General features: G+C 62.7%; 57 protein-coding genes and 1 tRNA gene (1 of these 58 only partly in view). 29 read left to right on the top strand and 29 right to left on the bottom strand.

Annotated elements, in window-relative coordinates:
* Positions 1–571, top strand: the 3' portion of a protein-coding gene (locus ACYP01_RS26105) for an acetoacetate decarboxylase family protein (protein ID WP_042446642.1). 77 nt of this gene lie to the left of the window's left edge; only the last 571 of its 648 coding nucleotides appear in the window; the start codon falls outside the window, past its left edge; its stop codon occupies positions 569–571.
* Positions 572–830: 259 nt separating this feature from the next.
* On the opposite strand, the gene ACYP01_RS26100 is transcribed toward ACYP01_RS26105, so the two are convergent.
* The 7 genes from ACYP01_RS26100 to ACYP01_RS26070 form a co-directional block, all read right to left on the bottom strand.
* Entirely contained in the window at positions 831–1133 is a 303-nt protein-coding gene (locus ACYP01_RS26100; RefSeq protein ID WP_218695406.1) for a hypothetical protein, read from the bottom strand.
* A gap of 26 nt (positions 1134–1159) precedes the next feature.
* Positions 1160–1993 (bottom strand): mycofactocin-coupled SDR family oxidoreductase, encoded by an 834-nt coding sequence (locus tag ACYP01_RS26095; protein ID WP_459683084.1) that lies wholly within the window; start codon positions 1991–1993, stop codon positions 1160–1162.
* A gap of 49 nt (positions 1994–2042) precedes the next feature.
* On the bottom strand, positions 2043–2894 hold the full coding sequence (locus ACYP01_RS26090; protein ID WP_459683083.1) for a mycofactocin-coupled SDR family oxidoreductase: 852 nt from the start codon (positions 2892–2894) through the stop codon (positions 2043–2045).
* Positions 2891–3904, bottom strand: a complete 1014-nt coding sequence (locus ACYP01_RS26085) for an ABC transporter permease (RefSeq protein ID WP_459683082.1) — start codon at positions 3902–3904, stop codon at positions 2891–2893. The genes ACYP01_RS26090 and ACYP01_RS26085 overlap by 4 nt, the downstream gene beginning before the upstream one ends.
* Positions 3905–3912: 8 nt before the next feature.
* Positions 3913–5442, bottom strand: a complete 1530-nt coding sequence (locus tag ACYP01_RS26080; protein ID WP_459683081.1) for a sugar ABC transporter ATP-binding protein — start codon at positions 5440–5442, stop codon at positions 3913–3915.
* 17 nt (positions 5443–5459) lie between these two features.
* Entirely contained in the window at positions 5460–6758 is a 1299-nt protein-coding gene (locus ACYP01_RS26075; RefSeq protein ID WP_143542547.1) for a sugar ABC transporter substrate-binding protein, read from the bottom strand.
* A 72-nt stretch (positions 6759–6830) separates the two neighbouring features.
* On the bottom strand, positions 6831–7748 hold the full coding sequence (locus ACYP01_RS26070; RefSeq protein WP_054187024.1) for an alpha/beta hydrolase: 918 nt from the start codon (positions 7746–7748) through the stop codon (positions 6831–6833).
* A gap of 279 nt (positions 7749–8027) precedes the next feature.
* Here ACYP01_RS26070 and ACYP01_RS26065 point away from each other — a divergent pair, with 279 nt between their 5' ends.
* The 7 genes from ACYP01_RS26065 to ACYP01_RS26035 all read left to right on the top strand — a co-directional run bounded on the left by ACYP01_RS26065 (position 8028) and on the right by ACYP01_RS26035 (position 16440).
* Positions 8028–9998 carry an alpha-ketoacid dehydrogenase subunit alpha/beta gene (locus tag ACYP01_RS26065; RefSeq protein ID WP_459683080.1) on the top strand — a complete coding sequence of 657 codons (1971 nt, stop codon included), beginning with the start codon at positions 8028–8030 and terminating at the stop codon, positions 9996–9998.
* Complete coding sequence (locus ACYP01_RS26060) at positions 9992–11611, top strand: AMP-binding protein (RefSeq protein WP_459683079.1); 1620 nt, start codon at positions 9992–9994, stop codon at positions 11609–11611. Before ACYP01_RS26065 ends, ACYP01_RS26060 begins: the two co-directional genes overlap by 7 nt.
* A complete protein-coding gene (locus ACYP01_RS26055) occupies positions 11580–12338 on the top strand; it encodes a helix-turn-helix domain-containing protein (RefSeq protein WP_459683078.1) in 759 nt (252 codons plus the stop codon). The genes ACYP01_RS26060 and ACYP01_RS26055 overlap by 32 nt, the downstream gene beginning before the upstream one ends.
* A 112-nt stretch (positions 12339–12450) precedes the next feature.
* Entirely contained in the window at positions 12451–13005 is a 555-nt protein-coding gene (locus tag ACYP01_RS26050) for a Fur family transcriptional regulator (RefSeq protein WP_378634127.1), read from the top strand.
* 31 nt (positions 13006–13036) lie between these two features.
* Positions 13037–14488 (top strand): catalase, encoded by a 1452-nt coding sequence (locus tag ACYP01_RS26045; RefSeq protein ID WP_003943483.1) that lies wholly within the window; start codon positions 13037–13039, stop codon positions 14486–14488.
* 269 nt (positions 14489–14757) lie between these two features.
* Positions 14758–15444 (top strand): HAD family hydrolase, encoded by a 687-nt coding sequence (locus ACYP01_RS26040; protein ID WP_064073526.1) that lies wholly within the window; start codon positions 14758–14760, stop codon positions 15442–15444.
* A 6-nt stretch (positions 15445–15450) separates the two neighbouring features.
* The gene (locus ACYP01_RS26035; protein ID WP_007732341.1) at positions 15451–16440 is read left to right on the top strand and encodes an LLM class F420-dependent oxidoreductase; all 990 of its coding nucleotides are present in this window, start codon (positions 15451–15453) and stop codon (positions 16438–16440) included.
* Here ACYP01_RS26035 and ACYP01_RS26030 read toward each other — a convergent pair.
* Both ACYP01_RS26030 and ACYP01_RS26025 read right to left on the bottom strand, forming a co-directional pair.
* A complete protein-coding gene (locus ACYP01_RS26030) occupies positions 16337–17716 on the bottom strand; it encodes a sensor histidine kinase (protein ID WP_204855024.1) in 1380 nt (459 codons plus the stop codon). The genes ACYP01_RS26035 and ACYP01_RS26030 overlap by 104 nt on opposite strands.
* Positions 17713–18417: a response regulator transcription factor gene (locus ACYP01_RS26025; RefSeq protein ID WP_003943475.1), complete on the bottom strand. Its 705-nt coding sequence runs from the start codon at positions 18415–18417 to the stop codon at positions 17713–17715. Before ACYP01_RS26025 ends, ACYP01_RS26030 begins: the two co-directional genes overlap by 4 nt.
* Positions 18418–18584: 167 nt before the next feature.
* On the opposite strand from ACYP01_RS26025, the gene ACYP01_RS26020 reads away from it, so the two are divergent.
* The 3 genes from ACYP01_RS26020 (at position 18585) to ACYP01_RS26010 (ending at position 21937) form a co-directional block, all read left to right on the top strand.
* Positions 18585–19049 carry a hypothetical protein gene (locus ACYP01_RS26020; RefSeq protein WP_003943487.1) on the top strand — a complete coding sequence of 155 codons (465 nt, stop codon included), beginning with the start codon at positions 18585–18587 and terminating at the stop codon, positions 19047–19049.
* Positions 19050–19269: 220 nt separating this feature from the next.
* A complete protein-coding gene (locus tag ACYP01_RS26015; RefSeq protein WP_459683077.1) occupies positions 19270–20073 on the top strand; it encodes a metal-dependent hydrolase in 804 nt (267 codons plus the stop codon).
* A 118-nt stretch (positions 20074–20191) separates the two neighbouring features.
* Entirely contained in the window at positions 20192–21937 is a 1746-nt protein-coding gene (locus ACYP01_RS26010; protein WP_459683076.1) for a cholesterol oxidase substrate-binding domain-containing protein, read from the top strand.
* A 5-nt stretch (positions 21938–21942) separates the two neighbouring features.
* On the opposite strand, the gene ACYP01_RS26005 is transcribed toward ACYP01_RS26010, so the two are convergent.
* Both ACYP01_RS26005 and ACYP01_RS26000 read right to left on the bottom strand, forming a co-directional pair.
* The gene (locus tag ACYP01_RS26005; protein WP_459683075.1) at positions 21943–22611 is read right to left on the bottom strand and encodes a DUF6891 domain-containing protein; all 669 of its coding nucleotides are present in this window, start codon (positions 22609–22611) and stop codon (positions 21943–21945) included.
* Positions 22612–22715: 104 nt separating this feature from the next.
* The gene (locus ACYP01_RS26000) at positions 22716–24332 is read right to left on the bottom strand and encodes a DHA2 family efflux MFS transporter permease subunit (RefSeq protein ID WP_042446649.1); all 1617 of its coding nucleotides are present in this window, start codon (positions 24330–24332) and stop codon (positions 22716–22718) included.
* A gap of 162 nt (positions 24333–24494) precedes the next feature.
* Here ACYP01_RS26000 and ACYP01_RS25995 point away from each other — a divergent pair, with 162 nt between their 5' ends.
* Positions 24495–24929: a MarR family winged helix-turn-helix transcriptional regulator gene (locus ACYP01_RS25995; protein WP_202427148.1), complete on the top strand. Its 435-nt coding sequence runs from the start codon at positions 24495–24497 to the stop codon at positions 24927–24929.
* A 57-nt stretch (positions 24930–24986) separates the two neighbouring features.
* On the opposite strand, the gene ACYP01_RS25990 is transcribed toward ACYP01_RS25995, so the two are convergent.
* Entirely contained in the window at positions 24987–26018 is a 1032-nt protein-coding gene (locus ACYP01_RS25990) for an ABC transporter substrate-binding protein (protein WP_003943522.1), read from the bottom strand.
* Positions 26019–26207: 189 nt separating this feature from the next.
* Between ACYP01_RS25990 and ACYP01_RS25985 the strand changes: the two genes are divergently transcribed.
* Positions 26208–27764 (top strand): acyl-CoA synthetase, encoded by a 1557-nt coding sequence (locus ACYP01_RS25985; RefSeq protein WP_459683074.1) that lies wholly within the window; start codon positions 26208–26210, stop codon positions 27762–27764.
* On the opposite strand, the gene ACYP01_RS25980 is transcribed toward ACYP01_RS25985, so the two are convergent.
* From ACYP01_RS25980 to ACYP01_RS25965, 4 genes are all read right to left on the bottom strand, one after another.
* Positions 27728–28093, bottom strand: a complete 366-nt coding sequence (locus ACYP01_RS25980; protein WP_459683073.1) for a VOC family protein — start codon at positions 28091–28093, stop codon at positions 27728–27730. The two genes, ACYP01_RS25985 and ACYP01_RS25980, sit on opposite strands and share 37 nt — an antisense overlap.
* A gap of 78 nt (positions 28094–28171) precedes the next feature.
* The gene (locus tag ACYP01_RS25975; RefSeq protein WP_003943496.1) at positions 28172–28495 is read right to left on the bottom strand and encodes a hypothetical protein; all 324 of its coding nucleotides are present in this window, start codon (positions 28493–28495) and stop codon (positions 28172–28174) included.
* A 74-nt stretch (positions 28496–28569) separates the two neighbouring features.
* Positions 28570–28643, bottom strand: a tRNA-Pro gene (locus ACYP01_RS25970).
* Positions 28644–28697: 54 nt separating this feature from the next.
* Positions 28698–29666 carry a metallophosphoesterase gene (locus ACYP01_RS25965; RefSeq protein WP_003943461.1) on the bottom strand — a complete coding sequence of 323 codons (969 nt, stop codon included), beginning with the start codon at positions 29664–29666 and terminating at the stop codon, positions 28698–28700.
* A 132-nt stretch (positions 29667–29798) separates the two neighbouring features.
* On the opposite strand from ACYP01_RS25965, the gene ACYP01_RS25960 reads away from it, so the two are divergent.
* Positions 29799–30275 (top strand): GatB/YqeY domain-containing protein, encoded by a 477-nt coding sequence (locus tag ACYP01_RS25960; protein WP_003943491.1) that lies wholly within the window; start codon positions 29799–29801, stop codon positions 30273–30275.
* Between the two features lie 95 nt (positions 30276–30370).
* On the opposite strand, the gene ACYP01_RS25955 is transcribed toward ACYP01_RS25960, so the two are convergent.
* Positions 30371–32731 carry a penicillin-binding protein gene (locus ACYP01_RS25955; protein WP_047270021.1) on the bottom strand — a complete coding sequence of 787 codons (2361 nt, stop codon included), beginning with the start codon at positions 32729–32731 and terminating at the stop codon, positions 30371–30373.
* Between the two features lie 291 nt (positions 32732–33022).
* Between ACYP01_RS25955 and ACYP01_RS25950 the strand changes: the two genes are divergently transcribed.
* Positions 33023–33346 (top strand): WhiB family transcriptional regulator, encoded by a 324-nt coding sequence (locus tag ACYP01_RS25950; protein WP_007732375.1) that lies wholly within the window; start codon positions 33023–33025, stop codon positions 33344–33346.
* Between the two features lie 18 nt (positions 33347–33364).
* Here ACYP01_RS25950 and ACYP01_RS25945 read toward each other — a convergent pair whose 3' ends face one another.
* Positions 33365–34543, bottom strand: a complete 1179-nt coding sequence (locus ACYP01_RS25945; RefSeq protein ID WP_459683072.1) for an ArsA family ATPase — start codon at positions 34541–34543, stop codon at positions 33365–33367.
* Positions 34543–35556 (bottom strand): ArsA family ATPase, encoded by a 1014-nt coding sequence (locus ACYP01_RS25940; protein WP_037130910.1) that lies wholly within the window; start codon positions 35554–35556, stop codon positions 34543–34545. The genes ACYP01_RS25945 and ACYP01_RS25940 overlap by 1 nt, the downstream gene beginning before the upstream one ends.
* 53 nt (positions 35557–35609) lie before the next feature.
* Between ACYP01_RS25940 and ACYP01_RS25935 the strand changes: the two genes are divergently transcribed.
* From ACYP01_RS25935 to ACYP01_RS25895, 9 genes are all read left to right on the top strand, one after another.
* Entirely contained in the window at positions 35610–35774 is a 165-nt protein-coding gene (locus ACYP01_RS25935; RefSeq protein WP_003943454.1) for a hypothetical protein, read from the top strand.
* A 5-nt stretch (positions 35775–35779) separates the two neighbouring features.
* Positions 35780–36250, top strand: coding sequence for a RidA family protein (locus ACYP01_RS25930; protein WP_003943508.1), 471 nt, complete (start codon positions 35780–35782; stop codon positions 36248–36250).
* A complete protein-coding gene (locus ACYP01_RS25925) occupies positions 36250–37035 on the top strand; it encodes an MBL fold metallo-hydrolase (protein WP_230359451.1) in 786 nt (261 codons plus the stop codon). The genes ACYP01_RS25930 and ACYP01_RS25925 overlap by 1 nt, the downstream gene beginning before the upstream one ends.
* A 126-nt stretch (positions 37036–37161) precedes the next feature.
* Positions 37162–38637: a 2-hydroxymuconic semialdehyde dehydrogenase gene (locus ACYP01_RS25920; RefSeq protein WP_459683071.1), complete on the top strand. Its 1476-nt coding sequence runs from the start codon at positions 37162–37164 to the stop codon at positions 38635–38637.
* 42 nt (positions 38638–38679) lie between these two features.
* Positions 38680–39453: a 2-keto-4-pentenoate hydratase gene (locus ACYP01_RS25915; RefSeq protein ID WP_042950503.1), complete on the top strand. Its 774-nt coding sequence runs from the start codon at positions 38680–38682 to the stop codon at positions 39451–39453.
* Complete coding sequence (locus ACYP01_RS25910) at positions 39450–39902, top strand: RidA family protein (RefSeq protein WP_063315191.1); 453 nt, start codon at positions 39450–39452, stop codon at positions 39900–39902. Before ACYP01_RS25915 ends, ACYP01_RS25910 begins: the two co-directional genes overlap by 4 nt.
* Positions 39899–40420, top strand: a complete 522-nt coding sequence (locus ACYP01_RS25905; RefSeq protein ID WP_003943511.1) for a 3-hydroxyanthranilate 3,4-dioxygenase — start codon at positions 39899–39901, stop codon at positions 40418–40420. Before ACYP01_RS25910 ends, ACYP01_RS25905 begins: the two co-directional genes overlap by 4 nt.
* 3 nt (positions 40421–40423) lie before the next feature.
* Complete coding sequence (locus ACYP01_RS25900) at positions 40424–41419, top strand: amidohydrolase family protein (protein ID WP_042446676.1); 996 nt, start codon at positions 40424–40426, stop codon at positions 41417–41419.
* A gap of 184 nt (positions 41420–41603) precedes the next feature.
* Positions 41604–42962 (top strand): MFS transporter, encoded by a 1359-nt coding sequence (locus ACYP01_RS25895; protein ID WP_314673474.1) that lies wholly within the window; start codon positions 41604–41606, stop codon positions 42960–42962.
* 60 nt (positions 42963–43022) lie between these two features.
* Here the strand turns inward: ACYP01_RS25895 and ACYP01_RS25890 are convergent, their stop codons facing one another.
* From ACYP01_RS25890 to ACYP01_RS25865, 6 genes are all read right to left on the bottom strand, one after another.
* Positions 43023–43949, bottom strand: coding sequence for a LysR substrate-binding domain-containing protein (locus ACYP01_RS25890; RefSeq protein ID WP_064073522.1), 927 nt, complete (start codon positions 43947–43949; stop codon positions 43023–43025).
* Positions 43950–43999: 50 nt separating this feature from the next.
* Positions 44000–45292 carry a carboxylesterase family protein gene (locus ACYP01_RS25885; RefSeq protein WP_459683070.1) on the bottom strand — a complete coding sequence of 431 codons (1293 nt, stop codon included), beginning with the start codon at positions 45290–45292 and terminating at the stop codon, positions 44000–44002.
* An 85-nt stretch (positions 45293–45377) separates the two neighbouring features.
* Complete coding sequence (locus ACYP01_RS25880) at positions 45378–45938, bottom strand: TetR/AcrR family transcriptional regulator (RefSeq protein WP_459683069.1); 561 nt, start codon at positions 45936–45938, stop codon at positions 45378–45380.
* Between the two features lie 15 nt (positions 45939–45953).
* Positions 45954–46424, bottom strand: a complete 471-nt coding sequence (locus tag ACYP01_RS25875) for a nuclear transport factor 2 family protein (RefSeq protein WP_459683068.1) — start codon at positions 46422–46424, stop codon at positions 45954–45956.
* Positions 46425–46553: 129 nt separating this feature from the next.
* Complete coding sequence (locus tag ACYP01_RS25870) at positions 46554–47228, bottom strand: Crp/Fnr family transcriptional regulator (RefSeq protein ID WP_003943506.1); 675 nt, start codon at positions 47226–47228, stop codon at positions 46554–46556.
* Between the two features lie 255 nt (positions 47229–47483).
* On the bottom strand, positions 47484–47756 hold the full coding sequence (locus ACYP01_RS25865; protein ID WP_019746620.1) for a hypothetical protein: 273 nt from the start codon (positions 47754–47756) through the stop codon (positions 47484–47486).
* Between the two features lie 80 nt (positions 47757–47836).
* Between ACYP01_RS25865 and nth the strand changes: the two genes are divergently transcribed.
* From nth to ACYP01_RS25845, 4 genes are read left to right on the top strand one after another with little or no spacing between them, the layout of a single operon-like run.
* Positions 47837–48622: an endonuclease III gene (gene nth, locus ACYP01_RS25860; RefSeq protein WP_003943471.1), complete on the top strand. Its 786-nt coding sequence runs from the start codon at positions 47837–47839 to the stop codon at positions 48620–48622.
* A gap of 6 nt (positions 48623–48628) precedes the next feature.
* Complete coding sequence (locus ACYP01_RS25855; RefSeq protein WP_459683067.1) at positions 48629–49282, top strand: TlpA family protein disulfide reductase; 654 nt, start codon at positions 48629–48631, stop codon at positions 49280–49282.
* A complete protein-coding gene (locus ACYP01_RS25850) occupies positions 49279–49998 on the top strand; it encodes an NUDIX hydrolase (protein ID WP_007732411.1) in 720 nt (239 codons plus the stop codon). Before ACYP01_RS25855 ends, ACYP01_RS25850 begins: the two co-directional genes overlap by 4 nt.
* Positions 49995–51185, top strand: coding sequence for a MarP family serine protease (locus ACYP01_RS25845; protein WP_459683066.1), 1191 nt, complete (start codon positions 49995–49997; stop codon positions 51183–51185). The genes ACYP01_RS25850 and ACYP01_RS25845 overlap by 4 nt, the downstream gene beginning before the upstream one ends.
* Positions 51186–51188: 3 nt before the next feature.
* Here the strand turns inward: ACYP01_RS25845 and ACYP01_RS25840 are convergent, their stop codons facing one another.
* The 3 genes from ACYP01_RS25840 to nhaA are packed head-to-tail and all read right to left on the bottom strand — an operon-like array spanning position 51189 to position 53980.
* The gene (locus ACYP01_RS25840; protein WP_007732412.1) at positions 51189–52124 is read right to left on the bottom strand and encodes an alpha/beta fold hydrolase; all 936 of its coding nucleotides are present in this window, start codon (positions 52122–52124) and stop codon (positions 51189–51191) included.
* A gap of 15 nt (positions 52125–52139) precedes the next feature.
* Complete coding sequence (locus ACYP01_RS25835; protein WP_007732413.1) at positions 52140–52649, bottom strand: phage holin family protein; 510 nt, start codon at positions 52647–52649, stop codon at positions 52140–52142.
* Positions 52646–53980 (bottom strand): Na+/H+ antiporter NhaA, encoded by a 1335-nt coding sequence (nhaA, locus tag ACYP01_RS25830; RefSeq protein ID WP_459683065.1) that lies wholly within the window; start codon positions 53978–53980, stop codon positions 52646–52648. The genes ACYP01_RS25835 and nhaA overlap by 4 nt, the downstream gene beginning before the upstream one ends.
* Positions 53981–54153: 173 nt before the next feature.
* Between nhaA and ACYP01_RS25825 the strand changes: the two genes are divergently transcribed.
* Positions 54154–55545: an MFS transporter gene (locus ACYP01_RS25825; RefSeq protein ID WP_003946096.1), complete on the top strand. Its 1392-nt coding sequence runs from the start codon at positions 54154–54156 to the stop codon at positions 55543–55545.
* Positions 55546–55602: 57 nt separating this feature from the next.
* Here ACYP01_RS25825 and ACYP01_RS25820 read toward each other — a convergent pair.
* Positions 55603–56424 (bottom strand): purine-cytosine permease family protein (locus ACYP01_RS25820; RefSeq protein ID WP_459683064.1); only part of this gene is annotated, 822 nt, incomplete at its 5' end.

Genomic DNA, 56424 nt, shown 5'->3' with positions numbered 1-56424 from the left:
TCGCGCGACACTGTGGTGGCACCGCAGTACGTCGGCGGCGCGGGAGCTCGGCCCGGATGGTCGAACGATTCCGATGACGGTGGCCATGATGGTGGACTACCTCGATTCGCCGGTCGGCCCGTATCGCGAGATCCTCGCCAGTCCGGTCTTGCATGCGCCAGGGAAACGGATCGGGCCTATGCCGCGGATGGCGGTCCCTTTCATCGCGGTGGATTCGGAACCGTCGGTGCACGGTGGGCGAGTCCACTGGCAACTACCCAAGGTTCTGGCCGAGTTCGACGGAGACGTGCAGCAGAAATTCACTGCAACCGGCGACGGATGGCGGGTGCGTTCGGATACGCGGATGCTCGGGCCGCGTCTGCCGATTGCCGGGGCGTTGGGATTTGCGCAGCCGGAGTCCGGTGGAGGTCTGGCGATCGCGTCGGCAAGGCTGACGGGATCGTTCCGATACGCGCGCGTGAGCGTCGAGGCAGAGGGGCAGACCCTGCCGGACTGGTTGGCTGCGGGCACCCATCACGGCGTCGTGATTCTGGGCGGAAAAATGACTACGGGAGCGGCCAAGCATCGGTAGCGGGGGTTTGACCTGAGAAAAAGCGACCAAGGCCGCCCGTCAGTGACCGGGCGGCCTTGGTCGTGTGGTGTGAAAGTCAGGTGTCGACGTCCCACAGGCGCCTCTCGGCGGGTGGTCGCTCGCAGCGACAAAAGGGGTGGGGCCCGGGGCTTGTTCGGACGCCGACACGGTGTTCAACGGCGGTCTCCCCGGATTTGTTCCCGGGGATCGTGAAGTATTTCCGACGCGGTGTGTAGTGATTCAAGCAGGGCCGACGAGTTCAGGCAGCGCCGAGCTGGGCGAGTTCCATTTTCAGTGCCGTGCATAGGTCCGATCCGGCCGGCCCAGTCAGAGCTGATCGCAGTCGGTTGTAATACGTCCGCGTCGACAGGCCGAAGGTGACGAAGATGTCCTCGGCAGCGGCGCCGTTCCACGGGCGCCACAGGATTGCGAAGTCGATGAGGTCGTCCGCATACGATCCACGGTTTCGCGAGCGTTTGGCACGTCGAACCTGGCATTCGTGGGTGTTTGCGACGCTCGTCCCTCCACAGAGCTGAGGTGGCATCTTCGTCACTCGGTTCACGAGAGTCTCCTGAACTGGTCGGTCACTCACATGACCAGCACGCCGCCGTCCACGGGCAACGCGACGCCGGTGATGTAACGCGCTTCGTCGGAGGCGAGGAATTTGACGGCGTTGGTGACGTCGTCGTTTTCTACCCACGGGATCGGGTAGAGGATCATGTCGCCGGAGGCCTTGGCGAAGTCGTCGCGACCCGGATTGTCGGTGCCGGGAACGAATTGGTTGTACATCGCCTGGTTCTGCACCATCTCGGTGTCGACCTGCGTCGGGTTCACGGTATTGACGCGAATGCGATGCGGAGCGAGTTCCTGGGCGAGGGTCTTCATCAATCCCACGACGCCGTGCTTGGCCGAAACATAGTGTCCGACACCCGTGTACGCGCGCAGCCCGGCAACGGAGGCGGTGAGGACGATCGCGCCGCCGGTGCCCTGTTCGATCATGTGGGGGATCGCGGCCTTGACGGTGCGCCACACGCCGCTGAGGTTGACGTCGATCATTTCGCCCCACTTCTCCTCGTCCAATTCGTGCGCGTTCCCGAAGGAGAGGATGCCCGCGTTTGCGATGACGATGTCGATGTGGCCGAAGCGATCGAGCCCGGCTTCGAGGGCCAGCTTGACCGAGTCGAAGTTGCGCACGTCGGCGTGCGAGAAGATGATCTTGCCGCCTGCTTCTTCGACGAGACGGATTGTTTCCTGAAGGTCGTCCTCCGTGGCCAAGGGGTACGGCACGGTGTCGTTGTCCTTGACGGAGTCGAGAGCGATGATGTTCGCGCCCTCCTGCGCCAGCCGCAATGCGTGATTACGCCCTTGCCCGCGAGCAGCACCCGTGATGAATGCGACCTTGCCTTCGAATCGTCCGGTCATGGGGATCCTCCTGTTGCTGAAATTGTTGTGTACGTGGGTGATCGGAGAGCTATTTGACGAGTACGCCTGCGTCGACGGGCAGTGCGACGCCGGTGATGTACCTGGCTTCGTCGGACGCGAGGAAAAGCACGGCATTGCTGACGTCGACGGATTCGACCCACGGGATGGGCAGCGCATTCATCGCTTGCGACAACGGGGCGAAATCCTCCCGGGTCGGCTCGTCGATGTCCGGACAGAACAACTCGTACATGGCGTCGTTCATGATCATCGGAGTGTCGACCTGGGTGGGGTTGACGGTGTTCACTCGGATTCGGTGGGGAGCCAGTTCCTGCGCGAGAGTTTTCATCAACCCGTTGACGCCGTGTTTCGCGGCTGTGTAGTGCGCGATGTTGCCGTATCCCTTGAGCCCGGCCGCCGAGCTGGTCAGGATGATCGCGCCCCCGACGCCCTGTTCGATCAGGTAGGGGATTGCTGCCTTGGCGGTTCGCCACGTGCCGCTGAGATCGATGTCGACGACAGTGCCCCACTGGCTTTCGGTGAGTTCGTGTGTAGGTGATGGGATGTTGATACCGACGTTGGCACAGACGATGTCGACGTGACCGAACTGGTCGACTCCGCGGCCGAGGACACCTTTGATCGCGGTGAAGTCGCGAACATCGGCCACCTCGGCCAGAATTCGTCCGCCGACCGCCTCGACCGACCGGACGGTCTCGGCGAGGTCGGTTTCGCTTGCCGGCGAGTACGGAACGCCTTCGACATCGGCGCAGATGTCGAGCGCGATGATGTCTGCGCCTTCCTCGGCCAAGCGGATCGCATGTGCCCGGCCCTGGCCGCGTGCTGCGCCGGTGACGAACGCGACCTTGCCCGAAACTCTTCCGGTGGTGCGTGCTCTGGTGGTCACTTGATCACTCCGTATCGGCGTCGGTCGATGGTCAGTGCAACTGCGGCAATCACCACGATGCCCTTGATGACGAGTTGTGTGTAGGGGTCGACCGAGGTCAGGTCCATTCCGGCGCTCAGCAACACGATCACGAGTGCACCGAGGATCGTTCGATGTGGGCCGCCGACGCCACCGGACAGTGCGGTGCCGCCCACCACCACGGCTGCGATGGAATTGAGCAGGCTGGGGCCTGCACCCATCGGGACGCCGGTGCTGGCCTGGCCGGTGAAGATGATTCCGGCAATCGCGGCGACGGCTCCGGCAACCGCGAAGACCGCAAGTTTGGTGCGTCGTACGCGAACACCGACGAGTGCCGCGGCGCGTTCGTTGCCGCCCACCGCATACATGTGGCGACCGAACGACGTACCGAATGCCAGGACTGTCGCGCCGATGGTCAGCAGGATTGCGATCAGTGCCCCGTTGGGGACGTTGGGGATCATCGACTCGTTCACCAGGCTCTGGAGAAGATTCGAATTATAGGAAACAGGACCGCCTTTGGAGACGGTGTTGGAAATGCCGTCGAGTACGGACATCATTCCCAGCGTCACCAGGAACGACGGAACCTTGAGCATTGTCGTGATCAATCCGTTGACCAGTCCGACCACCGCCCCGGCGGCGATCACCATGACTATCGCCAACGGGCCGCCGAACTTGTCGATCCACGTGGCGATCAGAATTCCGGCGAGAGTGGCCGTCGCCGCCACCGAAAGATCGATACCACCGATCAGAATGACAAACGTGCCGGCGAGCGCGAGCACGGTCAGGAAAGCCATCTGGTTGAGAATGTTCTGCGCGGACGTCGCAGTGATGAAACTTTCCGTGCGCCACTGGAAATAGATGATCAGGACCAGCACTGCAACCGTCGGTACAACTATGTTGCGGTGCTGATCGAGTCGACACAGCAGACCGCGCGCGCCTGACGGCGCTGCGGCATCGCTGGCCGGCGATTGCTTCGAGAGTGTCTGGGTCACTGCATTCCTCACATCATGTGCTTGATCACGTCGACTTCGGCGGGCTTGTGCTCTGCAGGGGCCGCCAGCTCTGCGCTGATGACTCCGTCCTTCATGACCACGATTCGGTCGGACATTCCGATCACTTCTTCGAGGGATTCGGCGCACAGCAGCACACCGACCCCCGATGCAGCCATCGACCGGACCAAACCGTAGATCTCCTCTCGCGTTCCGACGTCGATTCCACGCGTCGGATCGCTGAGGACCAGCACTTTGCATTCGCGACCTTGCCACCGAGCGAAGATCGCCTTCTGTTGGTTTCCGCCACTGAGTTCCCCGATGGGCGTCGACAACGACGGGGCCTTGACCTGCAGCGCGCGGGCTAACTGCGTCGTCCGTTCCCTTTCGGTCCGTAAACGCAGTAGCCGCGTCCACGGGTGGCGGAGGAGATCGAGGAAGCCGATCGAGATGTTGTTTCTGATCGACGCGCTGCGGAACAGGGAGTCCTGGGCACGCTCCGGCGGGACGTACAAGACTCCGGCTGCCACGGCAGCGGGAACCGACCAGTGCTCGTGCGCAGTACCGTCGACGTGAATCGAACCCGCCGACAACGACTCCGCACCCGCGACTGCTGCAGCCACCGACGCTTTCCCCGAACCGATGACTCCGGCCAGTCCCACTACCTCGCCCGGTCGGACGACAAGATCGACGGACTCGAACTCGCCTGCGCAGCTTGCATCTCGGAGTTCGATCAACGGCTTCGTCGACAGCACTCCGGTCTGTTCGCCTTCGCGGTAGTAGTCCGCGCTGCGTTCGCTACCCACCATCAACTCGTGCAGTTGCTCCGCCGTGACGCCGTCAGCGGAGAGCGTTTCGATGGACCGCCCGTCGCGAAGTACGAGTAGCCGTGTGCTGATCCGCAGGACGTCTTGCAGGATGTGAGAGACGAAGATGAACGACACCCGATCGCGCCACCCCTCGATCAACGCGAAGAGGATTTCCACCTCGGTCTCGGTCAACGCGCTTGTCGGCTCGTCGAGCAGGATCACCGGCGCTTCGGTGGCGTCGGTGATCCGCGAGAAGGCACGTGCGATCTCGACCAGTTGCCTTTGCGGGTAGGTCAATTCGGCGACAACGGCGTCGGCGCGCAGCCCCTCGATGCCGAGTGTGTCGAGTAGCGACTGGGCGGCGTCGCGCATTCTCCGACGCCGGCCGGGTCCCCAACCACCTATCTCGCCCTCACGTCCGAGATAGATGTTCTCGTACACCCGCAGTGCATCGACCAATGACTGCTCCTGGACCACCACGGAGATTCCGAGTTCGCGGAGAGTACGCGAGTCGCCGAGTTCCACGTGTGTCCCGTTGACATCGAGGCTTCCGGCGTCGGGACGCACCGTTCCCGTCAAAACGCCGATCAGCGTTGACTTTCCGGCGCCGTTCTCACCGATCAAGCCGAGAACGTCACCTCGGCTGACGTCGAGTGAGACGTCCTGGAGGGCGTGAACGGGTCCGTAGCTCTTGCAGACCCCACGCAAGCTGATGGTTGCTGTGTCGCTCACCTTCGTATCACTCATTCTCAGGCCACGAGTTGGTCTTTGTACTGCAGCAACGGGCCCGAGCGGAACGCGGCTGCGTACTCGGTGCGTACTCCGGTGATATCTGCAGAGTTCCAAGCGCTGTTCAGCGTGTATTGGTCCTGCGATACGCCGGCGTAGTACTCCCGCGGATCGATCGGGTTGAGTACGGTCTGCGGGTCCCAATCGTCAGGATGCAGGGCCTTGCTCATTTTTGCCCAGTCGAACGGAAGTGTGGGTGCGTACACGGTTTTCAGTACGTCGTCGGCGATCTCCGGAGTCACCAGGAGTGCTCCCTGTGAAAGGAATCGCTCCGGCAGAGACAGGTCGACGCCGTTGAGTTGATCGAAGATGGTGACACCGAGAATTCCTGCCGTGAGTCCGCCGACCGTCGCACTGGTCAGGTATTGCTTTCCCTGCGCGATGTATTCGACGTTCTGCTTGTTACCGTCGAATCCGACCACGATCTTGCCGGTGATCTTCGCGGCGTCCAGTGCCGCAATGACTCCTGCAGCTTGACTGTCGTTCTGCGCGAACACCCCGACGAAGTCCGGCACCGAAGGCAAGATGTTCGTGAACGCCTTTCTCGCGTCTTCCGAAGTCCAGTTGCCCGGCGACGCGGTGACGATCTTGATTCCCGGGTAGTCCTTGGCCGCGGCGTTCAGTCCAGCTGTCCGTTGATCGTCGGAAGACGAACCCTTCTGCCCCGGAACATGAATGATGGTTCCGTTGCCGCCGACCTTGTCGAACAAAGCCTTGGCGGTTGCGACGGCGATCTTGGTGGACGGCGGTGTGATGAAGCGGACCCACTTGTCCGCGTCGGCCGGTGTGTACCAGGCGGGCGCCGTGTACGAGCTGGCATACAGAATCCCGGCTGCCTGGCAGGCTTTCGTGACAGCTGCCGCTTGAGCTTCGGTGGCGGGAGTACCGAAGATCGACTTGCCGCCCGAAGCGCGGACGTTGCCTACCTGTCCCAGCGCAGTGTTGACGTTGCCCTGGTCCTCCACCGAGGACATGCTCACGCCCAGCGCGTCCATCGCCTGCTTGCCGCCGTCCGAGAACGCGACGAAGTAGTCGTTGGAGAGAGTTGTGACCTGGCAGAGGGTCTTTTCCTGGACTTTGCCCGCGCCAGCGCCACCGCCGGCGGCGGTACTGGTGGAACTGCCGCCTGCTCCGCAGGCCACTGCGCCGAGGGTGATGCCTGCTGCGCCCATTGCGGCGAAGAAGGAACGTCGGGTCAGTGGATGAGAGAACGTCGCGTTTCGCGCGACGTCCACGATCTTCGATTCGATCGAAGGCATGATCACATCCTTGGTCTCACAAGAGGGGGCTCGAGAGGTTGTCTCGAGGTGTGGAGGAAACGGGAGATTTCGCTACTTCGCCAGCAGATGCGTTGTGAACCAACGGGAAGCGTGTTCGGCCGCTACTGCGAGCTTGGACTGATCGCTGTAGAGCGTCATGTGCGACGTGTGCGGTAGGACGACAAGTTCTTTCTTCGGAGTCGGGATGTTGTTGAAACTCTCGATCTCCAAGTCCCACAACGTGAGGTCGTCGCCTTCGGCGACGATCATCATCGACGGCGTGTCGAGAATCCGGGGTACGAAGTAGTTGACGTCGTAGTCGAGCAGGAGATCGACGGATTCCATGGTCGAACTGTTCTGGTAGAGAGGAGCTTCGGTGGCTTGAAGTGCCGCGAAGGTCGTCTTCGTCTCGGGGAACGGCCAGGACGACAGTTCTTCCTCGGGGTTCTCGCTCGCATGCGCGATGTGCAGTCGCTGATCCGGATCGTCGAAGCGGAGTCGGCGATCTTCGAGAATTGCGTCCCACAGCTTTCGATAACCCATGGTCCCGTGGATCCGACGCATGTTGCGGTACCCGTCGATCACCGGAATCTGAGACACGATGGCCTTCACCCGGGGATCGGTCGCGGCGAGAATCATCACGTGGCCGCCGGAGTAGGAAATTCCCCAGGCGCCGAGACGGTCGTTGTCGATGCCGGGAGTGCGCTCGAGAAAGCTCAGCGCGTTCTGATAGTCACGAATCTGTTGCTTCGGGTCCAGATGTTGGCGGGGCTCACCGTCCGAGACGCCCAGGTTGCGGTAGTCGAAGACCAGCGCAGCCATACCGGCCGTCACGAAGGCCTCGGCGTAATAGGGCATGACCAATTCGCGGACGTAGCACCAACCGCCTGCCAGTACGACGGCCGGAACGTCGTCGTCGGTGTCGGGTCGGTACAACCAACCGCGAACGGTGACTCCGTCGCTGGAGAATTCGACATCTTCACGGCGCATTGCGCGACTCCTCATGTAACGAGTGAAAGCTGAACGGAAGTAGGTACGAAAGAAAACGGACGGTCTTGTCGCCGTGCGTATTACGGCATCGACGCGGTTCGCTCGTGCCAACTGCCCCGAGCGGATCGTCGCGGATCCGAAGTACTCCGTAATCGTGAGTCACCTCACAGCCTTTGTCAAGTGTCACTGGACAGCAAGGAAAATCCGTCGGTATAGTCCTGCTCACCCACTGCGCATGTATTCGTAACGAGCGCAGCATTATTGGAGGTGTTCCGGCTCGTGAACGGCGAAGAAGTTCTGTGTGCCTACGAAAAGATGTTGTTGATCCGGATGATGGAGGAGCGCATCTCGGCGCTCTACAAGGGCGACACCATTCCGGGGTTCGTTCACACTTCGATAGGTCAAGAGGCGTGCGCGGTGGGGGCTCTCACTCATGCGCGGGTCAGTGACGTCATCACCTCGACGCACCGCGGGCACGGCCATGTTCTGGCAAAGGGTCTCGAGCCCGACCGGATGATGGCGGAGTTGATGGGCAAGGTCACCGGAGCCAACAACGGCCGGGGTGGCTCGATGCACGTGGCGGATCCCCGCTTGGGGATCTTCGGTGCGAACGGGATCGTGGGCGCGGGGTTGCCGATTGCCGTCGGTGCGGCTTTCGCTGCCAAGGATCGCGGTGAGGGCGATCTGGTGGTGGCGTTCTTCGGTGACGGGGCGATTGCGACCGGTGCGTTCCACGAGGCGATGAACATGGCTGCTCTGTGGAAGCTGCCGATCATCTTCCTGTGCGAGAACAACGGATTCTCGGAGTTTTCCTCGACGGTGGATCAGCATCCTGTCCCGATCTCTGCGCGCGCAGCGGGATACGGGATGAAATCGATCACGCTGGCAGGCAACGACGTCGAGGCGGTCGCCGACGGTATTCGGCCGGTGTACGAGCAGGTGCGAGGCAGCGGTGGTCCGGTGTTCGTGGAGGTCACGACTCTGCGGGTGCACGGGCACTACGAGGGCGATCCGCAGGTGTACCGCGACAAGGACGAGATGGCGCGAGACATTCTCGCGGCCGATCCACTGACGCTGACGCGTGGCCGACTCCGAGAGCTCGGCATCGGGGACGAAGTACTCGATCTGGTGGACAAGCGGGTGAGGGCGGTGGTCGCCGAGGCGGAGCGTTTCGCGCGGTCGTCGCCGCAACCGGAGGCGTCGAGCGTGATGGAGTACATCTTTTCGCCGCGTCGCATCTACCCGCCGGACCGCCTCGACGTGGGTGTCGGCGCGGGCGGCGCGGCCGTATCGCAGTCCAAGATCCTCAAGGCGGCGCTCGACGACTCTCTGGCGGCCGATCCGGATGTGTTTCTTGCCGGCATCGACGTTGCCGGCGGAAATGTTTTCGGTCTGACCAGGGGATTGGCCGCAAAGTATCCGGGTCGAGTGCTCGATACGCCGATCTCCGAATCGGCAATCATGGGTCTTGCCGTCGGCTCCGCGATGGCGGGCCGTAGGCCCGTCGTGGAACTGATGTACCTCGACTTCCTCGGGGTGTGCCTGGATCAGTTGATGAATCAGGCGGCAAAACTTCGGTTCATGACGGGCGGCGCAGTGAGTCTGCCGTTGGTGGTGCGGACGCAGTTCGGTTCCGGCAGATCGTCGGGTGGTCAGCATTCGCAGAGTCTCGAGGCGCTGTTGGCGCACATCCCGGGACTGACTGTGCTCATGCCGAGTTCGGGCGCGGATGCATACGGGTTGTTGCGGGCAGCGATCGAGGACGACAACCCGGTCATGTTCATCGAGCATCGACTGCTGTACGAGAAGAAAAGTCTGTTGCCGAGCAAGGATTTTCGGGTTCCGATCGGAAAGGCGGCGGTGACGAGACCTGGTTCGGACGTCACCATTGTCTCGTGGTCGCGTATGGCGATGCACGCCTTGGTCGCGGCACAGACGTTGGCAGAGGAAGGGATCGATGCCGAGGTCATCGATCTACGAACGATTGCTCCGCTCGATCGGGAGACGATTCTCGAATCATTCAGTCGGACGAACCGGATGGTCATTGCCCAGGAAGCTGTCGTGGACTTCGGCGTCGGAGCCGAGATCGCAGCTATGGCAGTAGATTCCGGGTTCTATTCACTGGACGCGCCGGTAGTGCGGGTGGGAGCACGGTACGCGCCTGCGCCCTATGCGCCGGTGCTCGAACGTGAGTGGGAAGTCGGACCTGACGACATCGTTGCAGCCGTTCGGCGGGTGATGTCGTGCTGAGCGCTACCCGCCCGCGGGCAATGACCGGCGGCGGGGTGCTGCCCGAGATGCTTCTCGACGCCCTGCGTCGCGATCCCGAAGCACTGGCCCTTGTCGACGAGAGTGTGCGGTGGACTTACCAGGAATTGGTGGACGCTGCAACGAGCTTTGCAGGCGCACTGCATAAATCGGGATTCGAGCCTGGAGAAGTGGTACTCGTTCAACTGCCGAACTGGTGGGAATCCGTGGTTGCGGCCTGGGGCACGTGGCTTGCCGGCGGCATTCTCCTTCCGGTGGTCCCGATTTACCGCGCACACGAGTTGTCCTTCATCATCGAGCAAGCTGAGCCGTCGGTGATCGTCGCCCCGCAGGAATACCGCGGATATCGTCACGTCGAGCAACTCGGTACGGTGCTCCGTGATCTGGGCCGAGAGGTTCGTCTGGTGGAGGCTCGAGGCGAAGGTGGGTTGCGACGCACAACATTCGACGACTTCCTGGACTTCGGGATGGAGTCGAACCGGCCCGACCGCTGCGCGGATCCCGACGATGTTGCCCTCGTTCTCTACACGTCGGGAACCACCTCGGCTCCGAAAGGCGTGCTGCACACACATCGGACCCTGATGGCCGAGAGTTCGAGCATGATCGCGCATTGCGGCGTGGACACGCAGGACCGAATCTTCATGCCTTCGCCGTTACCCCACATCACCGGGATTTCGTATGCGGTAGTTCTGCCGGCAGCAGCAGCCTGCTCTACCGTTCTGATGCAACGCTGGGTTCCTGAAGAGGCAGTTGGGTTGATCGAACGCGAGCAATGCACGTTCACCGTGAGCGCGACACCGTTTCTCCGTGGTCTCGCCGACGCCTACGAGAAGGGCGGATATCGACGATCTCAGCTGACCCGATTCGTGTGTGGTGGGGCCGGGATTCCGCCCGAGTTGGTGCGTCGGGCCCATCGTGTAATGGGGACGGCGGTTGTTCGCACCTACGGATCGACGGAACTTCCGACCCTCGTCATGGGTGATCCTTTCGGTGACATCGACCTGCAGGCAGAGGACGAAGGAGCTGTGATCGGCGGAAACGAATTCCGGCTGGGCGAAGACGACGAGCTGTTGGTGCGGGGCCCGGAACTGTTCGTCGGCTACGTCGACAGCTCGATCAACGAGGAATCGTTCACCGAGGATGGCTTTTTCCGGACCGGGGACGTAGCCGCCGTGGACGCACCTGGTCAGATCCGGATCACGTCACGGATCAAGGACATCATCAACCGGGGTGGAGAGAAATTCAGCGCTGCCGACATCGAGTGGGCCCTCGAGGCTCATCCCAATGTGGGAGAGGTGGCAGTGGTCGGGTATCCGGACGAGGAGCTGGGGGAGCGCGCGTGCGCTTTCGTGGTTCCGGACGGTGATCCGCCAAGCGTTCGAGATCTGCGGATCTTCCTGCTGTCCGAAGGATTTGCCGTTCAGAAGGCTCCGGAGAGAGTCGAGACCGTTGCGTCGCTTCCTCGGACGGAGAGTGGGAAGGTTCAGAAGTTTCTCCTGCGTCGAGCGTTAGGCTTGGGCTCCGCACAGGCGGTCCCCGAGACCTACGGAAGCGAGTTCGGACATGACGGCAACCGGCGCAAAGCCACCTCGTAAGGCGGCTGAGTCGACAGCGGCTGCATCGAAGAAATCGCAACCGCGCAAGACGACTCCCCAAAAGACGCCGGCACAGATGGAGTCGGCGCAGAAGAAGTCGGCACAGCAGAAGTCGGCGCCGGCCAAGGTGGCGGCGCGCAAACAGAAGGCGGAGGACAACGGTTTGGGGACGTCGGTAGGCAAGACGGTTCGTGCCGAACGCACGAGACAGGGAATCCCGGTTCGTGAATTGGCGAGGCGGCTCGGCGTATCGCCGTCCTTCCTGTCGCAGTTCGAACTGGGGCAGAGTCAGGCCGCGGTGAACACGCTTTTTGCGATCGCGACCGAACTCAACCTGTCGTTGGACGTGCTGCTCGGCAACAGCGTCGATCCGGAACGTGAATCCGCATCCGAAACGAAGACTCACGAACCGCGGATCTCCGACTGCCTCACCTTTCGGTCGGGTGTTCGCTGGCAACGGTTGGCGAACACTCCCGCGAACCATCACGTCCAGTTCCTCCTGACGGAGTACGAGCCCGGTGCCGACTCCGCGCCGGGCGATGCACCGCAGACCCATTCGGGTGACGACTACGGGTACGTGTTGGAAGGGACTCTGACGATCGACATCGACGGAATGCGTCGGCTGCTCAAGGCGGGTGAAGCGATACACCTGGTCGGGAACGTTCCCCACCGGTTGCGCAACGAGACGGACGAGACGGTCAAGGCGATCTGGTTCGTCCTGGGCTGAGTAACCGGGTGCGATGCACTGGGTGTGATGCCGCTAGGTGTGACACCGGCCTCGATTCAACTTAGGCAATCCTTTTCTTGACTAATTCCAGAAAAGCGGCATACTGGGAAACATGCGAGACGGAGAGCATGACTTCGACCCCCGAGCGCAACTGCGCGCCGTCGGGTTGAGGGTCACTGCTCCGCGCCTCGCCGTGCTGGATGCGGTTACAGCCCAACCGCATTCAGACGCCGATTCTGTTGCAGCACTCGTGCGGCAGCAGCTCGGATCGGTATCCACACAGGCCGTTTACGACGTGCTCAAGGCATGCGTGAACGCAGGATTGCTGCGACGCATCGAGCCTGCGGGTTCGCCCGCGCGGTTCGAGACGAGAACTGGTGACAACCACCATCACCTCGTCTGTCGCGGCTGCGGCAAGGTCGTCGACGTCGATTGTGTTGTCGGCCAAGCTCCCTGCCTCGAACCTTCCGATAATCACGGCTTCGAAATCGACGAAGCCGAGGTCGTGTTCTGGGGCCGTTGCCAAGATTGCCTGAAGAATTCTGCCGAATCCGACACCGAGTCGGACGCGGTCTCGCAGAATCGAATTGATGCGTCCAGAACCTCCGAGTCAGCCACCTCGCATGCAGCCCATGCGTTCGGCTCGGATGCAGCCCCGCTCCTCTGACGCCCAGCCCACAACGCTAGGAGGCTTCGCCATGACCAAGCCCACCACCAACAATTTCGGTATCGCGGTCGCAAGTGATGACGAATCGCTGACCGCGGGTATTCAGGGGCCGGTGCTCCTTCACGACCACTACCTGATCGAGAAGCTCGCGCAGTTCAACCGCGAGCGTGTCCCGGAGCGCATCGTCCACGCCAAGGGCGGCGGCGCTTTCGGTGAACTCGTCATCACACACGACGTCAGCAAGTACACCAAGGCCGCGTTCCTGCAGCCGGGTAAGAAGACCGAGTCACTCGTCCGCTTCTCCACCGTCGCCGGTGAGCAGGGCAGCCCGGACACCTGGCGCGATCCGCGCGGTTTTGCGATGAAGTTCTACACCGAAGAGGGAAACTACGACCTCGTCGGCAACAACACCCCGGTGTTCTTCATCAAGGACGCCATCAAGTTCCCCGACTTCATTCGTTCGCAGAAGCGACTGCCCGGCTCCGGTCTTCGTGACCACGACATGCAGTGGGACTTCTGGACTCTGCGTCCCGAGACCGCTCACCAGGTGACCTGGCTGATGGGTGACCGCGGTATCCCGAAGACCTGGCGCAACATGGACGGCTTCGGATCGCACACCTACCAGTGGGTCAACGCTGCGGGTGAACGCTTCTGGGTGAAGTACCACTTCAAGACCGATCAGGGCATCGAGTTCCTGACGCAGGCCGAAGCAGACAGCCTCGCCGGTAGCGATCCCGACTACCACCGCGCGGATCTGTACAACGCCATCGAGGCCGGTAATTTCCCGAGCTGGACACTCAAGGTTCAGATCATGCCGGTCGACGAGGCCGAAGGCTACCGCTTCAACCCGTTCGACCTCACCAAGGTCTGGTCCCAGAAGGACTACCCACTGATCGAGGTCGGCAAGTGGACGCTGAACCGCAACCCGGAGAACTTCTTCGCGCAGATCGAGCAGGCATCCTTCGAGCCGTCGAACGTGGTGCCCGGCATCGGATTCAGCCCGGACAAGATGCTTCTCGGCCGCGTCTTCTCCTACGCCGACGCACATCGTTACCGCATCGGCACCAACTACGCCGACCTGCCGGTCAATGCCCCGAAGAACGAGGTGAACTCCTACTCCAAGGAGGGCGCCATGCGTTACAGCTTCAATTCCCCGTCGACGCCGGTGTACGCACCGAACTCGTACGGCGGACCGCATGCCGATCCGTCGGTTGCCGGTGACGAAGGACTGTGGGCATTCGACGGCAAGGCAGTGCGCGCCGGATACATCGAGCACGCCGAGGACGGCGACTTCACGCAGGCCGGAACGCTGGTCCGTGAAGTTCTCGACGACGCAGCTCGTGAGCGCCTGGTGAGCAACATCGTCGGCCACGCCCTTGCCGGCGTCAGCGAAGAAGTTCTGCTGCGTGTCTTCGAGTACTGGAAGAACGTCGACGCAGATTTGGGCAAGCGCGTCGAAGAAGGTGTACGCGCAGGTCAGTGACCCGCTGACATGAGCATCGCCTAGGTCTACCGAATGCGGACCGCTGCAAGGGAAATCACTTCCCGGCAGCGGTCCGTTTCCGTCTACCCAACTACATAAGCGCAAACCAATAGACGAAGCATGCGAGAAGGAATACAACGACTGACTCCATGACGACACCCCTGTTCGACGTGCACTTCTGCTGTTCGCACTCTCCATGATCCGCTTCTCGAGCTGAGAATGCTCGGGGCACAAGTTTCGCGAACCGAGGTGTTGGGCAGTCAATTCCCATGGCAATAGGTGCGGTTCTCTTCGACATCGACGGAACGCTCGTCGATTCCAACTATCTGCACGTAGAAGCGTGGTCGCGAGCTTTCTTCGAGGTAGGTCGCCCGGTCGACGCGTGGCGGGTACACCGCAGCATCGGCATGGACGGAGACCAACTACTGGAGTCCTTGCTCGGCGAAGACATCGACGGGTGCGGACCGCGAGCCAAAGAACTTCACACCACGTACTACCGGCAGTCGGCCGACCGTCTCCGAGTACTGCCGGGAGCGCGCGAGTTGATCCGCCGAGTTCACTCGCTCGGACTGCACGTGGTGCTCGCTACCTCGGCGCCGGACGACGAACTGAAGTTGCTACGCCGGACGCTCGACATCGACGAAATGATCTACGCCGCCACCTCTTCGGAATCCGTCGACGAGGCCAAACCTGATCCGGACCTGATCGAGGTCGCGCTCGCGAAGGCAGGTGTCGACGCGGGCGATGCGGTCATGGTCGGGGATGCCGTCTGGGACATGAAGGCGGCGACATGGGCGGGCGTTGTGGCTGTGGGAGTGCGCAGCGGCGGCATGTCGACCGACGAACTCGAAGGTGCGGGTGCGGCTGCCGTGTACGACGACGCCCGCGACCTCCTCGACCACCTCGACGGCAGTGTGATTTCCGAACTCGTTTCAGGCCTAGATACCGGGAGTTGATCAGTGATGGCACGATTCGGCTACACCTTGATGACGGAGCAGGCAGGTCCGAAAGAACTGGTTCGCCATGCAGTTCGGGCCGAAGAAGTCGGCTTCGACTTCGAAGTGATGAGTGATCACTACTCGCCGTGGCTGACCGAGCAGGGGCATGCACCCTACGCCTGGTCGGTGCTGGGGGCAGTCGCCCACGCCACCGAGCGAGTCGGTTTGATGACGTACGTGACTTGTCCGACCGTGAGGTACCACCCCGCCGTCGTCGCTCAGAAAGCTGCGACGATCCAGATCCTCGCGGACGGACGCTTCACCCTGGGATTGGGAAGTGGCGAGAGCCTGAACGAGCATGTGGTCGGCGAGGGTTGGCCGTCCATCGACACCCGCCAGGACATGCTGCAGGAGGCGGTGAGCATCATTCGCGCACTGCTCGCCGGAGATCTGGTGAGCTGGAAGGGGGAGTACTTCGACGTCCAGTCCGCCAGGATCTGGGATCTCCCCGAGAACCCGGTTCCGCTGGCGCTGGCCATGTCCGGAGACAAGTCCGTCGAGCGTTTCGGTCCGATGGCCGACGATCTGATTGCCGTGCAACCGGATTCGGAGCTAGTGCACTTGTGGAAGCACGTGCACGGCCGAGCATACGGATTGGCTCCCGCAGGCCGGACCATCGGTCAGATTCCGATCTCGTGGGACCCTGATCGCGACACGGCAATTGCACGAGCTCATCAGCAGTTCCGGTGGTTCGGCGGAGGGTGGTCCGTGAACTCCGAACTGCCGACGCCGGCGAGCTTCTCGGGTGCGACTCAGTTCGTGCGCAAAGAGGATGTAGCTGAAAGCATTCCGTGTGGTCCCGATCTCGATGTGATCGTCGAAGCGGTCAAGGCATACACGGACGCCGGATTCACCGATGTGGCACTGGTACAGATCGGTGGAGATACCCAAGACCGATTCTTCGACGAGGCGGCCAAGCCGCTGCTCGAGGCTCTGCACGTCGAATTGGGTTGATCGAGAAGATCAATCGAGTTCCGCCGAGTGGGCTCTTGTCGAGTCGCGCGCTACCGCCGTGCAGCCTCGCCTGCTGCGCGACGAGGGCCAGTCCCAAACCGCTTCCGGCGTCGCCCGCACCGGTACCACGAACGAATCTCTCGAACATCGCTTCGCGTTCCGAAGGCGCGATCACGGTGCCGTTGTCGTCGACGAATACCGTCGCCGAACCCGTCGCAGCCCCTGATCGGACGGTGATCTCGACTTCGTCGGCATTGCCGTGCCGAACGGAATTGGTGACGGCGTTGGTCAGCACCAGACGGATACCCGCGGGAAAGGCCTGAATCGAAAGTTCTTCCGGTGCTTTCAAACGAACGTCGACCTGCGGGTGCAGACGGCCGGCGTCAGCGACGGCGCGATCGGCAACCTCGACGAGATCGACGTCGGCACAATCCTCGGGATCGGCCACGTCACCCAGGGCTAGAGTCTCGAGGTCGGTCAGGGTGCGCTCGATCTGGCGCTGCGCTTCCAACAATTCGCCGGACAGTTCGCGCCGTTGGCTTTCCGTGAGATCGAGTGTTGCGAGAACTTCGAGATCGGTACGCATCGACGTGAGAGGTGTGCGCAGTTCGTGGGCGGAGACGCGAGCGAAATCGCGTGCCGACTCCAACGCCTCCTCGGTGCGGCTTCGATCGCTTTCGATGCGACTGAGCATGCTGTGGATTGCCTCCGACAGTTCTTCGGCTTCTCGCGTTCCACGTACCGACGGTGCCCGGCGCGAGAGTCCGTCGACGTCGAGGTTGTTGCCGATCGAACTGGTGGTCTCGGTCAATTGCTGTAGTGGCCGGACGGCTCGGCCGGTGAGGAACCAACCAAGCCCGGCCGCGGCAAGGATGGCGACCACTGCTGCAGCGGCCACTTGGAACTGCTGCTCACGGATTGCCTGGGTCAGTGGGTCTTCGGGGATGCTGACGGCCAGTGCGGCGCCGCTGTCGCCGGGCACCAGAACATCACGACTGCGAACATCGGTGGTAGCCAAGGCGCTGACGGTCGCGGCGTTGAATCCGGGGCTGACCACGGATGGTTCTGTTGTTGCAGTTGGTGTTTCGATGAATAGCGGGCTCGGCGCACTCGCCGCGACGCCCAGGGTGACGGAATCGAGAGTGCGTTCGAGTTGTTCGGATCCGTTGACACGCAGAAAGACCGCGAACGCAATTCCGATCGCGGCAATCACGATTCCGGCGGCCAGGCCCGAGGCGATGGCTACGCGAGTCTGAAGTGACAGCGGCCGCTTCATCGTTCGGCCCTCAGGACGAAGCCCACCCCACGCACTGTGTGGATCACGCGGGGCGCTCCGTCGACTTCGAGTTTCTTGCGTAGGTAGGTGACAAAGACGTCGACGACATTGGTGTCGGCGGCGAAGTCGTAACCCCAGACGAGTCGCAGGAGTTGTGCGCGACTGAGTACGACTCCGGCATGCTCGGCGAGTACCGACAACAGGTCGAATTCTCTTTTGGTGAGTTCGATTCGCCTACCGTCGATGTGCGCTCGATGGCCACGGAGATCGACCGTCAGCGGTCCCACCGTGATCGGATGGTCGACCGACGGGGTGGCTCGCGTCGTGCGTCGAAGCAATGCGCGCAGTCTGGCGACGAGCTCGGCCAATTCGAAGGGCTTGGTGAGGTAGTCGTCGGCGCCCGCCTCCAGCCCTGCGATGCGATCACCCACGGAACTTCGGGCGCTGAGTACGCAGATCGGAACCTCGTTGCCGATCGCGCGCAATGCCGTCACGACCCCGACGCCGTCGAGACCGGGCATGTTGACGTCGAGTACAAGCGCGGCCGGGCATTGCTTGTTCACCGACGACAAAGCTGACCGTCCGTCGACGGCAGTTGCCGTATCGAAGCCCGACAATCGAAGTCCACGTTCGAGCGAATTCAGAACCTTCGCGTCGTCGTCAACGATCAGGATGCGCTCGCGTGTACTCACCCCAGCCATGGTGCCATCGGATCAAGGCCTGGGGCCCCGCTCGGAGCGGGGGCCGCCGCATTCTCATCAACTCCTAAGAAACCGACAACAGATCTGCAGTGTTGGCTTCATAACCTCGGGTTTCTCGGATGCGACCGCGCCGAGAACTCGAGAACGTTCGATCAAGGAGAACAACGATGACGCGATTGAAAGTGAACGGCAAGCGGGCCCGCCGGACCGGTGTGGTGGTGGCGTCCGTGGCGGTCCTCGGTATGGCAGTGGCGCCGGGAATCGCCTGGGCTTCCAACCCGATCTCCGACGGGTCACCGGTGGCGGTGCGATCGATCGCGACCGCTCCAGCCGAGTTGGGTGTGGCTCCCGAAGTAGCGTGTGGTGTCGCGGCGCCGATTTCCGACGAGGAGCTGCAGAAGCTCATCGACGAGGGCAAGGTTGTGCGCGCGGAGGAGGCCGGTACGGCCGCAGTCACTATCGAAGTGCCGAGCGAAGCTGCGACATTCGTTGCGCGTGAAGGGGTGCCGGCGTTGCCGACCGTCGAATGGGCTCCGACCACCGAAGGTGTTCCGGCAGAGGTGCTCGACATGGCCGGTGTCGCTCCGCTGGAGGAAGGCGTTGCCCTGTCATGCACGGTTGCCGCGGGCTGACGAGCGAAAAAAGCTCCGCATGAACCGCTTTGACCTGGAACGGTACGGCCGTACTCAACTGGGTCTGGAGGTTGGTTAAGCCTGTCGGTAGCACTTGCTACGTTCGGGGCGGTCTCGGCGAGCATGCCGGGGCCGTCGCCGACGGCGTCATGTGTGTGGTGTCTTGCAGAGGGTGCGGTACGGCCTGATGCGGGGCGCGTTTCGAAAGGTGTTGTGTTTCATGGTCATGGGCCCCACCCACGCAATGTCCGGTGCTGCTGTGGGGTTGGTGGTTGCGGAGTTGTTGCCTCTCGACTGGGGAGGGCCCACATCCACTGCGGAAACTTTGACCTTTGCCGGAGTGTGTGCCGGAGCCGCCTTGCTTCCCGACCTCGATACCGGTCAGTCGACGGTTTCGCGATCATTCGGTCCGCTCAGCAAGGCTCTGGCCAAAGGCATCGACGCACTTTCGGTGACCTTCTACCGCATCACCAAAGGCAAGAAGGACGGCAAGCGTCGTGGTGGGCATCGGACGCTCACGCACACCGCGCTGTTCGCCGCCGGGTTGGGTGCCGGGGTCTCGGCGCTGGTTGTTCAGTTCGGGAAGCCAGCCATCATCATCACCCTGTTCTTCTGCCTCGGGTTGGCCATCCGTGGATTGGCGGGTGAATTGGCCAAGGAGAAGGGTTGGCTCGCGGTCTCCGCCGTTGCGTTGGTGCTCTCTGCCCTCACCTGGCAGTGGTATCCGAGTGAGGCTGGATCCACGGGGCTAGGTGTTGCGGTGGCACTGGGCTGCGCCACGCACTGTCTCGGCGATGCGATCACCAAGGAAGGGGTGCCGTTTCTCGCGCCCCTGATTCCGCTCGGCGGCAAACGATGGTGGGAACAACGGCTGCCGTCATTCCTGTCCATCCGTGCAGGTGGGAACCTCGAGAAGGTTCTGATCGGGCCGGCTCTGACGGTTCTGACTGCCTGGTTGGTCATCAGTGCGTTCGACGGTGCCCCGGAAGCGATCTACGCGGTATTCGCTCCGATGGTGCAGTGAGCTTCGGAAAACTTTTATTACGGAACCACTGGCATCGTAATCATATTTGTTCTACGTTCGTCCCTGACATGAACCGAGTCGGCTGACGGAGTGAGCAGTGGTGCATCAAGCAGAGCGCATGGCAGAGCACAGCTCGAGCGAAGACGGTGTGAGCCGGCGCGGATTTCTCGCAGCGAGTGCCGGCGCAGCTGCTCTCGCGGGCATTTCCTGGGCGCCGGCGGGAGCAGTTCCCTGGGGTTCGGCATCGACCATCGCGCCACCGCCCGGATTTCCGTCGGACATTCCGTTGTCACAGCAGGCGTACGCGAACTGGTCGCGAGAAATCATGCTCGACAGCGTGTGGACGGCCACGGCACGTCACAGCGACGACGTCGTCACCCTCGCCAACTGGGCGTTCGACAACGGGTACACAGTGCGTGCGAAGGGAACGATGCACGGGTGGAGTCCGTTGACGGTGGTGCCCGGCGCGCCTTCGGATCGAGTTCTGCTGGTCGATACGATGGCCAACTTGAATTCGGTTGTGGTGCAGCACGGCACGCCCGCAACGGTCACGGCGGGCGCCGGCGCCAGTATCGAAGCGATTCTGACAGCGCTCGAGCGAGAAGGGCTCGGCTGGGCCAACTCTCCGGCGATCGGTGAGCTGTCCATCGCCGGCGCGCTGGCGATCGGTGCTCACGGGGCAACCTATCCGGCGGTGGGGGAGACGATCACCCCTGGTCAATCGTATGGTTCGCTGAGCAACCTGATCACCGAGATCACGGTGGTGGCGTGGGACGAAGGCATCAATCGGTACGCACTGAAGACATTTCACCGATCGGACGTCGAGAGCACCGCCTTCCTGGCCCATCTGGGTCGAACCTTCGTCACCTCCGTGACGCTGCAAGCCGGGGAGAATTATCGGCTGCGGTGCCAGAGTTTCACCGACATTCCGTGGCAAGAACTCTTTGCTGCTCCCGGTTCGCCAGGGCGTACCTACGAGAGTTTCGTCGAGAAATCCGGACGGGTGGAAGCGATCTGGTTCCCGTTCACGCAAACACCGTGGCTCAAGGTCTGGACACCGACCCCGGTCAAACCGCCGGAGTCCCGAGAGGTGAGCGGGCCGTACAACTACTTCTTCTCCGACGCGATTCCCGAAGAAGTCACCACCCCGTTGGGGATGGTGGCACAGGGTCTCCAAGCTGCGACGCCGCTGTTCGGCGCCTCTCAGTTCGGCGCTGTAGCAGCAGGATTGGTGCTGACCGACACCGACGATCTCTGGGGCTGGTCGAAAGACGTTCTGTTCTACCTCCGGCACACGACCTTGCGCGTCGTAGCCGGGGGCGGAGCCGTGATCACCAAGCGGTCCAACATCGGCCGAGTCGTCCACGAGATGACGAGTTGGCTGAACGAACGAATGACGCACTACGCGTCGTTGGGGCAGTATCCCGTCAACATGCCGTTCGAAGTGCGTCTCTGCGGTGTCGACGATGACGGCGAGGTGTTGGTCGACAGCGCCGGAGTGCCGGACCTGTCAGCGGTGCGGCCGCGGGCGGATCGTCAGGACTGGGACACAGCGATCTGGATGAACGTGGTCTCGATTCCCGGCACCGCGGGATTGCCTGCGTTCCTTCGCGAAATGGAACGGTGGATGGTCGCGAACTACTCCGGCGATTACGCGACCTTCCGTCCGGAGTGGTCCAAGGGGTGGGCATTCACCGATCAGGCGGCGTACCAGGACGACGAATTCCTCACCAGCACAGTGCCTGCCACCTTCCGTGCCGGTGGCGACGGGAATTGGGACTTCGCTCTCGGCACTCTCGACGAACACGACCCGCACCGCGTATTCAGCAATACGTTCCTCGACCGCGTATTGCCACCCAGCTGAATCTCCTACTGCGGAAGCGGTTTGCGCCAACCTACGTCGGTGACACGGATACGCTGATTGTTGTCACCGTTCCAATCGACGCTCAGCCCCTGGGCTCGGAGTGCGTCGGCTACCTGGCGCCCGACGGTCTGATCGGTGTGCGCAATCATATGTGCCTTGGCGGTTTCGTCGCCGCCGAAGGCAGCGGCGACCAGCGCGGGATCGAGATCGTGGGCCGGACGAAACGCACTGTAGGACAAGTAGAGATCGGACGGCTCGTCGCCGAGACGCTCCGCATCTTGCATGTGGAAGAACGTGTACGCCCACTGAGCAAAGGGATACCCGTTCTCGTCGGGTTCGGACGGCGTGCGTTCGTCGTCGATTTCGGTAGTGCCGCACTGCATGCAGCAGGTGAAGTTCATCCGGGCCACGATGCCGTTGCGTTCGAGTTCGGCGAAGGCTGTGGAGAGGCGCTCGAAGTCTCCGGGAGCCGTCCACTGGGTCTGCTCCTCGAGTCTTCGGTCCCAGACCTCACGCACTACTGCGTCGATCTGTCTGCCGAGTTCGTCGTTCTCGAAGCCGCCCTCGACACAGTCTCGGGCGGCTTCGCAGATTTCGTCGAACGTCGCGAAACCTGGGAGTACCAGTTCGCGTGCTTGCTCACCTACGGCGACGATGTCGGCCTCACTGAGCACCGGTGCTGACCGTGACTGTGCTGACCGTGACTGTGCTGACCGTGACTGTGATGACCGTGACCAGGGCAATCGCATACCGGCACCGTACTGCACCGATCCGACCGTCAGGCGACGTCGGCTGCTGCTTTCGTTTCCTCCTCGTTTGACGGGGCCGGCTTGTTCGGGATGAGCGCCGTGGCGATCAGGCCCACCACGACAAATCCGGCTGCAAGGTATCCGCCGAGTGTGATGCCGTGAGTCATCGCAGATTGGGCAGCGTCGGCGACGAAGGCAGTGTTCGGTGAACCGGCCAGCGAGTCGATGGCGGCGCCTGCGCTGTCGGTGACTGCCCGCGTCAACTGATCAGCCTGAGCTTGGTCGACACCGGATCCGGTGAGGTCGTTGTTCAGTGTCGAATTGAGAGTGCTGAAGAAGACCGTGGTGAGGACGGCGATGCCCAGTGCGGATCCGAGTTGGCGGAACGCGCTCTGAATGCCGGAGCCTTGACCGGCGCTCTGCTCGGGAATCTCCTCGAGCACGACGTTGGTCACCTGCGCAGTCGCAAAACCGACGCCGATTCCGTAGAAGAACAGCACTGCGGCGATAGTCCACCAGGGGCTGTCTGTCGCAGCGATGAATCCGAGACCGGCGAGACCGAGCGCCTCGAGAGCCAAACCGATACGGACCAAGCCCAACGGCGAGACCTTCGATGCCAGCCCGAAGCTCGCACCACTGGCGACAAAGCTGCCGATGGCAATGGGAACCAGTGCGAGCCCTGCCTGGAGTGCGCTGTATCCGAGCGTGAACTGGAGCCAGAGAGGAAGCACCGCAACGATTCCGAACTCGCCGAGCCCGATGATCAGCGTCGCGATGTTGCCGTTGCGGAACGACGAGATGGAGAACAACCGTACGTCCATCAGCGCCCGCGACGGATCGGCGCTGCGGGTGAGCATGGTTTGACGGTAGGCGAACGCACCGAGCGACAGAACGGCGAGAACCAACGCCACCAGAACCGGCGACGGTCCGCTGGACCATGACAGACCGAACAGATCGAAGGGTTCCTTCGTCGTCAGCCACCCGTACGTACGTCCCTCGACGAGGCCGAAGGCCAGCAGGCCGAGCCCGGCGATGGACAGTGCCGCTCCGGTGGCGTCGATGCGCCCAGCGGTGCGGGGTGAGGGCGCGATGAACAGCACTGCGCCGATCAGAATGAGCGCAGCAAGCGGAATGTTGATCCCGAATGCCCAACGCCATGAGGCATGTTCGGCAAGCCAGCCGCCGAGCAATGGGCCGAGGGCGGATGCAGCGCCGATGGTGGAGCCCCAGACCGCGAAGGCCTGGCCGCGCGCCTTTCCGGTGAACATCGCGTTCAGAAGCGACAGTGACGTGGGCAGGATCATGGCCGCGCCGGCGCCCTGCAGGAAGCGCGCCAGGATGAGCAGACCGCCGTTCGGCGCCAGTCCGGCCAGCAGGCTCGTTGCCCCGAACACGACGACACCGGCGATGAAGATACGACGGGCGCCGACCAGGTCGGCAACTCTGCCGACCAGAAGCAGGAGTGCCGCGAACACGATTGCGTAGGACTCTTGGATCCATTGAGCCTGAACGGAATTGATCCCGAGATCTTCGATGATCGAGGGAACTATGACGTTGACGATCGTGGTGTCGACGACGATCAGTGCCACGCCGAGTGCAATGGCGATCAGGCCCAACCACTTGCGGGTGGTGGGTGAGATGTTCACGAATAAACCTCCATTGTGAAGTAACTTTATTATGAAGGTATATTTGAGGCGGTAAGTTGTCAACGTGCGCGCTGGGTTCGACCGGCCGCCGTCTGGCACAGGAAAGGTGGGATCACCGAGGTGGAGGCACCGCGCGACATCTCCGTAGAGCGGGAGCGGCTGATGGACGAATTCCGCGCGTACGGTGGCACGTTCACCGAATTCAGCCATCGATTCGCGTCGTGGCTCGGCCTGCATTCCACCGACGCGACTGCCTTGATGGAAATCACCGCTGCCGAGGAGAAGGGGACGCCGCTCTCACCCGCCCGCCTCGGAGAGCGGATCTCGCTGACGTCGGGTGCAACCACCGCGTTGCTCAACCGCCTGGAGAAGGCGGGACATATCGTCCGGACCCGAGAGAATGCCGACCGGCGAGTGGTCACGCTGCACAGCAGTGCGCATGTGCAGGACCTGGCGGACGAGTTCTTCGGGCCCCTTGCCGTGCGACTCGACGCCATGATGGCGAAGTACCCGCCCGAACTGCTCAGTCGATTCGAGGAATTTCTCGTCGACCTTCACTCGACGATGAACGAACACCTCGAGCAGGACAACCGCTGAACAAAAAACGCCGCTCGACTCCGGAGAGTCGGGCGGCGTTCTTTGTGCCGGTGACGGCTACTTGCCGAGCTTGGCCTGCAGGTCGTCGAGAACCAGGCCGGCACCTGTCGGGCCGAGACCCAGGAACCAGGTCTCGTCGCTCACCTCGGTGGCGCGTCCTTCCTTGACTGCGTCCATGCTGGCCCACAGCGGTCCGGCAACAACCGTGGTCTGGCCGGTGTCGGCGGGATTTCCGTAGCTGGAGTAGAAGATTCGGTCACCCTCCGCCTCGGTGATCGTTTCCGGGCTGACCTCGACGGCCAGTTCGTCGATGTCCTGGATCGCCGGGCGGGGCAGGCCGACGTCCTTCAAGATGACGCCGATGAACGACAGATTGCCGTACAGGCGCAGCTTCCCGGACATGAAACGAACCAGTGAAACGGTCGGGGAACCGTCGATCGACTCACGTACCTTGTCGGCGTGCTCTTGGTAGTCGTTGAGAACCTGCTCAGCCTTGGTCTCCTCGCCGAGTGCGTCACCGGCAAGGAGGAAGTTCTCCTTCCACGGAAAGCCGGGGCGGATGCTGAAGACCGTCGGAGCGATTGCCGCGAGTTGCGGGTAAAGCTTGTCCTGGCGCAGCTTGCTGCCGAGGATCAGATCGGGCTGCAGTGCGGTGATCGCCTCGAGGTTGAGGTTGTTGGTCGTGCCGACGTCGGGGACACCGACCAACTTGTCCGCCAGGTACGACGGCTGACCGGCGGCGCTTTCCGGGCTGGCGATGCCGACCGGGGTGATCCCGAGCGAGAGAACCTCGTCGAGTTCACCGCTGTCGAGGACGACGACGCGGGTCGGCTTGGCCTCGAGGGTGGTCTCGCCCAGGGCATGGGTGATGGTGCGAGGGAACTCGCCTGGCGCGGCATCGCTGCCGAGCTTCGCGGTTTCCGTGTCGGCGGTGCTGAACAGCTTGCCGCCGGTCGCGACATCGGTGTTGCCGTTTGCGTTGCCGCCGGCGTCGGAAGAGCCGCAGGCCGTAGCGGCAAAAACAGTCGCCAGGGCAACCATGGCGACCCGGACCGACGTGCGGCTCCGGAGAGTGGTGCGTGAGTGCATTAGGCTACCCTACCTTTCGGCTATCGGGCTTGGTCAGGGAGGTATCCGCACCGTTGATGCCAGGTGAGCGGCGCGTCAGGTCTCGCTCAGCGGGACCGCTACGCAATTCGGACTTCAGGGTGCGACCAACGTGTTAGCTTCGCGAAAGACCTGTACTGGTAAGCGAAGACGCGTGTAGTGAGGATTTCGATGACCCTGAACATTGCCGATCTGTTCGAGGCCGTTGCCGATGCGATCCCCGATCGAGTTCCCTTGATTCTGGAAGACGTGCGATTGAGCTACGCCGAACTCGAACTGCGATCGAACCGACTCGCTCATCACCTGCAGTCGGTGGGCGTCGAGCCTGGGCAGCACGTCGGTATTCACATGCGTAACTGCGTCGAGTACGTCGAAGCGCTCCTGGCTTGCTTGAAGATCAGAGCGGTACCGATCAACGTCAACTTCCGCTATACCGATGCAGAACTCCTGTACATCTACACCAACTCTCAAATGGTGGCACTGCTGGTCGAAGAGGAATTCGCGCCGACGGCATTGGCCGTGGTTCCGCAGTGTCCGGAGATCACCCACGTGTTGATCGTCGGCGAAGACTACGAGAACGCCCTTGCCGCGCAGACTGATACCCGCGACTTCGGCCCTCGCAGCAACGACGACCATTTCATCATCTACACCGGCGGCACAACGGGAATGCCCAAGGGTGTGGTGTGGCGGCACGAGGACTTCTTCTTTGCCGCCCTGTCCGGAGCGAACCTCAGCGGGCCGCCGCGTCGTAGCCTCGAAGAGGTTGTGGATGCAGCTGTAGCGAACACCAATCCAACTGTGCTGCTACTCATCCCGCCGCTCATGCATGGGGCCGCAATCTATTCACTGCTCACGGCATTCCTCATGGGAGCGCCCCGAGTGCTGACCCGCAGCTTCGATCCGATGGAAGTGCTGCGACTGGTCGAGGCCGAGAAGATCACCGGAATCACCGTCGTCGGCGACGCGATTGCTCGGCCGATCGCCGACGCCATCGCCGCAAGCGAAGGGCGCTACGACCTTTCGACTCTCCAACTGATCGGGTCGGGTGGCGCATTGTCCTCCCCGAACCTGAAGGCGGAACTGACAACCCGATTACCGGGACTGGTGATCAAGGATGCATTCGGTGCTTCGGAATCCGGCAACGACGGCGTCGTCGAATTCGGTGAAGACGGTTCCAAACGAATTCGATCCAACCCCAACATGATTCTTGTCGACGACGAATTCCGTCGCATCGAACCAGGCTCGGACACAGTCGGTTTCATCGCCCGGGCCGGACATGTTCCTGTTGCCTACTTCGGCGACCCGGCCAAGACTGCTGCAACTTTTCCCGTCGTCGACGGGGTGCGTCTGGCGGTACTCGGGGACATGGGCACGATGGAAGCTGACGGAACCATCGTGCTGCTCGGGCGCGGTTCGATGTGCATCAACTCCGGCGGAGAGAAGGTCTACCCCGAAGAAGTGGAGCAGGCACTCAAAACTCACCCGGCAGTTTTCGACGCCTTGGTAGCGGGCGCGCCCGACGCACGATTCGGCGAGAAGGTCGCCGCTGTGGTGCAGGTTCGACCGGGATTCGAAGATGTTGCGACGGAATCATTGTCGGAGCATTGCCGCACCCACGTCGCCGGGTACAAGATCCCCCGCTCGATCGTGCTCGTACCAAGCATCCTCCGCTCGCCCAGCGGTAAGGCCGACTACCGTTGGGCTCGCGAAACCGTAGCGGGAGCGTAAATCACCTTCCGGCACTTCGGACGACGCACCACTCGTTTCCCTCGGGATCCAGCAGCACCTGAAAGGTGCCGGCCGGGTCCTCCTGGACAGTGCCGACCCGAGTTGCTGCCGAGGCGCTCGGCAGCTTCGGTCGCAGCGACGACGTCATCCACACTGACGTCGATGTGTAGACGATTCTTCGTCAGCTTGGATTCCGGTACACGTTGGAAGGCGAGGCGAGTCCATCCTGGAGGGTCGACAAACGCCCACTCCGCGCTCCGCTCCACCGGCTGCCCACCGAGGATTCCGGCCCAGAAGGTCGCCAACTGGGCTGGTGCGGAGCAATCCACAACTACTTCATCGACCTGCCGATCACCGCTTCACAGCTGCACTCAATTCGGCTGTCACAGCTGCACTCAATTCGGCTGTCACAGCCAGGGCTCGATCGGCTTCTTCACCCACATGATCTTCTCGTCCGGATGCTCACGCCGAGCTTCGGGACGGTCTGGGTTGGCTGCTGCCCACACGGCTTTCTCGTCGAGCAGTCCGGCCGCGATCGTCCAGGTCTCCCGCGTGCTCGGCGGATTGGCGCCCGCCGCCCGCGCAAGCTTGCGCAGCCGATCGTCGGGCATGTCGAGCAACTCTGCACTACTGATATCGCGATCCCAGGCGAACTTGGCAAGACCGACAGCTTTCTCACGTCGGCTACGGCTCGCCATGTCGTTGTGCGCGAAGTCTGGTTCGGATGCCACGGCTTCACCTTATCGTCAACGAAATCGAGGCCCTCCCGCGTAAGCGGAAGGGCCTCGATTTCTGTTCTTCACTGTCGGGGTGGCGGGATTTGAACCCACGACCTCTTCGTCCCGAACGAAGCGCGCTACCAAGCTGCGCCACACCCCGTGTCGAACCTCGGTTAGCTTACATTACCGAGTCGACTGACATTAAATCCGCAGGTCAGTTGCGTAGAACCGACGCTGGAGACTCTGCGGAACTGTGTGCGGAGACATGCTCCGGTTCGCGCCTGGTCGCCGGAACCAAAGTCAGCAGAGTTGCCTCGGGGCGGCAGCAGAAGCGTGCCGGAGCCCACGGCGAAGTGCCGATGCCTGCTGAGACGTGCAGCTGGGTGTGTGCGCCCCACTTCGACGGTCCCTTGACCCGGGATCGGTCGATCTGGCAGTTGGTGACCAGCGCGCCGTAGAACGGAAGGCACAGCTGACCACCGTGCGTGTGGCCGGCGAGCACCAGGTCGTAGCCGTCGTCGGCGAACCGGTCGAGAACTCGAGGTTCGGGTGAGTGCGTCAGGCCGAGCTTGAGCTGGGCGACGGGATTGGGTGTTCCGGCGACGGTGTCGTAGCGATCGCGCTTCAGGTGCGGATCATCGACGCCGGCGGCAGCAATGCGAATACCGGCCACTTCGAGTTCGCGGCGCACGTGGGTCATGTCCAGCCATCCACGTTCGGTGAACGCGGCCCGCAGATCGCCCCAGGGGAGGGGATCCCCGGTGATGCGCTTGTCCTTGTTGAAGATGTAGCTCAGTGGATTCTTCGGTTTCGGAGCGAAGTAGTCGTTGCTGCCGAAGACGAACAGACCCGGCCGAGCCAACAGATCGCCGAGCGCCTGGACCACTGCCGGGACGCTGCGCTGATGCGACAAGTTGTCGCCGGTGTTGACCACGAGGTCGGGGTCGAGGCCTTCGAGCTCACGCAACCAATTCTGTTTCAACCGTTGGTTCGGCATCATGTGCAGGTCGCTGAGATGGAGGACCCGCAGCGACGACGAACCGGGCGCCAGGACTGGCATCGTCACCTCACGCAGTGCAAATGCATTGCGTTCGATGCCGGATGCGTACCCGATCCCTAGTGCAGCGGCGCCCGCGGCACCAAGTGCGGTGCGGGTCAGATTGGTGCGGAACTGGGAAGACACCTCTCAAGGATACGGGTGTGGCGTTCTTCTGCGTCGCTCTCGCTGTCTTTTGCAGCTATTCCACAGAGAATTGTGTCCGGGCGGAGGTAACTATCGGCACGCTCGAAACGCCGAGCGCGTAGCGTTTCCACCATGTCCGACACGACACCATCGCTCAAAGCCACCCTCCGAACCGACATGGTTGCATCCATGAAGGCGAAGGATCCGCTACGTACAGCCACCCTTCGGATGCTCATGGCAGCCATCCAGACCGAAGAGGTTGCCGGTAAGGAAGCACGGGTCCTCACCGACGAAGAAATCATCAAAGTCCTTGCAAAGGAATCGAAGAAGCGCGGCGAATCGGCCGAGATCTACACCGAGAACGGCCGCGGTGAACTTGCCGCGAAAGAGCGCGCCGAAGCTCAGATCATCGACGAGTACCTGCCGACGCCGTTGACCGACGCCGAACTCGTCGACGTCGTCGACACCGCCCTCGCTCAGGTGTCCGAGGAGCTCGGTGAGCGTCCGGGTATGCGTCAGATGGGCCAGGTCATCAAGGCCGCCAGCGCGCTGGCCAAGGGCAAGGCCGATGGCGCACGTATCTCTGCAGCAGTGAAGTCCCGCCTGTAGAAGCGCGCCACCGGAAACCGAAAACGGCCGCGAACTCCGAGTCACTCGGAGATCGCGGCCGTTCTTGTTTTCAGAGCCGTCAGTTTTCAGGGCCGTCAGTTCGGTGGGGTCCCCGCAGGCGGTGCGGGTTCGCCTCCCGGCGGAGTCGCATCCGGGGGAGTCGCGCCCGGTGCCGGAGCCGCGGGGGATGCGGGTGCTGCCGGAGCCCTCACGGAGCCGTCACTGATGTAGATCGTGACGGTCGAACCCGGGATCGCGGACCCGGACGGCGAAACTCCGGTGACCGTTCCCGCCCGTGCTCCGGACGCCGTGGTCACGGAATTGACCGTGAAGCCGGACGCCTGCAACCTCGACGTCGCCGCCGACTGGCTCAGGCCGACAACCTCGGGAACCTGGCCGTTCTGTGATCCCCGTGCGTACTTCTCGTCGATCGGGGGCAGCGAGGTGGGCCCGAAGTTGTTGGCGACCGGGTTCATTGCCGCGAACCAGGATCTCGCCGGTTCGGTACCGCCGTACAGGTTGCCGCTGTAGCAGGGGCGTAGCGGGCTCGAGCAGATCTCGCCGGGTGTCGGGGAGTCGCCGAAGATGTAGACGGCCGCAGCGAGGTTGTTGGTGAAACCGAGGAACGCCGAGGACTTGTGGGTCTCGGTGGTACCCGTCTTGCCCGACATCGGCAGGCTCCATCCGGCGCTGCTCGCGGCACCGGCAGACGTACCGGCGCCGACGTCGTCACGGCTCATGGCGTTGGCGAGTGTGTCTGCCAAGCCGGGCTCGACGACCTGCTCACAGCCCTGCTCGGTGACGGCCACCGGCTTGCCGTAGCGGTCGAAGACCGAATCGATGGGACTCGGCGGGCACCACTTGCCGTGCGAGGCGAGAGTGGCCGCGACGTTGGAGAGTTCGAGCGGGTTGATCCAGGTGGGGCCGAGGGTGAACGAACCGAGGTTTTGTTCCTTCTGGAAGTCGGCCATGCTGCGCTCGTCGAAGCCCGAGGTGTTGGGATCGGCGTACGAGCGCATGCCGAGACGGACAGCCATGTCGACGGTCGGCGTGACGCCGGTCGCCTCGATGAGCTTGACGAAAGCGGTGTTTGGGGACTGTGCCAGGGCGTCGGTCACGGACAGCGTCGGCGGATAGTTGCCGGCGTTCTCCACGCAGTACGTCGAGACCGGGCAGCCTGCCGCACCACCGCTACCCATGCCCTTGGCTTCGAAGCGCTTGGGCACGTCGAGGGTCGCGTTGATGCCGAGGCCCTTCTCCATCGCCGCAGCGGTCGTGAAGATCTTGAAGACGGAACCCGCACCGTCACCGGCAAGGGAGTACGGCTGCGCCTGGACGGTTTCGTCGGCGTCGGCATTGAGTCCGTACGTGCGACTGCTGGCCATCGCGATGACCTTGTGTGAATCCTGGCCCGGCCTGATCACGTTCATCACGTTCGCGATGCCGTCGAGGTTGGCGCTCGCGTTCGCGTTCAGTCCGGCCTTGGTGGACGCCTGGACCTGCGGATCGAGAGTGGTCTTGATGAGGTAACCACCCTCGTTGATCTGGTCGCGGGTGATTCCGGCATCCGAGAGGTACTTCAGTGCGTAATCACAGAAGAATCCGCGATCGCCTGCAGCGATGCAGCCGCGCGGCAAGTTGTTGGGGGTTTCGAGGACGCCGAGGGGCTCTTCCTTGGCTGCACGGAACTCGTCGGCACGATCCGGAATGTTCGTGATCATGGTGTCGAGCACGGTGTTACGACGCTCGGTCACGCCCTCGACGTTCGTGTACGGGTTCAGCGCGGAGCTGGACTGAACCATGCCGGCCAGCATCGCGGACTGCGGAACGGTCAGATCTGCGGCGTCGACGCCGAAGTAGGTCTGAGCCGCGTCCTGAATGCCGAAGGATCCGTTGCCGAACGGTACGAGGTTGAGGTACCGGGTGAGGATCTCGTCTTTCGTGAGTTCCTTGTCCAGCGTCAGCGCCATCCGGATCTCGCGGATCTTTCGGGCCGGGGTGGTCTCGATGGCAGCGCGGCGCTCGGCATCCGTCTTGGCCACGACCAACAGTTGGTAGTTCTTCACATACTGCTGATCGAGTGTCGACGCGCCCTGCTGCACTTCACCGGTCGTCGTGTTGGTGAGGAAGGCGCGCAGCGTTCCCTGCCAGTCGACGCCCTTGTGGTCGGGGAACCGGCGGTCCTCGATGGAGACGATCGCCAACTTCATGTTGTTGGAGATCTTCTCGCTCGGGACTTCGAAGCGTCGTTGGTCGTACAGCCAGGCAATGGGATTGCCTGCCGCATCGACCATGGTGGACACCGCGGGGACCGTGCCTTCGACCAGTTCGGCCGAGACGTTGTCGACGGTATCGGCAGCGCGATTGGACGCGAATCCGAATCCGCCGGCCACCGGGAACATCACCCCTGCGACCAGGACACCCGCCAATGCGGAGCTTCCGGCGAGCTTCGCCACTGTTTTTGCAATCGACACGATCTACAGAGTACGTGTGCCCACCCATTGGAACCGGTTTCAGTGTTTTGCGGGTGTTCAAAACCTCCTGAACACGCGCTTTGTACTGCCGTACCAAAAAATGCTCCCGACCGTCTTGCGTTAGGGGCGTTCTTTACCTAAATTGTGATCAGTGTGATCGACGTAACACTCGATCACGAATGTGTCTCAGCTTTCACGTGCTACCGCGAGACGGCTGAGATGGTGCGCTGCTCGCCTCATGGCGACGGTCAGACTTTGTAGAGGGGACCCAGAATGTACACAGCCACCCCGAGTAGCCGTTTGGACATCGAGCAGGCCGAGGCACGAATTGCCTGGGTAACTCAGGCGCGATGCCGCGAGGTCGATCCCGACCAACTTTTTGTTCGTGGCGCCGCACAGCGCAAGGCAGCCACCATCTGCCGTCACTGCCCGGTCCTCATGCAGTGCGGAGCAGATGCTCTCGACAACCGTGTCGAGTTCGGTGTGTGGGGCGGAATGACCGAACGTCAGCGCCGTGCACTGCTCAAGCAGCACCCCGACGTCGACTCCTGGTCCGAGTTCTTCGAAGACCAGCGCCAGCATCACTCAGCAGTCTGATCCAGGTCGATCGGGGGATCAGCCCTTACGAGTGAGCTGATCTCCCACCGCGCGCAGCGCCTCGAGGTCCGAGACCTCGAACGGTAGCGACGGAACACCGATCAGCGGCACCCTCGGGTGAGCTGCGGTGAATCGACTCAGCAAGGCGATTTCTCGCTTCGCGATCACTGCCCGATGGGCATGGATGCGGAGAACGGCTGCGGTGAGGGCCTCGGCCTCGGTCGGATTTTCCTTCGCTTCCAGTTTGTCGGCGGCGGTCACCGCATGATCGGCAGGCAGAGCCGTCAACGTCGGGTGAGTGCGGTTGAGAACCAGACCGGCCAACGGCATCGAGTCACCCGCAAGGCGATCGACGAAGAACGCCGCCTCACGGAGAGCGTCGGGCTCGGCCGCTGCGATCACCAGGAAATGAGTCCCCGGCTGACGCAGCAACTCGTAGGTCTTCGTGGCGCGTTCACGGAAACCGCCGAACATCGAGTCGAGCGACTGCACGAATGCCGATGCATCCGAAAGCATTTGGCTTCCCACGATGGTCGAGACACCCTTCAGGGCCAATCCCATCGCGCCGGCCACGAGCCTGGTTAGGCCACGGCCGGGTGCCGAGAGCAGCCGGATCATCCGTCCGTCGAGGAATGTTCCGAGCCTCTGTGGAGCGTCGAGGAAGTCGAGCGCATTGCGCGACGGCGGGGTATCGACGATCACCAGATCCCACGCGTCGTTCGACGCCAGCTGCCCCAACTTCTCCATCGCCATGTACTCCTGCGTTCCGGAGAACGATGTGGCAACGGTTTGGTAAAAGGGATTCGCCAGGATCTGCTCGGCCTTCTCAGGGCTCGAATGCTCGATGACCATCTCGTCGAAAGTCCGACGCATGTTCAGCATCATCGCGTGGAGTTCGCCCGTGGCCTCGGGACCCAGCTTCACCGGCTGCGGAGTGTTGTCGAGTTCGGCCACACCCAAGGCCTGTGCGAGGCGACGGGCCGGATCGATGGTGAGGACGACTACGCGTCGGCCCTCTTCGGCTGCCCGCAACGCCAGCGACGCAGCCGTCGTGGTCTTGCCGACGCCACCTGCGCCGCAACACACCACGATCCGGGCCGTCGGGTCCTTGATGATCGCCGAAATATCGAGGGCAGGAGCTGCGCGTCGGCCGGTCCTGGAACTGCCGACCGTCACGTTCTCGGTGGTCTCGGTCATCACACGCCCTGTTCCGTGAGGTATTCGGCCAGCTCGTAGAGCCCACCGAGATCGACGCCGTCGGCGAGTGCGGGAAGTTGCACCCGCGCGCCGTCGATCTCGCGGAGCTTCTCCGCACTGGATTCTTGAGCTTCGAGCACCGACGCGTGCTCGATCGTCTCGGTGAGCAGGCCGGCGAAGTCGTCGTCGGACAGATCGATGCCGACATCGGAGAGCGTCGACCGGATCGAAGCTGCATCGATGTTGCCGGCTGCAGCACCGGAGAGTTGGTCTTCGGGCAAGAACCTCGGGCTGGCGCGGTTGACGATGATGGCACCGAGGTTGAGGTCGTCACGCGCCAGTTCTGCGGCGGCGTCGGCGGTTTCCTGAACGGGCAGCGCTTCGAGAAGCGCAACAAGATGTACGACGGTCTCCGGCGAGTGCAGCAGCCGAACGACGCCTTCACTCTGCGAATGCACCGGGCCGCCCTTGGCGAGGTCGGCCATCGCCTTGGTGACGTCGAGGAAGCTGCCGATCCGCCCGGTCGGGGGAGCATCGACGACAACGGCGTCGTACACGCGTTTGCCGGTTCGATCGGTGCGGATGACGCACTCCTTGATCTTGCCGGTGAGCAGAACGTCGCGAAGGCCTGGAGCGATTGTGGTGGCGAATTCGATGGCGCCGAACTTACGCATCGCCCGGCCGGCGAAGCCGAGGTTGTAGAACATTTCGAGGTATTCGAGGAACGCGGTCTCGATGTCGACGGCCAGAGCCATCACTTCACCGCCACCTTCGGCGGCCGCGACCTTGGTCTCCTGCGGTGGAAGCGGTGGTACGTCGAAGAGCTGCGCGATTCCCTGGCGGCCCTCGACCTCCACGAGGAGAACGCGCTTGCCGCCTTCGGCCAACGCGAGCGCCAACGCGGCGGCAACCGTGGACTTACCGGTTCCGCCTTTACCTGACACAAAGTGCAGGCGGGCCTTCGTCGCAGACTCGGGCCAGGTCCTGCTCAGCTCATCTTGGGATGCAACCACACCGCGAGCCTATAAGTCTGGGGCCGAAGATGTACGCGGGATAGGCTCACCGCATGAGCGAAATAACTTCCTGGGAATACACCGTGACTCCGTTGCTGGTCCACAATCCGAAGGCAATTCTCGACAACTGGGGTGTCGACGGCTGGGAACTCGTCGCCGTCCTGCCGAGCGCGTCGGGCGAGCAGCACGTCGCGTACATGAAGCGTCCGAAGGGCTGAATCACATGGCAGAGGCAACACAGACCTGGTCGGAGCGTCTCGCCGAACTGGGCATTGCACTTCCCGCCGTCGCGGCACCCGTCGCTGCGTACGTTCCCGCGGTTCGCAGCGGCAACCACGTGTACACGTCGGGTCAGCTCCCGTTCGTCGACGGAAAACTGGCGCTGACCGGCAAGCTCGGCGCGGGCGTGTCGGATGAGGACGCCAAGGCCGCGGCTCGCACCTGCGCGCTCAACGCTCTCGCTGCCATCGACGCCCTGGTCGGCATCGACAACGTCGTTCGTGTCGTCAAGGTTGTCGGCTTCGTGGCATCCGCCGAAGGATTCACCGGTCAGCCCGGCGTGATCAACGGCGCATCCGAGTTCCTCGGTGAGGTGCTCGGCGACGCCGGTATCCACGCCCGTTCGGCAGTCGGCGTGGCAGAACTTCCCCTCGGCTCTCCGGTCGAGGTGGAACTGATCGTCGAAGTTCGCTGATGCCGACTGTCCATCCCGCCTACGCGCAGCTTCGCCGCGTCACCGACATCGCTTCGGTCTTGCTCGAGAACAACCCGGGCATGATGACGCTGGACGGTACGAACACTTGGATTCTGCATGCTCCGGGCAGCGTCGAGTGTGTTGTCGTCGATCCAGGCGACAACGACGAGGAACACCTGCAACGTGTCGCTGGTATCGGTCCGGTAGCGCTGACCTTGATCACGCACCGGCACTACGACCACACCGGCGGGGTGGACCGTTTCCACGAATTGACTTCGGCTCCAGTGCGTTCCGTCGACCCTACTTTTCTTCGCGGGGGCGCTTCGGCGCTTGTCGACGGTGAAGTGATCGAGGTAGCGGGCCTGAAGTTGCGGATCCTCGCGACGCCGGGCCATACCGCGGATTCGGTGTCGATAGTCATCGAGAACGATGCGAGCGTGCTGACGGGCGACACCATTCTCGGCCGCGGCACGGCAGTTCTCGACGACTCTGACGGCGATCTGGGGGACTACCTCACCTCGCTGCGATCGCTGGCCGCACTCGGCGAAGGACTGACGGTTCTTCCCGGGCACGGTCCGGACCTACCCGATCTGCAGGCGATTTCGCAGCAGTACCTCGCCCACCGCGAGGAGCGTCTGGATCAGGTGCGGGCCGCTCTGTCGACGTTGGGCGAGTCGGCCTCGGTGCGCGACGTAGTCGAACACGTCTACTCCGACGTGGACCCGAAGTTGTGGCCGGTCGCGGAGAAATCCGTCAACGTGCAGTTGGCGTATCTGCGACGCTGAGGCGCTCGGCGCCGACATGCAGAGCTGAGTTGTGTGGCCGAACTGCCGCCATCTATGCCGATCGAGGTATAGCTGGCGGCAGTTTTTGCATTTGTTTGATATGGGTCACGGGCCAATAGTTAGTCCATGACCTCACAATGCGACGGATGGATCCGCAATTACGTGGACGGCTCCTATGTCGAACCCGACGAGTCGTCGAGCTTCGATCAGGTCGACCCAGCAACGGGCCGTGTTCTAGCCCGGGTCCACGAGGCCGACAAGGCCCTGGTCGATCGGGCCGTGACCTCTGCCAGACGTGCTCTGGACAACGGTTGGGCCGATACGCCGGTTCGAGAGCGGACGGCTCTGCTGCGACGCGCCGCCGACCGGATCGAGGAGCGATTCGAAGAGTTCGTCGCCGCAGAGATGGCGGACACCGGCAAGCCGATCACGCAGGCACGCGAACTCGACGTCGCGCGCGCCCTGACGAACTTCCGCACCTTCGCCGACATCGTCGCCGCGGCGGGACAGGAATCGTTTGTCACGGACCTCGCGGGCGGCAAGCAGGCGCTGAACTACGCGATCCGCAAGCCGCTCGGCGTCGTCGCCGTGATCGTTCCGTGGAACCTGCCGCTGCTTCTCCTGACCTGGAAGGTTGCGCCCGCGCTCGCGTGCGGAAACTCCGTGGTGGTCAAGCCCTCCGAGGAAACCCCGGCGACTGCGTCGTTGCTGGCTGAGGTGCTCGAAGAGGTCGGCCTGCCTGCCGGCGTCTACAACGTCGTCCATGGATTCGGTGCGAACTCGGCCGGCGAGTTCCTCACCACGCACCCCGGTATCGACGGCGTCACCTTCACCGGATCTTCGGCAACGGGTTCGCATGTCATGAAAACCGTTGCCCCGCGGGTCCGTCCGGTCTCGTTCGAGCTCGGCGGCAAGAACGCCGCGATCGTGTTCGACGACGTCGACATCGACGAGGCTCTGACGGGTCTGACCAAGTCGGTGTTCACCAACACCGGCCAGGTCTGCCTGTGCACCGAGCGGGTGTACGTGCACCGCAGCATTTTCGACGACATCGCCGGTGGACTCGTCGAGCGGGCAGCAGGATTGCGTCTGGGCGACCCGACGCTCGATGCAACGACGACAGGACCGCTCATTTCGCAGGCGCATCGGAAGAAGGTTCTCGACTACTTCGAGATCGCCGAGCAGGAAGGCGCGAAAGTGCTGACCGGCGGCGGTATTCCGGACCTCGGACAGGAACTGTCGGGCGGAGCCTGGATCGAACCCACCCTGTGGACAGGCTTGACCAACAAGGATCGCGTCGTGCGCGAGGAGATCTTCGGACCCGTCGCAGCACTCATTCCGTTCGAGACCGAAGCCGAGGCGATCGCCCTGGCAAACGACACCGAGTACGGCCTCGCTGCCTCTGTGTGGACCAACGACCTGCGCCGCGGACACCGCGTCGCGCAGAAGATGAACGTCGGAATCTCCTGGGTCAACACGTGGTTCACCCGCGAACTGCGATCTCCCTTCGGCGGTATGGGCCTGTCCGGCATCGGACGTGAGGGCGGCGAGTCCTCGCTGCACTTCTACACCGAACCGACGAATGTATGTGTGCAACTGTGAACATCGAAACCGCAAAAGTTTTCCAGAAATGAGCGAGGCGTGATGACAGCCCCCGAAGACACCGTATCCGCGCTCGCGCGTCGCCTCGACGACGCTGCGCAGACTCGCACCGACACCCCGAGCCTCGCCGACGAATACACCATCGACATCGACGAGGCCTACCGGATCCAGAACGAACTCCTCGAACGGCGGACCAGCCGTGGCGAATCGATTGTGGGTATCAAGCTCGGTTTCACAAGCCAAGCGAAGATGGCGCAGATGGGTGTCTCCGAAGTGATCGTCGGTCAGTTGACCGACGCGATGTGCGTGAGCAACGGCGGCGAAGTCGACCTGAGGACGTTCATTCATCCCAAGATCGAACCCGAAGTGGCATACCGCCTGTCGAAGGACGTCGATCTCGACGATCCGAACGTCGACATCGAAACCTGCGTCGACGCGCTGGCTCCCGCAATGGAGATCATCGACTCGCGCTATCGCGACTTCCGCTTCACCTACACCGACGTCGTCGCTGACAACACCAGCGCTGCCGGATACGTGATCGGGCGGTGGCTGCCGCTACAGAACGTCGAAGACCGTTCCGTACGTATGGAAGTCGGCGGTGAGACGGTAGTCGGTTCCACGTCGGCCATTCTCGGCGATCCGGCGCGCGCTTTGCATGCACTGCTCGACATCGCCCGCCGACGCCGAATTCCGTTGCGCGCCGGTCAGGTAATTCTGGCCGGTGCCGCCACAGCAGCTGTGCGACTCGACGAGGGCGTCGCACAGTGCACGATCGACGGACTCGGAACCGTCACGGTGAAAGGTGTGAAGCGATGAGTGGGGCGCAGGTCATCGAGAGGCTGGCGAAGCCGCGCGGAAAGTTCCCCCACGTCAAGGTGGTCGGCGATTTCGTCTATGTCTCCGGGACCAGTTCGCGTCGGCCCGACAACACGTTTGTCGGCGTCGCGGTCGACGAGATGGGGACCACGGCGCTCGACATTCGGGCGCAGACGCGTGCCGTCATCGAGAACATCGCGGCGATTCTCGCCGAAGTGGGTGGAGAACTCAGTGATCTGGTTCAGGTCACCTCCTACCTGGTGTCGATGAACGACTTCGGCGGATACAACGAGGTGTACGCCGAACTGTTCGACGAAAACGGTCCGACGAGAACGACTGTGGCTGTTCACCAGCTGCCCCACCCTCACCTGCTCATCGAAATTTCCGGCGTGGCGTACGTGCCCGCCTCCCGACGCTCGGCGTCCGAAGATACGGAGAATGCATCATGACCACGATTCCTCCCGTCATCGACTTCAAGAAGTGGATCGACGACAACCGCCACCTCCTGCAGCCGCCCGTCAACAATCAGACGATGGCGCTCGGAGACGATTTCATCGTGCAGGTCGTCGGCGGCCCCAACCAGCGGACCGACTACCACCTCGATCCGTACGAGGAGTGGTTCTACCAGCTCGAAGGCGACATCCACGTCAATGTCATGACCGAAGACGGTCCTCAGCGCGTCGACATTCGCGAGGGTGAAACTTGGTTGCTGCCAGGAGACATTCCGCATTCGCCGCAGCGTCCCACCGCGGGCTCGATCGGCCTGGTCATCGAACGCGTCCGCAAGGAAGGCACGCTCGAGAAGTTCCAGTGGTACTGCCTCGAATGTGATCACAAGATTCACGAGGTCGAACTTCAGGTGCGCGACATCGTGGCCGACCTTCCGCCGGTGTTCGTCAAGTTCTACGAGAGCGAAGAAGCCCGCACGTGTGACAAGTGCGGCACGCTCCATCCCGGCAAGGGCTGAGCTATGAGCAACCTGATCGACATCCACACCCACTACGTGCCCAACGGGTGGCCGGATCTGACCGAAGACGCGGGGCCGCAAGCGCCGTGGCTGAAGGTCGAGTCGGAAACCGAAGCAATGATCATGATGGGCACCAAGGAGTTCCGTCGCATCCAGTCCGATGCCTGGGACGCCGAGGTGCGGCTTCGGGACATGGATGCCGACGGCGTGCAGAAGCAGGTCGTCTCACCTACTCCGGCGTTCTTCAACTACGGCCGGAGCGGTGAGCAGGCAAGTCGCATTGCACGGATCTTCAACGACCTCGCACTCGAGATCGTGGAGCCGGCGAAGGATCGGTTGATTCCCTTCTGCCAGGTGCCTCTGCAAGACACCGACGCAGCGTGCCGTGAGTTGGAGCGGTGCATCGCGAACGGGCACCGCGGTGTCGAGATCGGCAATCATGTCGGCGATCTGGACCTCGACAGCGAGGGCGTGGTGACGTTCCTGCAGCACTGCGCGTCGCTGGACGTGCCGGTATTCGTGCACCCGTGGGACATGGCCAACTCTCCGCGCCTCGATCGCTGGATGGCGCAGTGGCTCACTGCGATGCCGGCCGAAACGCACCTGTCGATACTCGCACTGATTCTCGGTGGGGTGTTCGACAAGATCGACGATCGTCTCAAGATCGGATTTGCGCACGGTGGTGGATCTTTCGCGTTCTGGTTGGGACGGATGGAAAACGCCTGGCACGGCCGCAACGATATCATCGGTACGTCGCAGTTCCCGCCTTCGCACTACCTGGGAAGGTTCTACGTGGATTCCGTCGTCTTCGACGAGCGCGCGCTGCGACTGTTGGTGGACACGGTGGGGGTGGACCGTGTGATGGTGGGTAGTGATTACCCGTACCCCTTGGGGGAGCGTCCGGTCGGTGAGGTGGTTCGCAAGAGTGAGTTCTTGGACGATACTGCGCGCCAACTGATTTCGCGGGGGAATGCCGAACGCTTCCTGGGTCTCGTCTGAGGCCCCGGCTATACCTTTTCCGGTATGGCGGACGGTGAATTCGGCATTTGTGAGTCATGTCTCGAGCGAGCACAATTCCAAACACAACGATCGACGACGCTCGTGATACCGACAATCCCGAAGACGGGGTCGGTGACTACAGACTTCATCGTCCGCCTGCCCCATCCAATCGATAGGTTCCGCGATGTCAGACAAGATATCCAACAGCACTACGAGCGACGGAAAGCCGTTGCCGGAGAAAGCGGCCCGTAGCCGAGTTGCCATGGCAACCCTGGCCGGCACAACTCTCGAATGGTACGACTTCTTTCTCTACGGCACAGCTGCCGCGTTGATCTTCAACAAACAATTCTTCCCGAGCCTGAGCCCCACGGCCGGCACGCTGGCTGCCTTCAGCACCTTCGCCGTCGGGTTCATTGCACGGCCGGTGGGTGGACTCGTGTTCGGGCACTTCGGTGACCGGATCGGGCGCAAGGCCACGCTCGTGGTCTCATTGGTGATGATGGGCGTCGGGTCCACACTCATCGGCCTCATCCCGAACTACGACTCCATCGGTTTCTGGGCGCCCGTCCTCCTGGTGGCGATGCGCGTCGTTCAGGGCATCGGTCTGGGCGGTGAAGGCGCCGGTGCGACACTCATGTCGATGGAGCACGCGCCGGCAGGGCAGAAGAATCTGTACGCAGGTTTCCCGCAGATGGGCACGCCCGCCGGACTGGTTCTCGCCAACGGCATCTTCCTGACGACCAACGCCGTGATGTCGGACTCGGCATTCGCTTCGTGGGGTTGGCGAATCCCGTTCCTGCTCAGCTTCGTTCTGGTGGCGATCGGTCTGGTGATTCGCCTGCGCGTCACCGAGTCGCCGTCTTTCGCCGGGATCATGGAGAAGGGCGAAATAGTCCGCTTCCCGCTGCGTGAGTCGCTCAAGGTCGGCTTCCCCCGTTTGTCTCTCACGCTCGCCGCGTGCTTGGCGAACTCCGCCGTGGCGTACGCCTTCATGGTGTTCACCCTGTCGTACGGAACTCAACATCTGGGCTACGACAAGCAATTCCTGGTGCTCAGCGTGACCGCGGCAGCAGTCCTGTGGTTCCTTTCCATCCCGTTCTGGACAAAGATCGCCGACAAGTACGGGCGTCGGCACATGTTCATCGGCGGATCAGCTGCAATCCTGTTGTGGTGCATCGTGTTCTTCCCGCTGCTCAACACCGAGAACAAAATGGTCGCCGTCATCGCGTTCCTGGGCATGGGCCTGATCGTTCCGGTCACACATTGTGTCCAGGGCAGCATCATCGCCGATACCTTCCCGGCCAAGGTCCGCTACTCCGGTTCGTCTCTGATCCTTCAGAGTGGTGCGATTCTCGGCGGTGGACTGGCGCCGATGATCGCCACCGCACTGTTGGACGCCACCGGGTCTTCGGTAGGCGTCACCTGGTACCTCGCCTCGATATGCACTATCAGCCTGGTCGGCGCCATCGCACTGTTCAAAATTGTCCCCGATTCGTCGCGGGGCTTGGAGCACGAGGAGATTCGCGTCTCCGAAAACGCCTGAGTACTGGATTGATACGACATCGGCCCGTTCCCCCGCGCGGGGAACGGGCCGATCGGCGTTTCACGGTCGCATGAGCTCAGCTGCAAAGGACTCCAGCGTCGCGATCAGGGCCTGCGCGGACGGACTCGACGTGCGAGTCGCCGACGAGGTGATGCCGACGCTGTGCCCGATCGGATCGAGTGTGATGGACAGGGTGGTCAAGCGCGCGTCGTCGCGGGGGATGAGGCTCGGTAGTACCGCGATCATGTCGGTCTCGACCAGTAGCTGACGCACGGTGAGGAAAGAGGTTGCCTCGACCCGATTTTCGGGCAACGGCAAGCCGTTGCGGGCGAAGAACTCCTCGAGTTCGCGGCGGAGCACTGTCTCGACCCCGGGAAGGATCCAGGGGAAGCCGCGTAGTTCTTCGAGTTGGACGTCCTCGCGGTGAGCGAGCGGGTGATCTACGCGGGTGACGAGTTCGACGGATTCGGCGTAGAGGTTCCGTCTTGTCGCGGTGTCATCGGTAGGTGAGGTGAGCCGGCCGACGATCAGGTCGATTCGGCCCGCTTCCAGATCGGTGAGCAACTGCTCTGGCGTACCTTCGCGCACGACGACGGTGAGCAACGGGTGGTGAACCTTCAGGCGCGCGATAGCGCCGGGAAGCAGCACGTTGGATCCGGCGAGATGTGTTCCCACGATGACGGTTCCGCGATTGGCGTCGGCAAGTTCGACGACGTGTCGCCCGGCTTCGGTCAGCTGCGCGATCACGGCCCGTGCATGAGTTGTGAAGGCCTCGCCGAAAATGGTCGGGGTGATGCCGCGTGGGCCGCGGTCGAAGAGCGAGACGCCGAGAATGGACTCGATGTCGTGCAGACTGCGGGTCGCGACGGGTTGCGTGATGTGAAGTGCGGCAGCGGCGCCGACCACACTGCCCTGACGGCTCAATGCGTCGACGAGCAGGAGATGGCGGAGTTTGAGTCGCCCGTCGAGGAGCTTGGGCATGTCCATGGAGCAATCCTAGACGGGATTTCTCCGGGTGGGTAGGCGCCCGAAGTTGCTCAGGAGAAGGTGATTCCGATCGATTGGGACGAGGCGTACTTCTCCCAGGTTTCGCTGCTGTCCGGACTTCCCGTGTGCGCAAACGATGTCCAGTGCCGGCGTATCCGACGGCCCAGTGCGTCGATGCTCTGCCAGTCGCTGCTGCCCAGCATCGGTGAGCTCTTCCAGGACTGCTCGGTTCCCAACATGAAGGGTAGTTCTATGCAGTGAGTTGCTCCGAAGACGTCGTCCGTCGGTGCCCAGTCGAAGCGGTACGTGTACACCGACGCGCCGGCCGCTGTGAAGGTCTCGGCCAGCTCCATTGCCGGTTCGGCAAACATGTTCTGTGTCAGTGCCTTTTCGGCGACGTGTTCGGGATCGGGTACTCCCGCTAGGTCGCGCACGAAAGCAGATCCCTCGTCTCGGGTGTATCCCACGATGACGTCAGGCGCTGTTTCGAAAGTTCGGATCACCGGTTCCAGTTCGGAGATCGGCGCGAAGGGCGGTTGCACGACATTGGGGGACCGCCGGCTGAACTCGACAGCCGTGCCGCGGAATGCGTCGAGAATGTGGGAGAGCGGCGCGGTCCGAGGATCTCCGTCGAGCAGTCGGGCAAACGTCTCCCCGTTCTCGATCGCGGCAGCCTGCGGGAAGTTGAGGTCCGGCCGTGGGGTGCTCTGCAGAATTGCTCGATGGAACAGGGTTCGAGAGTTGTTACTGCTCAACAGATTCACAATGGAATGGGCGCCGGCCGACTGCCCGAATACGGTGACCGAGTCGGGGTCGCCGCCGAATGCCTCGATGTTCTCGCGCACCCACTCGAGCGCCGCGATCTGATCGTGTACCCCGAGATTGCCTTCGCTGACGCCGTCGAGGAGGAGGTATCCGAGCACGCCGACGCGATAGTTGACCGACACCACGACGACGTCGCCCTCGGCTGACAAAGCGCCGCCGTCGTACCAGGGGAGTGAGCCGCCGCCACTGGAGTACCCGCCACCGTGAAGCCACACCATCACCGGGCGATGACCGGTCAGCGACGGGGTTGTGACGGTGACGGTGAAGCTGTCCTCGCTGTGCTCCGGTTCGGGGAGCGGTGGCCCCATGATGCGTTCGAGTCGTGAAGGTGGTTGGGGGAAGACCGTTCCAAGCGCTGTGGCGTCGAAGACGTCGGAGAACGGTTCCACCGGTCGAGGCTTCTCGAAGCGCGGTGCGCTGGCGTAGGGGATCGCACCGAAGTAGTAGGAACCGTCACGCTTTCGGCCGCGGACCTTCCCCGAAGGGGTGGAGGCGATCACCGTCTCGAACGAGGGCATGGGTTCCTTTCTTCTTGTGCATGCTTTTTCGAGCATGCCAGGTGGATGCCGCGGCACAAATGCCTTTGTGGTCGCGCGGTATGCGTTACGGCGTGAGTGCCTGTACCAGTCGATCTTCGAGTCGCGTCGTCACTCGGCTGTATACGGAACCGTCGTCCAGTGCCCGGGACATGACGATCGCCCCTTGGATCCCGGCCACGGCTTCTTCGGCGAGTCCGATGGAATCTTCGGCACCGACGAGTGCCGCCTCGAGAGCCGCTGTCCATTCGTCGAAGTATGTTCGGACCCTGGCGCCGAAGCGGTTTCGCTCTTCACCGAGTGCAAATGCGCCGAACAGGCAAATGCGTTGCCCTGACCGAAAGTAGTCGCCCGCGGTAGCGAACATGCTCTGGATGCGCTGCCTCGGTGGAACCGATTCTGCTCGAAGAGGTTCGAAGACTTCGGCGCGAAACCATCCGTCGACCTCGTCGAGTACGGCCTCGGCCATCTCTTCCTTCCCGCGCGGAAAGAAGTTGTAGAGACTGCCTTTGCCCAAACCGGTGTGTTCGGTGATCACGGCCAGGCTTGCTCCGTCGAACCCGTAGGTTCGAAACACGTTCGCGAGAGTGGGAATCGTGTCCGAGCGTTCAGCTACCTGTCTGGCCATGGATTCATCCTTTCATCACAGACCCAACTCGCTCAGGCCCGGATGATCGTGCGGGCGTGGTCCGGTCGGATCCCAGAAGAACTTTCGCTCGGACTCCTCGATGGGAACGTCGTTGATGCTGGCATGACGGTGGTGCATGAGTCCGTCGGCGTCGAATTCCCAGTTCTCGTTGCCGTAGGAGCGGAACCACTGCCCGTCGTGATCGTGCCACTCGTACGCGAATCGCACTGCGATGCGGTCGTCGCTGTGTGCCCACAACTCTTTGATCAACCGGTAGTCCAGTTCGCGGGTCCACTTCTCGGTCAGAAGTTCGACGATCCCGGATCGGCCGGTGACGAACGTCGACCGATTACGCCACCAACTGTCCGGCGTGTAGGCCAGCGACACCTTGTGCGGATCGCGTGAGTTCCATCCGTCCTCGGCGAGGCGGACCTTCTGGACGGCAGTTTCGTGAGTGAAGGGCGGAATCGGTGCTCGGACGGTCATTGCGGGGCCTCTCGATCAGATATGTACCTATCGGTACAGACTTTACCGATAGGTACAACAAGAGTCCAGTGAACGACTTCGGCCGCCCCCACCGAAGCGGGAGCGGCCGAAAGAGTCGAACAGGAAGAGCTAGCGCGCGCGACGAGCGAGGCGCTCGGAATCCGAGATCAGGACGCTCTTGCCTTCGAGGCGAAGCCATCCGCGGTGTGCGAAATCGGCGAGCGCCTTGTTGACGGTCTCGCGGGAAGCGCCGACGAGCTGGGCGATCTCTTCCTGCGTGAGGTCGTGAGTGACGCGCAGGGCGCCACCTTCCTGAGTGCCGAAGCGCTGCGCGAGCTGCAGGAGCGCCTTGGCGACACGGCCGGGAACGTCCGTGAAGATCAGGTCGGCCAGGGTGTTGTTGGTACGACGCAGACGGCGGGCGAGAACGCGCAGAAGCTGCTCGGCGATCTCGGGGCGCTGCTGGATCCATGCCTTGAGAGCGTCGCGGTCCATGCTCACGGCGCGAACCTCGGTGACGGTCGTAGCCGTCGAGGTGCGGGGGCCGGGGTCGAAGATGGACAGTTCGCCGAACATGTCGGACGGGCCCATGATCGTCAGCAGGTTCTCGCGACCGTCGGGTGAGCGTCGACCGATCTTCACCTTGCCGGACACGATGATGTACAGGCGGTCACCGGGTTCACCTTCGTTGAAGATGACATGTCCACGGGGGAAGTCGACGGGCTGCAGCTGCTTTGTCAGCGCCGCTACCGCTGAGGGCTCGACTCCTTGGAAGATGCCGGCTCTTGCCAGGACGTCGTCCACGTGCGCTCCTTGTTGGGATTTGTTCGTTTGTGGTGTCATTTTTGCGCTATCTATCTTTGTACCCGCGCTGCGCACAAACCGTCGTACACAGGCTCAGCCCTCATGAGTGAGACACTGTGTCCAATGCAATCTGTGTTCAATGCAACAGGTACGGCATCGAAGTCTACGTCCCGTTAGCTCGCGACGAGTGATTGATGCCACGTAAGAGCCGAAAATTCTTCCGGAATCCGCTGCGGTGACTACTTTGTATGGCCGTCAACTTGCCCGTTGTGTCCGGATTTCGCCCAGGCTGGCGCTCTCGGGAGCCTCCGACTGACGGCCCTTACGCTTCCGGTGGAAGCGGGCGAACGCATGGGGAAACCCATCGCTTGCCAGGCGGGCGACGTCGTCGTGACTTGCCTGGTCGAGGAAGTCTTCTACTTCATGCTCTTGGACCGAGAGCCGACGCAATCGCCCTTCGACTCGTTCCATCGCCAGGGCAAAGAGCATAAGCAGTAGCGGAAAGAGAATTACTGCGAGTCCTTGCATAGGGGGAAGTAAACACGTCGAAGGTCTCAGAATCGACACGACGGAGTCTCCACTCATGTCGTATCCGTACAGTTGTCTGAGTGCAGACCACCCCGACAGGCAGTTCAGAGCAGCGGAAGAAACCGCGTTCGGGGGGTGCGCGGAAGGAAGAATCACACCTCGGATTGGTACGCCGGGCGCGTCGGATGAATCGTGAGCTCGCTGTGGCTTTCCCACACGTGTACTGCGAACTCGACTTCACGACTCCGTTGGAACTGGCAGTGGCGACAATCCTGTCGGCGCAATGCACCGACGTCCGCGTCAACATGGTCACGCCGGCACTCTTCGCCCGTTATCCCGACGCAAAGGCATACGCGGAAGCCGATCGGACCGAACTCGAGGAGTACATCCGCTCCACCGGCTTCTACCGGAACAAGACGACGTCGCTGATCGGACTCGGTCAGGCGCTACTCGAACGCCACGACGGGCAGGTCCCGAACAAGCTCGAAGATCTGGTGAAACTCCCAGGCATCGGACGCAAGACCGCGAACGTCGTGCTGGGCAATGCCTTCGACATTCCGGGAATCACCGTCGACACCCACTTCGGTCGGCTCGTGCGTCGGTGGAAGTGGACCGAGGAAGAAGATGCCGTCAAGGTGGAACACGCCGTCGGGGCACTGATCGAACGTAAGGAATGGACTCTGCTCTCGCATCGCGTGATCTTTCACGGCCGACGGGTCTGCCACGCGCGCAAGCCCGCATGCGGTGTGTGTGTTCTGGCCAAGGACTGCCCGTCGTACGGTCTCGGCCCGACCGACAAAACCGAGGCCGCGGCCCTGGTGAAAGGCCCCGAGACCGATCATCTGCTCGCCCTGGCAGGGTTGTGATCGCCGATGACAAGTGCTGGAAGATGGTCTCTCGCTGCGCTCGTGGTCGTCGCGGCTCTCGTCGTGGCGATCTGGCCGCGCGGGGGAGACGACACGACGCCCACCTCGACGGGCCCGTCCTCGTCCGCGTATCAGCCGCCGACGTTCACTCCGTCGTCGGAATCGCTCGATCAACTCCGTAGCCAGGCGGCTCTGGCCTCCTGCCCGACTCCGACCGGCGAAGCGCCGGCCGGCTCGGCTCTCGCCGGAATCACCCTCGACTGCGTCTCCGACGGAGCGCCCGTCGACCTTGCCGCAGCGGTGGGCGGAAAGCCGACTCTGCTCAATCTGTGGGCGTACTGGTGCGCGCCATGCGCCGAAGAGCTTCCGTACCTTCAGGAATTCGCGGAGCGCGCCGACGGCAGCATCAACGTGATGACCGTGCATTCGGATCCGAATCAGGAGAACGCTTTGACGCGACTCATCGACTACTCGGTGCGTTTGCCCGGCGTCCAGGACGGTGACGGCAAGGTACGGATCGCAGTGGGCGCACCGCCGGTGCTGCCGGTGTCGGTGCTCGTGCGCGCGGATGGAACAGTCGCCAAGGTCTTGCCCCAACCCTTCCGCAGTGCGGACGAGATCGCCGCCGCTGCGGCGCAATATCTGGGAGTCGTCGTATGAGCACACCGGTTCCCGAGTGGTTGCGCGCTGTCGCCAGCACCCAGCCCACCGATCCCCATCGGATCAACCCAGTCCTCGAGCGTCGCGCGCCGCGCGGCACCGTGACGCGTCCGGCCGCGGTGCTCGTGCTCTTCGGCGGACCGCGTGAGGCAGACCCTCTCGCCGTCGGCGGCTTGCCGGAGGGCGCAGACGTCCTGCTGACCCAACGGGCGTCGACGATGCGTCAGCACAGCGGACAGGTCGCATTCCCGGGCGGTGCCGCCGATCCGGGCGACGACGGCCCCGTCGGCACCGCGCTGCGTGAAGCTCAGGAAGAGACCGGGCTCGATCCGAGCGGAGTTCAGCCGCTCACCGTGCTGCCGGAGATCTTCATCCCGCCGTCGGGTTTCGACGTGACGCCGGTGCTCGGCTACTGGGAGCAGCCGACGACGGTGGGCATTCAGGACGAGGGCGAGGTCGGACGGGTGGCCAGGGTGCCGCTGCGCACGTTGCTCGACCCCGACAACCGGTTTCAGGTTCGCCATCCCCTCGGATACCAGGGCCCGGCGTTCCGCGCCGACGGCATGCTGGTCTGGGGGTTCACAGCAGGAATCCTCGCGGCGCTGTTCACGGTGTCGGGCTGGGAGATTCCGTGGAACTACGAGGACGTGAGAGACCTGGACACAGCGCTGTCCGAGTTCGGTGAAGGTGTCGAGGATTCGGCGGTGCCGCGATGACAGGTTCTCGTTGGGTGGACATCGCCATCGTTCTGGTCGCCCTCATCGCGGCCACGTCCGGATGGCGTCAGGGCGCGGTGGCGTCGGCGCTGGCGTTCGTCGGCGTGATCCTCGGCGCCGTCGCCGGGATTCTGTTGGCGCCGCACCTGCTCGTGCACGTCACCGAAGGCAAGCTGCGCATCCTCGCGGGCATCTCGCTGATCGTGGTGTTGGTCATCATCGGCGAAGTCGCCGGCATGGTGCTCGGACGCGCGGCGCGCAGCGGAATGCACAGTCCGACGGCGCGATCCGTCGACAGCGTCATCGGTGCGGGTCTACAGGCGGTGGCCGTCGTGGTCGCGGCGTGGTTGCTCGCGATTCCGCTCACTTCTTCGTCGCAGCCGAATATTGCCGCCGCTGTTCGTGGTTCGGATGTTCTCGCCAGCGTGGACGAACTGGCGCCGCAGTGGCTGCGCCGCATCCCGACGGAGTTTTCGGCGTTGCTCGACACCTCCGGTCTGCCGGACGTCATCGGCCCGTTCGGGCGTACGCCCATCACCGAGGTCGAAGCACCCGACGCGAGCGTTCTGGCCAGTCCGTTGGCGGCGCAGTTGCGTCCGAGTATTCTACGCATCAACGGCGTCGCACCGAGTTGCCAGCGCGCGCTCGAGGGATCCGGATTCATCGTCGCCCCCGAACGCGTCATGACCAACGCACACGTGGTTGCCGGAACCGAGAGCATCACGGTGGACACCATGGAGGGCGCGCTGCCCGCGCAGGTGGTTCTCTTCGACTCCGCCGTGGACATCGCGATTCTGGCGGTTCCCGGATTGGACGCGCCGGTGCTGCCGTTCGCTCCGGAGCAGGCTCGGACCGGTGACAACGCGTTGGTGCTCGGCTACCCCGGCGGTGGTCCGTACACGGCCAGCGCAGCCCGCGTTCGTGAGGTCCTCAACCTGAACGGGCCGGACATCTACAAGGCCGGAACCACCCAGCGTGAGGTCTACACCGTCCGCGGATCCATCCGGCAGGGCAACTCGGGTGGACCGATGGTCGACGATCAGGGGCGGGTCCTCGGCGTCGTGTTCGGTGCTGCCGTCGACGACAGTGACACCGGATTCGTCCTCACCGCGCAGGAAGTCTCGCGCCAGTTGAACGCGGCTGCCTCGGCATCGACGCCCGTACCGACGGGCGCGTGCATCCTGTAGCGGTCACTTCTCCGTAAGGAGGAAGTCCCCGAGTTCGCGATTGACGCGCTCGGGGGCTTCCTGATGCGCGTAATGACCGACTCCGGCAATGGTGCGCAGTTTCTCGCCGGGAGCCCAGTGCTTGTCGCGACGCACGGTACGGGTGAGCACGTACGGGTCGAGTTCGCCGTGAATCTGGACGATCGGAATGCGAAGAACCTGATCCATCAAACGCATGAAACGTCGGCCCTCGGGGCGGAGCTGGCTGCGGAAGGCCCAACGCTGGTACTCCAACGTGGAATGCGCGACGCCCGGGATCCGGATCGCGGACCGCATCTTGCTCATGACGTCTGCGAATTCGGGTTGCTGCGGCCAGGTGGGGCCCGACCGCGAGCGAACCAGACGCTCCACTTCGGCGCCGTTGTCGGCCGTCAACCGACGTTCCGGGCGTAGCGGTACCTGATAGGCCAGGAACGAGGGCAAAAGCGCGCGGCGCTGATAGGGGTCGCGGACGACTGCTTTCTTGAGCGCCATCGGGTGTGGAGACGAGATCAGCGCTATCGACCGCACCAGGCGTGGATGCAGGAGTGCGGTCGCCCAGCACACCAACCCGCCGTCGGCATGACCGATCAGCGTGGCCTTGCCGTAACCCATCGCACGAATGAGGCCGGCTACGTCACCGGCGAGCGTCCAACCGTCGTAGCCACGAGGGGGCTTGTCGGAATCGCCGTACCCACGAAGGTCCATTGCGACGACGCGGAAGCCCTGCTCGGACAGTGCCGTCAATTGATGGCGCCAGGACCACCAGAAGTCGGCGAATCCGTGCAGAAGCACCACCAACGGAGCATCCGGCTCCGCGTCGCCTACCTCGACGACGTGAAACCGGATGCCGTTGGCGTGAATGTCCCGGTGAATCCAGGGGCCGTCGAACCTGACGGTGGATGGATCTGGGGCTGCCACTTTCGATCAGACTCGCTACCGGCGCGCGTTGAAATCGACCGACGGCTTTGCGTCGTCATGGCTGCCGGGGATGACGTTCTTGGCCTGCTTGAGAGATTCGATCGTCTTCTCCGGAGCCCTCAGCTTGCGCACGCGCAGATAACCGAGCAGCGCCAGAATCGCGGTGGTCACCACCATGATCAGGAAGACGATGAGGAACGCCAGCCAGCGCGGCACCCAGGTGTCGAGCATCTCGGCCAGGAAGAAAAAGAAGAAGAACGAGCTGAACAGCAGAACCGTGAAGGCCAGGATGAAGAAGACGCTGCCCTGCAGACCCTTCTTGACCTCGCCCGTCACCTCGGCCTTGGCAAGTTCGACCTCGGCGCGCACGAGGGTGGAGACCTGTGCGGTCGCGTCCTTGACGAGGGCCCCGATGGTGGCCTCGCCCGGCGTGCGGGCGTCCACATCGGTGAGAGGGATGGACGAGACCGTGTTCGGTACTCCATCTCCGGTGAAGCGCTGGCTCTCTCCGTTGGTCAAGCTCACTTGTCGACCTCTCCAGGTAGTTCTCTCGCGTCCGTGGCAATGGCGGTGGAAGCGTCGTCTCGAGCCGCATGAACTCGTCCACGTCGCCACAGCAGCGCTGATCCGATCAGCGATGCCACCAACGATGTCACGAGAACTGCGGCCTTCGCTATCTCGGCCTCGCTGCCATCGCCGACCCCGTCCAATGCGAGGTCTGCTACAAGCAGGCTAACGGTGAACCCGATGCCACCGAGAACTGAGAGGGCGAACATGTCTCTCAATTCCAGTGTCTTGGGCTTGGTGGCTATGCCCAATTTGATCGCGAGCAGGGAAATTCCGAAGATTCCGACGGTCTTTCCGACCAGAAGGCCGACGACAACCGATTGCCCGACGGGGTCGGTGAAAATGTCGCCGAGTACCGCGGCGTTGATCGGAACACCGGAGGCGAACAGTGCGAAGACGGGGACGCAGAAGCCTGCGGAGTACGGCTGAATGCGGTGCTCGAGGCGGCTGCCCGGCGCGTACTCCTCGTCCGGATCGCGCCTGACACGGGTGAGTAGGCCGAGCGCGACGCCCGCGAGTGTGGCGTGTATCCCCGCTTCGTGCATCGCGTACCAGGTCAGTAGTGCCAGCGGGACGTAGAGGAACGGCGTCGTGATGCGCTTGTGCTGGGCGTAGGCGTAGACAGCGAGGGCTGCGGCCGCGGTCAGCAGCCACAACATCGCGAGGGAGCCGGTGAACAATACGGCGATGAGGATGATGGCGAGCAGATCGTCGACGACGGCCAGGCTGAGCAGGAAGACTCGGGCGCTTGCGGGGATCTTCGATCCGGTGAGAGCGAGCACGCCGAGGGCAAAAGCGATGTCCGTCGCGACGGGAATGGCCCAGCCCTTGTCCATGCCGGGCGTGCCGAAACCGATGGACGCCGCGATGATCGCGGGGACCAGGACGCCGCCGCACGCCGCGATGATCGGGAGCATCGCGGCTTTGCGGTCCGCGAGTTCGCCGACCACCAGTTCACGTTTGAGTTCGAGGCCGGCGACGAAGAAGAAGACGGCAAGCAGTCCGTCCTGCGCCCACGTGCCCAAGCTGAGGTCGAGATGGAGTGCGGACGGACCGATCTGGAAGTCACGTAGTGCGATGTAGCTCTCACCGAAAGGAGAGTTCACCCAGATCAGAGCGAGGGCGGCAGCGATCAGGAGGATCGATCCGCCCACCGTTTCGGTGCGGAGGTAGCGGGACAGTTCGGAACGCAGGGTGGAGATCACGCGTGGGGACGACCTTTGTTCGTGCAACCGAATTCGGATGCAACAGACATGAACGTGATCGACGTTGTGACGCATCGAATGCACGTGCCGACCAGACTTCCCGGCTCACCTTTACGGAATTTTATCGCGGATTGCCCGCTGAGCCGAATTCGCGAACCGAATTTGCGTCGGAAAACCCCGCGGGTGTTCAATTCCTACTGATTGGGACACTATCCCACCAATTGGACATCTTTCGTATAACGGCGCAGGAGCATGTTTTGAGCACGTCAGTCAGTGAGAATCCACCCAAGCCGGAGGGCGGCGACGCAGATACCGTCGCCGGAGTGCCGCGCAGCCGAATCGTGGTCGCCAGCATGGTGGGTACGTCCATCGAGTTCTACGACTTCTACATCTATGCAACAGCGGCAGTATCGGTGTTCCCGCACCTGTTCTTCCCGAAGGGCAACGACACCACCGCGCTTCTCGCGTCGTTGGCGACGTTCGGACTCGCGTTCGTCGCCCGTCCCCTCGGTTCGATTCTCTTCGGACACTTCGGTGACCGCGTCGGACGCAAGGCAACTCTGGTCGGCTCGTTGCTGACGATGGGCATAGCGACCTTCCTCATCGGACTACTGCCGACCTATCACCAGATCGGACTGCTGGCCCCGGCGTTGTTGGCGCTCATGCGTTTCTGCCAGGGTCTCGGGCTCGGCGGCGAATGGTCGGGTGCGGCGCTGCTCGCGACCGAGACAGCCAAGGAAGGCAAGCGGGCCTGGGCGGCGATGTGGCCGCAACTCGGTGCGCCCATCGGCTTCTTCATGGCCAACGGACTGTTCCTGATCATCACGTTGTTCATGAACCACGACAATTCCAGCCCGGACCTCGAGGGTGCCTTCCTGAGCTGGGGATGGCGAATTCCGTTCCTGCTCAGCGCAATCATGGTGATGATCGGCCTGTACGTCCGGCTCAAGCTCGAAGAAACCCCGGTGTTCGCGCGTGCAGTCGAGCGCGGCGAGAAGGTCAAGACTCCGGTGGCCGAGGTGTTCAAGACCAGTTGGCGTCAGCTGATCATCGGTACGTTCGTGATGCTCGCGACGTACACGCTGTTCTACATCATGACCACCTGGGTTCTCAGTCACGGAACCGGCAAGACGCCGGCCGACGGTGGAACCGGTGCGGGCTTCAAGTACACCGATTTCCTTGTCCTGCAGTTGATCGCAGTCGTGTTCTTCGCTGCCGCCGTGCCGGTCTCGGGTTGGCTCGCCGACCGTTACGGGCGTCGTATCACCTTGCTGATCATCACCGGTCTGATCATGGTGTTCGGCTTGACCTTCGGTGTCTTCCTCGAACCGGACGGAATGAACGACGGTCGCATGTTGGCGTTCCTCATCGTGGGCATGCTGCTCATGGGCCTGACCTTCGGCCCGATGAGTGCCGTTCTCCCGGAACTCTTCCCGACCAACGTCCGCTACACGGGCTCGGGAATCGCGTACAACACGGCCAGCATTCTGGGCGCAGCGGTGGCGCCGTTCATCGCCGTCTACCTCGCGAAGAACTACGGCGTCGGTTGGGTCGGCATCTATCTTCTCGTAGCGGCGACGCTGACTTTTGTCGCGCTGCTGGTCATGCGTGAGACGAAGGGTGAGTCGCTCGACGATGTAGGGGCATAGCCCCCTGCTGTGCGCCTTTATTAACCCCCGGCGGTTAATAAAGGCGCACAGCAGTTGTCAGGGAAGCTGAGCAGGCAGGACATGCTCACCGGTCTTGTCGGTGCTCAAGGCCAGGGAGCTGATGTACTGCTTCTCGCCGTTCGGACCGGGCACGTTCGACGCGAGCATGTCGGGACGCTCGAATTCGATTCCGCTGACGCAGCACAGAAGCGTTTCACCGGAGGGGTTCCCGTACTCGTCGAACATCGGCAGATCGATGCCGTCGTCGGTGCGTCGTAGGTAGTACTTTCCCTTGGTGGCGACGGCCAGGACCGGCGGCATCACCAGCGCGATGACGATTGCGACGATCGGGGAGAACGGCTTGATCGCCGAACCGAAAGCACCGAAGAACACCAGGATCGAAATGCCCGCGGCCAGCAGCATCGACACGAAGCCGACGGGGTTGACGTCGTAGAGCATCCCGCGTCGGAACTCGGGGACTTTCGGGGAGAGCTTCAACCAGTACTTGTTGATCGCGATGTCCGAGGCGACGACCACGACCCAGGCGATACCGCAGTTGGCGTAGAAGCCCAGGATCGTGTTGAGGAAGTCGAACATGTTGGCTTCCATCAAGATCAGTGCGATCGCCAGGTTGACCAGAACGAAGACCATGCGTCCGGGGTAGGTCTTGGTGACGCGGGTGTACGAGTTGGTCCAGGCCAGTGAGCCGGAGTACGCGTTGGTGACGTTGATCTTGATCTGGCTGATGACAACGAGGATCACGGCCAGCGTCATGGCCAGCCAGTGCGGCATCATGTCCTGGTAGATCTCGAGGAACTGGTGCACGGGTTGGTTGGCGATCGAAGATCCGTCGACGACGTTCGCGATGATGTACACAGC

This window comes from Rhodococcus sp. no. 34, assembly GCF_054589475.1.
The sequence above is the reverse complement of the archived record's forward strand: the minus strand, read 5'-3'. Positions and strand labels throughout refer to the sequence as shown.

Coding starts and splice junctions, on each gene's coding strand:
- ACYP01_RS25960 (WP_003943491.1), top strand. CDS start 29,799: ATGTCCGACACGACACCATCGCTCAAAGCCACCCTCCGAACCGACATG.
- ACYP01_RS26030 (WP_204855024.1), bottom strand. CDS start 17,716: ATGAAGCGGCCGCTGTCACTTCAGACTCGCGTAGCCATCGCCTCGGGC.
- ACYP01_RS26015 (WP_459683077.1), top strand. CDS start 19,270: ATGGTCATGGGCCCCACCCACGCAATGTCCGGTGCTGCTGTGGGGTTG.
- ACYP01_RS25950 (WP_007732375.1), top strand. CDS start 33,023: ATGTACACAGCCACCCCGAGTAGCCGTTTGGACATCGAGCAGGCCGAG.
- ACYP01_RS25865 (WP_019746620.1), bottom strand. CDS start 47,756: ATGCAAGGACTCGCAGTAATTCTCTTTCCGCTACTGCTTATGCTCTTT.
- ACYP01_RS26055 (WP_459683078.1), top strand. CDS start 11,580: ATGACGGCAACCGGCGCAAAGCCACCTCGTAAGGCGGCTGAGTCGACA.
- ACYP01_RS25885 (WP_459683070.1), bottom strand. CDS start 45,292: ATGCCCTCGTTCGAGACGGTGATCGCCTCCACCCCTTCGGGGAAGGTC.
- ACYP01_RS25890 (WP_064073522.1), bottom strand. CDS start 43,949: ATGGACATGCCCAAGCTCCTCGACGGGCGACTCAAACTCCGCCATCTC.
- ACYP01_RS25850 (WP_007732411.1), top strand. CDS start 49,279: ATGAGCACACCGGTTCCCGAGTGGTTGCGCGCTGTCGCCAGCACCCAG.
- ACYP01_RS25995 (WP_202427148.1), top strand. CDS start 24,495: ATGGACGAATTCCGCGCGTACGGTGGCACGTTCACCGAATTCAGCCAT.
- ACYP01_RS25900 (WP_042446676.1), top strand. CDS start 40,424: ATGAGCAACCTGATCGACATCCACACCCACTACGTGCCCAACGGGTGG.
- ACYP01_RS25945 (WP_459683072.1), bottom strand. CDS start 34,543: ATGACCGAGACCACCGAGAACGTGACGGTCGGCAGTTCCAGGACCGGC.
- ACYP01_RS26020 (WP_003943487.1), top strand. CDS start 18,585: ATGACGCGATTGAAAGTGAACGGCAAGCGGGCCCGCCGGACCGGTGTG.
- ACYP01_RS25920 (WP_459683071.1), top strand. CDS start 37,162: ATGACCTCACAATGCGACGGATGGATCCGCAATTACGTGGACGGCTCC.
- ACYP01_RS26040 (WP_064073526.1), top strand. CDS start 14,758: ATGGCAATAGGTGCGGTTCTCTTCGACATCGACGGAACGCTCGTCGAT.
- ACYP01_RS25895 (WP_314673474.1), top strand. CDS start 41,604: ATGTCAGACAAGATATCCAACAGCACTACGAGCGACGGAAAGCCGTTG.
- ACYP01_RS25930 (WP_003943508.1), top strand. CDS start 35,780: ATGGCAGAGGCAACACAGACCTGGTCGGAGCGTCTCGCCGAACTGGGC.
- ACYP01_RS25880 (WP_459683069.1), bottom strand. CDS start 45,938: ATGGCCAGACAGGTAGCTGAACGCTCGGACACGATTCCCACTCTCGCG.
- ACYP01_RS26010 (WP_459683076.1), top strand. CDS start 20,192: ATGGCAGAGCACAGCTCGAGCGAAGACGGTGTGAGCCGGCGCGGATTT.
- ACYP01_RS25925 (WP_230359451.1), top strand. CDS start 36,250: ATGCCGACTGTCCATCCCGCCTACGCGCAGCTTCGCCGCGTCACCGAC.
- ACYP01_RS26045 (WP_003943483.1), top strand. CDS start 13,037: ATGACCAAGCCCACCACCAACAATTTCGGTATCGCGGTCGCAAGTGAT.
- ACYP01_RS25915 (WP_042950503.1), top strand. CDS start 38,680: ATGACAGCCCCCGAAGACACCGTATCCGCGCTCGCGCGTCGCCTCGAC.
- ACYP01_RS26070 (WP_054187024.1), bottom strand. CDS start 7,748: ATGCGCCGTGAAGATGTCGAATTCTCCAGCGACGGAGTCACCGTTCGC.
- ACYP01_RS25985 (WP_459683074.1), top strand. CDS start 26,208: ATGACCCTGAACATTGCCGATCTGTTCGAGGCCGTTGCCGATGCGATC.
- ACYP01_RS25845 (WP_459683066.1), top strand. CDS start 49,995: ATGACAGGTTCTCGTTGGGTGGACATCGCCATCGTTCTGGTCGCCCTC.
- ACYP01_RS25935 (WP_003943454.1), top strand. CDS start 35,610: ATGAGCGAAATAACTTCCTGGGAATACACCGTGACTCCGTTGCTGGTC.
- ACYP01_RS25905 (WP_003943511.1), top strand. CDS start 39,899: ATGACCACGATTCCTCCCGTCATCGACTTCAAGAAGTGGATCGACGAC.
- ACYP01_RS25855 (WP_459683067.1), top strand. CDS start 48,629: ATGACAAGTGCTGGAAGATGGTCTCTCGCTGCGCTCGTGGTCGTCGCG.
- ACYP01_RS26035 (WP_007732341.1), top strand. CDS start 15,451: ATGGCACGATTCGGCTACACCTTGATGACGGAGCAGGCAGGTCCGAAA.
- ACYP01_RS26075 (WP_143542547.1), bottom strand. CDS start 6,758: ATGCCTTCGATCGAATCGAAGATCGTGGACGTCGCGCGAAACGCGACG.
- ACYP01_RS26050 (WP_378634127.1), top strand. CDS start 12,451: ATGCGAGACGGAGAGCATGACTTCGACCCCCGAGCGCAACTGCGCGCC.
- ACYP01_RS25875 (WP_459683068.1), bottom strand. CDS start 46,424: ATGACCGTCCGAGCACCGATTCCGCCCTTCACTCACGAAACTGCCGTC.
- ACYP01_RS25910 (WP_063315191.1), top strand. CDS start 39,450: ATGAGTGGGGCGCAGGTCATCGAGAGGCTGGCGAAGCCGCGCGGAAAG.
- ACYP01_RS26095 (WP_459683084.1), bottom strand. CDS start 1,993: ATGACCGGACGATTCGAAGGCAAGGTCGCATTCATCACGGGTGCTGCT.
- ACYP01_RS25990 (WP_003943522.1), bottom strand. CDS start 26,018: ATGCACTCACGCACCACTCTCCGGAGCCGCACGTCGGTCCGGGTCGCC.
- ACYP01_RS26025 (WP_003943475.1), bottom strand. CDS start 18,417: ATGGCTGGGGTGAGTACACGCGAGCGCATCCTGATCGTTGACGACGAC.